A 56154-nucleotide genomic window follows, 5' to 3' on the forward strand; every position below is an offset into this window, starting at 1 on the left:
GTCGCCGTGCACGAGACCGAACCGTTCGGGGCGGGCGACCAGCCAGTCGGCGATGACCACACCGCAGGCCCGCACGGTCTCGTGGTCCTCGGCAGGGAGCCGGTCGCCGAGGCGGTCGAGGACGATGTCGGTGGTGGGGCCGTAGAGCTCGCGCAGCGTGCCGGCTTCCTCCGGACCGTTGCGGCTGAATCCCTCGATATCGAGCAGCGTGTCGTCACACCAGCGGGGGGCGTGCAGGCCCGCCAGGTTGGCCACGGCGGGGCGGGCGTGGGCGATGGGGCAGCCGCCGATCTGGTCGCCCGGGCGGGCGGGGGCCAGGTCTTCCAGCAGGAGCACGAATTCGGCGCCGTCGCCGTGTATTTCGGCGTGGTGGCAGCGCGGAGTGCGGACGGCGACCGTGGTGGCGATCTCGGTGTAGAAGCGGACTTCCTGGCGGTAGGCGCCGGCCAGCATGGCGCGGACGCCGGGGTCGGCGGCGGGGAGCTTCGCCAGGAGTCGTGTCGGCACCCCGTCGCCGGTGAGGCGCAGCCGGTGTACGGTGCCGATCTGCCCGGTACCGACGGGTTCGGCGGTCACGGCGGTGACGGGACGGCCGAGTGCGGCCGTGAGCCATTCGGGGGTGAGGCCGGCGATATCGGTGGGGCTGGTCATCGGTGGCTCCTGCCGGGATTGGCCGGCAGGTGGGCGAACCGGCCGGTGTCGCGGCGGCACCGCCACGCGTCGAGAACGGGTGCGAGTTCGGTGGGGGCGTTGCCGTGCAGGATCACACCGTCGGCGCCGGCGTTGAACTGGTCGGCGATCCGGCTCGCGCAGTGTGCCGGGGTGCCGGTGGCGGAGGCGGACGTCCATTCCGCGGGGAGCAGTTCTTCGACGGCGGCGAGGGTGGTGTCGTCGGCTACAGCGTCGAGGGCACCTCCGGCGCCGGCGACCAGGGGGTGCGCGCGGAAGTCGGCGAGGACCTGCGGGTCCCAGCCGTTGACCCGGACCAGGATGTCGCCGTAACCCTGCAGGTAGGTGCCGAGACGGCCGACGAGTTTGCGCAGCCGGGCGGATTCGCCTTGAGTGTCGTCGACCACCGCCAGCACCGACCAGATGCGGATAGCCGCCGGATCGCGGCCGGCGTCCGCCGCGGCGGCGCGGATCGTGCGGACGGCGTGTGCGGTGGTGTCGTCGGTGAAGAAGGTGTGCAGGACGACGGCGTCGGCGATCTGCCCGGCCAGACGCAGGGTGTTGGCGCCGATCGCGGTGAACATGACAGGGATGGCTTCGTCGTAGGTGGCGTCGAGGTGCAGAACCGGGTATTTCCCGGCGGGCCCGTCGTGGCCGACGACGGTATCGCCGTGCCAGAGGCGCCGGTAGAGCTCGGTGACGTCGCGGAGTTGCGCGGAGGTGATCCGGGGTAGGCCGATGACGTCGAAGAGGGCGCCGAATCCGCGCCCGAGGCCGAGGCTGTAGCGGCCGCGGGTGAGCCGGTGCAGGGTGACGGCGCCCGCCGCGGTGATCAGAGGGTGGCGGGTGTTGTGGTTGGTGGCGGCGGTGCAGATGCCGAGGTCGGTGGTGACCGCGCCCGCGGCGGCGGCGAGGGCGAAGGCTTCTTTGGTGTTGAACCGTTCGGACAGGAAAATCGCGCCGAGGCCGAGTCGTTCGGCGCCGCGGGCCTCGTCGAGCAGGATATGCGGGTCGGTGGCGTGACCGGCGAGGCCGTAGCAGCCGAGTTCGGGGAATTCGGTCACTGCCCGGCCTCGGTGTCGTGGCCGCCGATCATGCGGTGCAGTTCGTCCTGGGTCCAGGGCGGGGTGTCGTTGTGGTCGCGGAAGCCGAGGATGGTGGGGGTCGGGCGGTCGTAACGGCCGACGAATCCGCCCGCGGCGACGAAGATCTGGCCGGTGACCCGTTCGGTGGCCGTCCCCGCGAGGTAGAGGTACAGCTGGGCGACGTAGTCGGCGGGTGGGGCGTCGAGGGCGGCGTCCTTGCTGATCTCGTCGAGCATGCCGCGCCGGTACAGCTCCATGATCTTGGCTTCGTAGGCGAACCCACTGGAGAGCCGGGTCTTGGCGCCGGGGCAGACGACATTCGCGCGGACCTTGTGTTCGGCCAGTTCGGCGGCGATGGCGAGGGTGAGAGAGTTGACCGCGCCCTTCCCGGCGGCGTATCCGGTTCCGCCGTAGTCGCCGAGGTAGGCGAAGGAACTGGTGTTGATGATGCTGCCGCGGCCCTGGGCGACCATTTTCGGGGCGGCGGCGCGGCAGGTGTTGAACGTGGTGGTGAGGTGGGAGTCGAGCAGTGCCCGCCAGTCGCGGGTGCTGACGTCGAGAATGGAGGAGTCGGCGGGTTCGGCGATCCCGGCACAGTTGATGAGGACGTCGACGGCGCCGAAGGTGCGTACACAGGTGTCGACGAGTTCGGTTGCGGTCGATTCGTCGGCGGCGCTGCCGGCGACGCCGATCGCTCGGTGGCCGGCGAGGGCCAGGGAGTTGACGGTGCGTTCGACGGCGGGGGTGTTGCGTCCGTTGACCACCACTCCGGCGCCGTGTCCGGCCAGGGCGTGCGCGACGGCGTAGCCGATGCCGCTGGTGGCGCCGACGACCACGGCGCCGCGTTCCCACAGGGTCTGGTTTCCGCTCATGGATCTGTTCTCGCTCACTTGTCCCGGCCGAACACTATTCCGTACAGATGTCCGGACATGATGGCATCCCGACAGCGCGCCGGAGGTGGAGAGAGGTCGCACGCCTTGCTTGCGCACAACACCCCGTAGTACTGTCCAGACAGGTGTCTACCATAGATCCTGGACAGTAATCTGGGGAAGGATTTCCACATGACTTCGGTGAAACCGCCGCGGGTGTCCGGAGGCGAACACGAACACGGCCACCTGGAGGAGTTCCGTACCGACCCGATCGCGCTGATGCGCCGGGTCCGGGCGGAATGCGGTGACGTCGGCCGGTTCGAGCTCGCCGGACGCCACGTCGTCCTGCTCACCGGCGCCGAAGCGAACGAATTCTTCTTCCGTGCCGCCGACGAGGACCTCGACCAGGCCGCCGCCTACCCCTTCATGAAGCCGATCTTCGGCGAAGGTGTGGTATTCGACGCCAGCCCGGAACGCCGTAAGGAGATGTTGCACAACTCCGCGCTGCGCGGCGACCAGATGCGCGGACACGCGGCGACCATCGAAAAAGAGGTCGACCGGATGCTGGCAGGCTGGGGCGAGGAAGGCGAAATCGATCTGCTCGACTTCTTCGCCGAACTCACCATCTACACCTCCTCGGCCTGCCTGATCGGGACGAAATTCCGCGAGGAACTCGACAGCCGGTTCGCGCACCTCTACCACAATCTGGAACGCGGCACCGACGCGCTGGCGTATGTGGATCCCTACATGCCGATCGAGAGCTTCCGGATCCGCGACGAATCCCGGGCCGCGCTGGTCGAACTCGTCCAGGAGATCATGAACGGGCGGATCGCGAACCCGCCCGCCGACAAGGAGGACCGCGACCTGCTCGATGTGCTGGTCTCGGTGAAGAAAGAGGATGGCACCCCGCACTTCAGCGCCAGCGAGGTCACCGGCATCTTCATCTCGATGATGTTCGCCGGCCACCACACCACCTCGGGTACCGCCGCCTGGTCGGTGATCGAAATGCTGCGGCATCCGGAGGTGCTCTCCGGAGTCGTGAAGGAACTCGACGAGCTCTACGCCGACGGCCAGGAAGTGAGTTTTCACGCGCTGCGCCAGATCCCGCAACTGGAAGCGGTACTCAAGGAAACGCTGCGGCTGCACCCGCCGCTCATCATCCTGATGCGGGTCGCCCAGGGTGAGTTCGAGGTGTGCGGGAACCGGATCGAGCCCGGCGATCATGTGGCCGCGACCCCGGCGATCTCCAACCGGCTGCCCGAGGACTTCCCGAACCCGGACAGTTTCGATCCCGGCCGCTATATCGACCCCAACCAGGAAGATCTGGTCAACCGCTGGACCTGGATCCCGTTCGGGGCCGGACGCCATCGCTGCGTCGGCGCCGCGTTCGCGCTCATGCAGCTCAAGGCCATCTTCTCGGTACTGCTGCGGGACTGGGAATTCGAGAGGGTGCAACCGTCGGAGTCCTACCGCAACGACCACTCCAAGATGGTCGTTCAGCTGCAGCAGCCGTGCCGAGTCCGGTACCGCCGTCGGCAGAAGGCGTGAGGTTCCGATGACCTACATCATCACCCAGCGCTGAGCAACGACGCGCCGGTCGCGTGGCCGAATGCCCGGTGGACTGCATCCGGCCCCACCCGGGCGATCCGCAGTTCGCGTCCGCGGAGATACGGTGGCCGCGACCCTCGACGATTTCCGGGCCGGTGTGCTGCCCACCCCGGCGCGGGACCGGGCGGCGCTGTCGGATCTGGTGCGCGACCGGCAACCCGATGTGGTCGACCGCACCGCGTGGACCGGACCGAACGCGCCGCGGGCGCGGCGGCGGGACGGCCCCGGGTGAAGCCGGCGACCGTGGCCGAACTGCTCGCCACGGCACGCCGTGGCTGAACCCGGCCGGGTTCAGTCCGTCACGGCGCGGCGGGCGTGGGCACGGACATCGGCGTCCGGGTCGTCGACGGCCTGCCGAAGCAGGTCCCGGGCCGGTTCGTGGTTTGGCCAGGAGGCCAGCGCGAGGACCGCGGCCTTGCGCACATCCAGATGCGGATCGGTGAGCGCACCGGCCAGTTCGGTGACGGCCGCGCCGGGTTCGGCACCGGCCAGACCTTTGGCCGCGCCCACCCGCACCTGCCAGGCGGTGTCCCGCAGCGCCGCGGCACACGACCCGATATCGGATTCGGCGGCACCGATATCGGCGAAAGCGGCCAGCGCCGCCGCCCGGACCAGCGGGTCACGATCGGTCACCAGCCCACGGACGGTGTCCGCGCCGCCGGTGCCGATGGTGGCCAGGCCTTGCGCGGCCGCGATCCGCACCTCACGGTTGCTGTCGGCGGCCGCGGCCGCCAAGGCGTCGTACTCGTCGAGCGAGACCAGCGCCCGCACCGCGGCGATCCGCACCCGGTGGTCGGGGTCGGCCAATGCTGCCCGGTAGTCGGCGGCCGCACCGGCGCGTGCCGCGCGCAGCAGGTCGAGAACCACCGCCCGTACGACCGGATCCGGCGAAGTCAGCCGTTCGGCGAGACCCTCGACGGACGGCAACACCTCTACCAGTTCGCGCAGCGCCGCCGTGGCGGCGGCCCGCACCGGCGCCGCACCATCGTCGAGGGCACTGACCAGCAGTGCCGCGAAACCGTTCGGGGTGTTCTCGGTGAGCGCCGCGATCGCGGCGACCCGGACCCGTTCGTCGGTATCGAACAGGTAGGCCGACAGTTGCCCGGCCGTGGGCGCGTCCAGGGCCAGCAATGCGAGCAACCGGGGTGAGGCGACCGGGGCCGGCTCCGGGACCGCGGCCCGGGGTGCGGGGGCCGCGACGCTCGGGGCGCGGCGGTGACCGACGAGTTCGGGCTGTTCTACGGGTACCGGCTCCCCCTGGGACGGCAGGTCGTCCAGCCCGGGCACGGGCACCAGATACGGGGCGACCGGCCGTTTGAGGAACTCCATGCCGCCGTCGGCGGCCTTGCGCAGGTTCAGGTGGTAACGCCAGGTGTCGTCGTCGCGTTCCGGGAGGTCGGCGCGCTCGTGGTAGAGACCCCACCGGGATTCGGTGCGGGTCAGCGAACTACGAGCGGCCATTTCCGCGCAGTCACGGATGAAGGACACCTCGGCGGCACGCATGAGTTCGTGCGGGGTGCGAGCGCCCATCTCGGCGAGATCGCCGCGCATCCGTTCGAAGGCCTCCACCGCCAGCGACAGTTTCGCCGCGGTTTTCGGCGGCGCCACATAGTCGTTGACGAACCGGCGCAGCTTATATTCGACCTGCGGTTGCGGTGGGCCGTCGGGGTGCCGCAGCGGCCGGTACACCAGTTCGTGCGCGGCGGTGATCTGGTCGGCGGGCAGTTCGGCGGGTGCCGCGGTCTCGGCCAGGGTGGCGGCGGCATGCGCGCCGGCGAGTTCGCCGAATACGAACGCCCCGATCATGTAGTTGTGTGGCACGCAGGCCAGGTCACCGGCCGCGTACAGGCCGGGCACCGTGGTGCGGGCGTTCTCGTCCACCCAGACCCCGGAGGCGGAATGCCCGCCGCACAAACCGATCTCGGAGATGTGCATCTCGATATCGTGGGTGCGGTAGTCGTGGCCACGGTTGGTGTGGAAGGTGCCGCGGGTGGGGCGTTCGGTGGTGTGCAGGATGTCTTCGAGCGCGGTCAGCGTCTCGTTTGGCAGATGGGACACCTTCAGGTAGATGGGTCCGCGCGCGGAGTCGATCTCCCGTTTGACCTCGGCGATCATCTGCCCCGACCAGTAGTCGGAATCGACGAACCGCTCCCCCTGCGCATTGACCTGATACCCACCGAACGGGTTGGCGACATAGGCGCAGGCGGGACCGTTGTAGTCCTTGATCAGCGGATTGATCTGAAAGCATTCGATACCGCTGAGCTCGGCGCCCGCGTGATAGGCCATCGAATAGCCGTCGCCGGCATTGGTGGGATTCTCGTACGTGCCGTACAGGTAGCCCGACGCCGGCAGGCCCAGCCGGCCGCACGGGCCCGTCGCGAGGATCACCGCTTTCGCGCCGACCGTGACGAACTCGCCGGTGCGGGTGTTCAGTGCCGCCGCCCCGACCGCCCGGCCACTGTCGGTGAGCACCCGCACCGGCATCAGCCGGTTCTCGATCCGGATCTTCTCCCGCATCTTCCGTTGCCGCAGCACCCGGTAGAGGGCCTTCTTCACATCCTTGCCCTCGGGCATGGGTAGCACGTACGAGCCCGAGCGGTGCACCCGGCGGACCGCGTACTCCCCGTATTCGTCCTTCTCGAATTTGACGCCGTACTTCTCCAGCCGCTGCACCATGGCGAAACCGCGGGTCGCGGTCTGGTACACGGTGCGCTGGTCGACGATGCCGTCGTTGGCGCGGGTGATCTCGGCGACGTAGTCCTCCGGTTCGGCCTTCCCCGGGATAACGGCATTGTTGACGCCGTCCATACCCATGGCCAGCGCACCGGAATGCCGGACATGCGCTTTTTCCAGCAGTAGCACGTTCGCGCCCTGTTCGGCGGCGGTCAGCGCGGCCATGGTGCCGGCCGTACCGCCGCCGATCACCAGCACATCGCAGTCCAGGCGCACGGTGTCGGCGAGATCCGGAGCCGCGAACAGAGTGGGTGCGGTCACGAGAGGGCCTCCACGAGTTGGTCGCGTTGCGGCTGCCGATCGGCGGCCGCACGTGGATTCGGAACATCGATCAGGGCGCGCAGCGGTTTCCCGGCACGACCCAGCACAGCGATCCGGTCACCGAGCAGCAGCGCCTCGTCCACATCGTGGGTCACGAAGACGATCGTTGCGGGGTGGGTGCGCCAGGTCTCGATGAGCAGCCGTTGCATGGTGGCGCGGGTCTGGGTGTCCAGCGCGCCGAACGGTTCGTCCATCATCACCGCGCGCGGGGCACCGGCGAGACCGCGGGCGAGTTGCACGCGTTGCCGCATACCCCCGGACAGGCTCTTGGGCAGGAACTCGGCGAACCCGGTGAGGCCGACCTCCTCGATCCAGCGGTCGGCCGCGGCACGGCGCCCGGCCTTGGGTTCGCCCCGCAGCCGCAGTGCCAGTTCGATATTGGCGCGGACACTGCGCCATGGCAGCAAGGCATTGTCCTGGAACACCACCGCGCGGTCCCGGGAGGTGGTGGTGACGGGTTCGCCGTCGGCGAGAACGCGACCGGAATCCGGGGGCAGCAGCCCGGCCAAGGCGCGCAGGACCGTGGACTTGCCGCAACCCGAGGGGCCGGTCAGCACCAGGATTTCGCCGGGCCGCACATCCAGCGACAGCCGGTCTATCACCGGGTCGCCGGTGTAGGACAGAGAGATCTCGTCGAGCCGCAGGCTCATGCCCGGTGCGTCGGTGCCGGACGTGGGGGTTTCGGTGGTGAGGGTGATGGTCATCGGGTGTTCTCCTCTCCCCGCGGCAGCCAGCGGGTGACCCGGCGGCCGAGTAGTTCGATCGCGGCGGAGGTACCGAATCCGAGGACGCCGATGGTGACGATCCCGACGAAGACACCCGGATAGTCGACAATGGTGCAGGCCTGCCACGTGCGGTAGCCGACACCGAGGCGGCCGGAGATCATCTCCGCGGATACCAGGCAGATCCAGGCGACCCCGATCCCGACCGACAGTCCACCGAAGATCCCCGGCAGCGCACCGGGGAACACCACCCGCAGCAGCACATCCCACCGGGTGCCGCCGAGCGTGCGCACCGAGTCCTCCCACAGGGTCGGCAGCGCGCGGACCGCGTGACGGGTACTGACCATGATCGGGAAATAGGCGGCCAGGCCGGTGATGAACACGATGCCGGCTTCGTCGTCGGGGAACAGCAGGATGGCGATCGGGACCACCGCGATGGCCGGGACAGGCCGGGCCAACTCGGTGAGCGGGCCCAGGATTCCGGCGAACAGGCGGGACCGGCCCAGGGCGATACCGCTGGCCACGCCGAGCACGGTGGCAATACCGAACCCGGTGAGGATGCGGATCAGGGATTGCGCCAGGTCCAGGTAGTAGACATCGGTGCCGAGTTGGCGACCGAACGCGGTGAGCACCTCGGTCACCGAGGGCAGGGTGTCGAACCGCAGCCACAGCCGGATATCGGCGGTGGTCAGGACCTGCCAGAGCAGGATCGCGGCCAGTACGGAACCGAGCCGCAGCAGCCGGCCCGGCCACACCGCGCGCCCGGGCCGGCGCGACGGGACGGCCGGCGCGGCGGCCAGGGCGGGAGCGAGGGTCGTGGCCGCGGTCATGACCGGACCTCGGCGACGGCCTGGTCGTAGGTCACCGGGACGGCGGTGGGATGGGCGTGGCGGTGGCGAAGCGCGGCCGCCACGGTGGTGAACGGCAGGAAGGTGTTCCCGTCGCGCAGCCAGACCGCCTTGTCCGCGAACCAGCGGGTACCGAGTTCGGTGTCGACGATATAGGCGGCGCGAACCGTCGAACCCGCGGCGCGAGCGGCCGCGACGGCACGCAACAGCTCGGTGGGATCACCGGCGGGACGAGTGGTGTCCTGGCCGTCGAGCCACAGTTCGGTACCGGAACCGGCGGTGTGGTTGGCGGTATCGGCGAGCGCCTTCTCGTAGTCCTGGCCGCGGGCGGCGAAGGCCGCGCGCAGGCGCTGGTCGGCGACGAACCCGTCGATATCGAGGTCGGCGAAATCGCCGATCGACTTCAGGTACCGCACATCGTCTTTGAAGGCCGAGACCAGGCTCGGCTTCAGGGTGGTGTCGAACGAGGTGCCGCCCGGGCCGTTGTAGAGATACACGACCTCCTGCGGCAGATCCGACTCCTCGGCCACGATCCGGGCCGCCTCCAGCGGCTGCTGCCACAGGAATTCCGTGGCGTCGAGCTGGGCCTGCAGGAAGGCGTCCACCACCTCGGGATGTTCGGCGGTGTAGTGCTCACGGGCGACCACGCCGTGGAAAGTCGGCACATTCAGTTCGGCACCGTCGTAGAGCAGTCTCGCTTTGTCCTGGAACACCAGCAGTCCCGGCCACGCCACGAACTGGGATAGGGCGGCGACCTGGCCCGATTCCAGCGCCGAGGCACCCACCTGCGGCTGCTGGTTCAGCACCTCCACACCGGCGACCGGATCGACGCCGGCGCGGGTGAGGGCCTGCACCAGGGTGCCGTGCCCCGCGGACCCGACACTGGCAGACACCTTCTTCCCGGCCAGCTCGCCGACCCCGGTGAGCGGCGAGTCCGGCGGTACGACCACCATGTTCAGCGCACCCTTGGGGTTGTAGCCGGTAACGGACAGGAATTCGGTGCGGGACCGGTCCCCGGCCTGGGTGCGGGATCCGTTGATCAGCAGCGGATAGTCGCCCATGGAGCCGATATCGATCTTCTCGGCCACCATCTGGGCGGTGATCGGGGCGCCGGTGTCGTAGTCCTGCCAGTCGACCTTGTAGGCGGGGCCGCCGTTCTCGGTGATCTGCCGCAGCCGCTGTTCCAGATATCCCTGGGCGCGCAGCAGCGTGCCCGCGGTGACGGTGTTGATGGTCTTCGACTGGTAGCCGACGACGACGGTGACGGTATCGCCGGTGGCGGCTTCTTCCAGCGAGCACCCGGTGAGGGCCAGCGCCGCGGCGGCCAGGACCGCCAGGCGTTTCAGAGTGGGCATGAAGGTCTACCTCAGGAGATACGGCATGTTGACAGTGACGGCACCGGTGGGACAGCGGGCGGCGCAGGGCCCGCAGTACCAGCATTCGTCGACGTGCATGAAGGCCTTCCCGTTGTCCGGGTTGATGGCCAGGGAGTCGAGCGGGCAGATCTCGACACACAACGTGCACCCTTCGATACACAGCGATTCGTCGATGGTCACGGGGATATCGGTGCGCTGGTTCGCCAATGCCATCTAGAGGACCTTCCATTCGGGGATGCCGCGGGAGAGGCTGCCGCGCAGCGTGATCCGGTCGCCGCGCATCCGGACGTATTCCAGGTCGACGGGGGTTCCGTCGTCGAGCCGGGTGAGACGTTCGAGCATGAGCAGCGGCGCTCCGTCGGGGACGTCGAGGGTGGCGGCGGTGTGCCGGTCGGCGGGTATCGCCTCCACGGTGAGGTCCGCCGAGCCCAGGGACCGGCCGCTGAGCTGTTCGAGCAGCACGAAGACATCGGTGTGCGCGAGGTCGTGGTCGAGGACGCGCACACCGATCTCGGGCGCGAGGTAGGTGAGATCCAGGCTCAGCGGCTGCTCGCCGAGATACCGCAGCCGCTCCAGGTAGACGACCTGCTCGCCGGGGGCCACGCCGAGCCGCCGGGCCACCGCCGGCGGCGCGGTGATGAGTTGCCCGGCCCGCACCTCGTTACGGACGGTGCCGCGGCCCTCCAGGGTTTCCTGCAGGCCCAGCAGCGCGTCCAATCCGTGGTCGTATTTGCGGGCGGTCACCCGGGTGCCCACGCGGGGCGCGCGGTCGATCAGACCTTCATCGCGCAGCAGCCCCAGGGCGTCGCGAATGGTGTTGCGGGAGGTGTCGTGTTCGGCGGCCAGCCGCTGTTCGCTGGGCAGGGCATCGCCCAGAGTGCCGGCGTAGATCTGGTGGCGCAAGATATCGGCAATGCGCCGGGCCTGGTCGGCCCGGAGCCGGCGGACACCGGCCGTACCGCCTGCCCGCTCGGTGTTCGTATCGCTGACCTGCATGAACGCTGACGATAGCGCCGTTTTGGGGCCATACCGGCCCGCCGTCCGGCGGCCGCTGGACGGGCCGGCGCAATTCGCCGGGCATCGACGGGCGCGACCTGCGCGGATCCGGGCCGATCCCACCAATACGCCACCCGCGCGCGGGCCACGGGGGTTGAGATCAGGGCGATTCGAATGATCGACCGCGCGCCCGGGAACCGTAGCGGCAGAGTGCCCGGGTGACGCGACGGAACCTGTGCCGCGACGCCGCGGTATCGGGCCGCATACATCCTCCCGACCCGCCCGCCACGGGCTTGACCTGGAGCGCTCTCCAGGTCGTAGCGTGTGTGCGACGGATAATCCACCACGGCAAGGGGAGACGAATCCGATGGAACTCGGGTTGCACATTCCGATATTCGAGGTAGACGGCGGTACCGCCGCCATCGCCGGTGAACTGGCACTCGTCGGCGCGGCAGCGGAGGCGGCCGGAGCGACCTGGCTGTCGTTCATGGATCATTTCTTCCAGATCGAACCGACCGGGCTACCCGCCGAGGCGAACATGCTGGAGGGCTACACCAGCCTCGGGTACATGGCCGCGCACACCTCCACGCTCGAACTCGGCCTGCTGGTGACCGGCGTGACCTACCGGCACCCCGGTCTGCTCGCCAAGATCGTCACCACCCTCGATGTGCTCTCCGGCGGCCGCGCCGCGCTCGGCATCGGAGCCGCCTGGTTCGACCGCGAACACCACGGACTCGGGGTGCCGTATCCGCCGCTCCGGGAACGATTCGACCGGTTGGAGGAAACGCTGCGGATCTGCGCGCAGATGTGGGATCCGCAGAACAACGGGCCGTTCGAGGGCAAGCACTATCAGCTCGCGGAAACCCTGTGTTCGCCGCAGCCACTGCACCGGCCCACGGTGCTGATCGGCGGCGGCGGGGAGAAACGCACACTGCGGCTGGTGGCCCGCTACGGCGACGCCTGCAATCTGTTCGCCTCGAGCACCGAGGACGTAGCACACAAACTCGATGTGCTGCGCCGCCACTGCGACGATCTGGGCACCGATTACGACCGGATCCGCAAAACTGTCCTGGCAGGCAGCCCGGACCCCACTGCCCACGACGATTTCGTCCGTCAGATGGCGGGGTACGCCGCACTCGGCGTGCACACCGCGATTGTCATGCCGCCCGGCGGCTCCCCGGCCGGCTGGGTGGACACACTCGCCCCCGTGGTGCCCAAGCTCGCCGAACTCTGAGCGGCTGCGCCGTCCCGCGCGTCAGCCGGTGACGCGCACGGGCACCGCCCGCCCCGGGACGGCGTCGGCGGCGAGATCGCGGAAGATCCCGTTGCCGGCGCTGGTCCGGGACAGGGCGTCCGCGGCCAGGATCACCGCGGCACCTGTCCAGGTGGTGCGTTCCACCGGCCAGCGTTTCCCGTCCGCGTACACCAGCCCGGTCCAGTAGGAGCCGTCGGTTTCCCGCAGATGCTGGATGCTGGCCAGCAGGGCCAGCGCGCGGTCCCGGTCGCCCAGCGCGTCGAGGGACAGCACGAGTTCACAGGTTTCGGCGCCGGTGACCCAGGGCCGGTCGCTGACACAGCGGATCCCGATATTGCCGACCACGAAGGTGTTCCAGCGTTCGGCGATACGGTCGTGGCCGGCGCGTCCGCGCAGCGCCCCGCCCAGGACCGGGTAGTACCAGTCCATGGAATAGCGGTCCTTGCGGGTGAATGTCTCCGGGCGATCGCGCAGCGCGGTGCCGAGCCGGCCGCGGGCGGTCTCCCACTCCGGGTGGGGGTCGCCGAGCCGGCGCGCGAGGGCCAGGGCGGCACCGATGCTGTGATACATACTGGCCGAACCGGTCACCAGCGCCTCGGGCAGGACCTTGTCGCCGTCGCGTAGCCAATAGATCTCACCGTGCTCGCCCTGGCTCGCGACGACCAGATCGATCGCGGCGGCCACCACCGGCCACAGATCGGCCGCGAACCCGGTATCACCGGTGACCGCGAGATGGTGCCAGACACCGGTGGCGAGATAGGCGCAGAAATTCACATCGGTGGCCGGATCCTCGATCTCACCGGCGCGGAACTGCCGGGGCCACGACCCGTCGGGTCGCTGGGTGCGTGCCGACCAGGTGTAGGCGGCGACGGCCTCGTCGCGCAGGCCCGCGACGGTGAGCGCCATCGCCGATTCGATGTGATCCCAGGGGTCGGTGTGCCCGCCCGGGAACCAGGGGATCGCGCCGTCGGGTTCCTGCGCGGCGGCGATGGACTGCGCGGTCTGCAGGATCTGGCGACGGGTGAGAACCGAAGGGACCGAGGGGAGTTCACCCGCCGGCACGGGTCACCGCCGGCTTGCTGAAGTACAACGCCACGCTCTTGCCCACCAGCGGGTCGAGCAGGCGTTCCGCCGTCCGGGTCAGCACCGGTTGTTTCATCATGTCCCACACCAGCATCCGATGGTAGGCACGTACCAGCGGATGTTCGGTCTTGTGGACGCCCACCGCGCATTTGATCCACCAGTACGGCGAGTGCAGGGCGTGCACATGGGTGCGGTGGGTGTGCCGCAGGCCGCGCGCGGTGATCTTGTCCCGCAGTTCGTCCGCCTTGTAGATGCGGATATGCCCGCCCTCGTTCGCGTGGTACTCGTCCGAAAGCGCCCAGCAGACCCGCTCGGGCAGCCACCGTGGCACGGTCACCACCAGCTGCCCGCCCGGGCGCAGTACGCGCACGAGTTCGGCGATGGCGGCGTCGTCGGCGGGCACATGCTCCAGGATCTCCGAGGCGATCACGACGTCGAATTCCCCGGCGCCGTAGGGCAGGTCGAGCGCGTCACCGTGGACGGCTTCGGCTTTCGCTCCGGCGGGCGCTTCCCCGACCTGGGCCATGGCCTCGAACATGGTGGCGACCCCGGCGAGTTCGGGAGCGTCCTGGTCGAAGGCGACCACATCGGCGCCGCGACGGTAGGCCTCGAACGAATGTCGGCCGGCGCCGCAGCCCACATCGATGACCCGGGTGCCCGGGCCGATCCCGGCGCGGTCGAAGTCGACGGTCAGCACGAGGTGCCTCCTGTGATGAATTCTGGCGATCCGGTGTGCCGGGAGATGGCCCGCTCGTACACCTGCACGGTCTGTGCGGCCACCGACTCCCAGCTGAAGACCGAGACGGCGCGGTCCCGGGCGGCGGCCCGCATCCGCTGCCGGGTCTGCGGGGAATCCAGCAGTTGCCCGATCACCCGGGCCAGTTCGGCGGAATCGCCGGGTTCGGTGAGCTCGGCGCAGACGCCCGGCTCGCCGACGACCTCCGGCAGCGCACCGGTGCGGCTGACCACCAGCGGGGTCCCCGACGCCATGGCCTCCACCGCGGGCAGCGAGAATCCCTCGTAGAGGGACGGGATGCAGGCGATCTCCGCCGACGCCAGCACCTCGGCGAGTTCGGTATCGGTGAGCCCGGCGCGGACCGTGACGATATCGGAGAGGCCCAGTTCGGCGATCCGCTTCTCGGTCGGCCCGTTGGGCTCCAGTTTCGCCACCAGCTGCAGTTCCACCGGGTGGGTGATCCGCAACCGGGTCAGCGCCTGCAGCAGATGTGTGATGCCCTTGAGGGGTTTGTCGGCGCTGGCGACAGCGACGATGCGGCCGGGCACCCGGGGACCGCGCGGCGCGAACAGTTCGGTGTCCACACCCAGCGGCACGACATTGAGCTGCCCGGGATCGACACCGAAATCGTCGGCGATATCGGTGGCCGACGACGAGGAGACGGTGAGCAGATCGGGGATCCGCCGGGCGATGCGCTCCTGCATACCCAGGAAGCCGTACCAGCGGCGCACCAGGGGTTTGCGCCGCCAGGCGGCGGCCGCCAGGTCCACCTCCCGGTCCTTGGTGATGGGGTGGTGCACGGTGGCGACCAGCGGCAGCCGTTTCGCGATATCGAGCAGCCCGCTACCCAGGCACTGGTTGTCGTGCACGACGTCGAAATCGTGGACCCGTCCGCGCAGCAGCCGGGCGGCGCGCATGCTGAAAGTGCGTGGTTCCGGGAAACCGGCGGTCCACATGGTGGCCAGTTCCAGCAGATCGATCCGGTCCCGGATCTCGCGGGGATGCGGCGTGCGGAAGGGGTCGTCGTCGCGATAGAGGTCCAGGCTGGGCACCTCGGTGAGGGTTACGCGCGGGTCCAGGTCGGCGGGATAGGGCTGACCGGAGAAGACCTCCACGTCGTGGCCGAGTTCGGCCAGTCCGGCGCTGAGGCGGCGCACGTAGACCCCCTGCCCACCGCAATGAGGCTTGCTGCGGTAGGACAACAGGGCTATCCGCACTGGCTGTCCTCGCCCGTCTCGGTGATCGAATTCATGCTCCGCAGTGTGCCAGCCAGCCGTTCGAGATAGGCACGCACCTCCGGTTCGCCCTTGTCCGGCAAGCCGTACAGCACATCGGTGACACCGTCGGCGGCCCAGGACGCCAGCCGTTGGGCGTCGGGTTTGAAATCCAGGGCCACCACCCGCGGCGCGCCCGCGCGGCCGGCGTCTGCCCACGCCTTCTTCAGCATCGCCAGGCTGCCGGAGATATCGTTCTCCCCCGGGGTGGTGATCCAGCCGTCGGCGTGTCTCGCGATCCAGGCGCAGGTCCGTTCGGTTCCGGCCGCGCCGATCAGGACGGGAACGGTGCGGTCGACCGGCTTGGGCCAGGCCCAGCTGGGCCCGAACTTCACGAAGTCGCCGTCGTAGGCGGCCTCGTCCTCGCGCCACAGCGCCCGCATGGCCTCCAGGTACTCCCGCAGCGCCGTGCGCCGCTTGTTGCCGGGTATGCCATGATCGGCCAGCTCATCGGTGTTCCAGCCGAAGCCCGCGCCCAGGGTGACCCGGCCGCCGGAGAGGTGGTCGAGCGAGGCGATGGTCTTGGCGAGGGTGATCGGATCGTGTTCGACCGGCAGCGCGACCGCGGTGGCCAGTTCGATCCGTTCGGTGACCGCGGCGGCGGTGGCGAGCGCGACCCACGGGTCGAGGGTGCGCATATAGCGGTCGTCGGGCAGCGACGCGTCGCCGGTCTGGGGGTGCGCGGCTTCGCGTTTCACCGGGATATGGGTGTGTTCGGGGACGTAGAACGAGGAAAATCCGTGGTCCTCGGCGGCCCGGGCCGCGGCGGCAGGGGCTATCCCGCGGTCACTGGTGAACAGAACGATGCCGAAACGCATACTCGTATGCCTTGTCTGTGGTGGGGCCGGCGGGCCGTGGCGCGTCCCGGCGGGTGGAGGATCGTGGTCGTCAGCGGCCGGTCTCGGCGGCTTTTTTCGCTTTCTTGGCGTGCTGGTCGAGCTGGGCGCCGATCACATGGTCCAGTGAGGTGCCGGCCGGCCACCCCACGTAGTGGCAGAGGAACAGCGCGATCTCGCGCAGCTGGGTTTCGTCGAGTTCCTCGTTCTGCAGGGCGGCGCCGATCTGGATCCCGGCGACATCGAACAGGCCCTGGGCGGTGAGCGCCCCGAGCAGCAGCAGTCTGCGGTCGCGCAGGGTGAGGCCGGGACGCGACCAGATATCGGCGAACAGGTGGTCGGCGGTGACGGCGAAATGGTCGCCGGGGCCGTCCTTGAATTCCCATCCGTAGACCTCTGCCATCTTGGCCAGCCCGCGTTCACGCACGGTGGGCTCGGGGGTCGGGTCGCTCATGGCTGCTCCTTCTCCGCCGGATCCGTTCCGCCGGGAGTGTCTGGACAGGTGTACGGAATATAATTGGGACGCTCACCGGCACGCAAGAACACGTTCTCGTTCGAGCCGCGGGAAGCAGTCAGGAAAGCATGTCCGGCGATATCGGCGAATCACCTCGACCCCGGCGGCGATTCTGGGAAAATTGCTGAATCGTTGTCGGGCACACCTGTCGATGGTAGCGTCCAGACACATGTCCAGCTATGTGTCTTCCCTACGGGCCGCCGGCCCGTCACCCGGGAGGAACTCGTTCTCGGACCGGGCAGGTTCCGACCCGCGAGCGCCGCGCCCCGCCGCCCCCGGGAAACCGCCCCGCACACTCCACGCCGAGGGAGCACACATTATGAAAATCGTGGCCGATCTGGACCTGTGCCAGGGACACGCCGTCTGCGCTGCCGAAGCGCCGGACGTCTTCTCCGTACCCAAACGCGGCCAGGTGGAGATCCTCGACCCGAACCCCGGCCCGGAACTGAAAGCCGACGTCGACAATGCCGTCCGCTACTGCCCCACCCAGGCCCTGCTGCTCGTCGCCGACACCGACTGAGCGGATCGGGGCCGCACGCACGCGGGCGCGACATCGTCGCCCACGCCTCGGCTTCCGGGCCGGCACGTCGACCGATCACCTGCCTCACCCGTACACGACGACCACCGCTACCGACTGGATCCAGACCACGAATCCTTTTCGAAAGGGACACATCCATGACAGGTTTCGACCGCGCCGAACTCGACGAGATGGTGCGCCGCTGGGTGGCGGAGAACGAACGATGTGAGAAGCTCGGCGACTGGAAGCCGCTCGCCGATATGTACACCGCCGACGCCACCTACGGCTGGAACTACGGCCCCAAGGACGAATTCATGGCCGTCGGCCGCGAGGAGATCCGCGATCTCGCCCTCGGCCAGGAAATGGAGGGCCTCGAGGGCTGGCAGTATCCCTACCAGCAGTTCGTCATCGATGAACGTAGCGGCGACGTGATCGGCTTCTGGAAGCAGGTCTACGACACCACGCCCCGCGCCGACGGCAGCAAGTACACGGTGAACGGCATCGGCGGCAGCTGGTTCCGCTACGGCGGCGACTACCAGTGGTCGTGGCAGCGCGACTTCTTCGACTACGGCAATGTCTCGGCACTGTTCCTGGAGATGATGACCGATAAGGCGATGTCGGACGGGATGAACGCGCGGATCGCCAAGGCCACCTCCGGCCGGCTGCCGGGGTGGTACCGGATCGGCACCTCGCCGGCCTCCCTCTGGTGACCCCGATGCCCCTACCCACCAGCAGGTTTCACGAGCTGACCCGAGAGCAGCTGGCCGTCCTGGTGCCCGAACTGCTGCTGTGCGGGCAGCTGATCGACCGGTCCGGCATGGCGCACTGTATCTCCGCGTTCGGCCGGGAGGGGATGGCCGAGGTCGCGATCGAGGAATGGCAGCTGTCCAGCCCGATCTATACCCGGCGGATGCAGCGGGCCCTCGGTTACACCGGCGACGACGTGGTCACCATCTTCAAGGGATTACAGCTCGATATCGGGGCGCCACCACAGTTCATGGACTTCCGGTTCCGCGTCGACGACGCCCGTCACGGCGAGTTCTGGCTCGACCACTGCGGCGCCCTCGCCGACGTCGAACCGATGGGCCCCGACTATGTGACGGCCATGTGCCACGACATCGAGGACCCCACCTTCGACGCCACGGCCCTGGCCACCAACGAGTACGCCCGGGTGCGGCCCATCCACCGCCCGCCCCGGGTCCCCGCCGACCGGCACCCCATGTGCGCGTGGACGGTGGTCATCGATGAATCGCACACCCCACCGGAGGTGCCGCGCAATGCGCCACTGGTGGCGGAATCGGTGGCCGCGCGGTTACCGCTGGCCGATATCGACCCGGGCGACGAGGGCCGCGCCGACTACAGCGGACCGCTGCTCAGCGATCTGAGGTTCGCCGACTTCTCGCATTCGGCCCTGGTCCGGATCGCCGAGGAGGTGTGCCTGCAGCAGCATCTGCTGGTGCTCGGCTTCATGATCGCGGTGCACGAACGCACCGATGACGACGCCGCGCTGGAGATCGGGCGCAAACAGTTCACCGGGATCGCGGGAGTGACCTCGGAACGGATCCGCGCCGGTCTCGGACTGGGCACCGATCTGGACGCACTCGCCCAGGTGCTATGCGCGCACCCGGCGCTGAATCCGCGGCACTACACCGATGTCGAAGTCGAGCCCGGCATCGGTGTCCTGCGGATCCGGTTCCCCGGCAGCAGCGGCGCGCTCACCGACCGCGGCTGGCTGTCGATGATCGAGCCCGACCGGCTCGGCCCGCTGGACGCCCTGGTCCGCGGAGTCGACCCGCATCTGCGTAGCCGGGTCGTCGACGAGGGACCCGACGGCTGGACCGCCGAGATCTCGCGCGCCGACGAACCGTTCGCCGAAGCACCGGAGGTGGCCATCACCCGCTTCAGCACGGGCGTCGACTTCCGATTCACCGACCGCGGTATCGCACTGCCCCTCACCGTTGTCTGACCCGACCCGGCACCCAGTGCCCGGCCCATCGCAGGACTGATATGGCCAATAATTTCGCCGACCTGTTCGAACACTCGGTCGACGCCGTACCCGACCGGACCGCGCTGATCGAGGAGGGTCGGCGCGTGACCTACCGCGAACTGGAAGAACGCGCCAACCGGCTCGCCCACCACCTCACGGCCCAAGGGGTCACCCGCGGCACGCACGTCGGGTTCCAGATGCACAACAGCATCGATACGATGCAGACGCTGATCGCCTGCTTCAAACTGGCCGCCGTACCGGTGAACATCAATTTCCGGTACGGCCCCGAAGAACTCGCCTACCTCTACGACAACGCCGACCTCGAATATCTCGTGTACCACGCCTGTTACGGGGCGGCGGTACGTGCCGCGGCACAGCGGTCACCGCGACTGAAATACCTGCTGTGCGCGGCCGACGACCGCACTCCGGCCGATCCCGATGTGGACTGTCTGGCCGAGGTCACCGCGGCCACACCCACCACCCGGCCGGAAGTACCGCGCACAGCCGACGATCTGTTCGTCATGTACACCGGCGGCACCACTGGGATGCCCAAGGGTGTGCTGTGGCGACAGGAGGACATGTGGCGGGTCCTGGGCGGCGGAATCGACTTCTACAGCAACGAACTCGTCACCGACGAATACCAGCAGTCCCGCACCGGCGCCGCGGGTGAACCCTCCACCTGGCTGATCCTGCCGCCGCTCATGCATCTGGCGGCCATGATGCCGACCTTCATCGCGCTGTGGTCCGGTAACTGCGTGATCTTCGTTCCCCGGTTCGATCCCGCACACATCTGGCGCACGGTGGCCGCCGAACGTCCCGGCGTCATGGTCGTCACCGGTGACGCGATGGCCCGCCCGCTCATCGACGCCTACCGCGCCGACCCCGTCGACGCCACCGGACTGTTCATGATCGCCTCGGGCGCCGCCCTGCTCACCCAGCCGACCAAGAACGCGCTGCTGGACCTCATCCCGAACCTGTTCGTCTCCGATTCCATCGGCTCCTCCGAAACCGGCTTCGGTGGTATCGGTTTCGCACAACGCGACGAGGACCCGGCCCGGAAGCCGCGGGTGTCGATCGGGCGCGGCGCGGTGGTCGTCGACGACGACGGGCACCCGGTGGAACCGGGCGACGAGGGCTGGCTGGCGAAGACCGGCGCGGTCCCGCTCGGCTACTACAAGGACCCGGAGCGCACCGAGAAACTGTTCAAGGTAGTGGACGGGCAGCGGATCGTGGTCACCGACGACCGGGCCCGGCTGGAGGACGACGGCACCATCAGCCTCATCGGCCGCGGCAATATGGTGATCAACACCGGCGGCGAGAAGGTGTTCGCCGAAGAGGTCGAGGGCGTGGTGAAAGCGCACCCCGCTATCTACGACGCCACCGTGATCGGGGTGCCGCACGACCGCTGGGGCCAGCAGGTCGCCGTGGTCGTCAGCCTCACCGGGGGCGCGCTGGACGCCGAGGGGCTGCGCGCCCATGTCCGCGGCCACCTCGCCGGGTACAAGGTGCCCCGCGCGGTATGGATCACGGACACGATCGTGCGGTCCCCCAGCGGTAAACCGGACTACACCTGGGCCAGGAAGTACGCCGCGGAGCGCGAGCCCGACCATCGGGCGGACTGACACCCTGCGATACAGGCGCAGGCCGCGGGATATCCCGGCGCGTTCCGGGGGTCGATCGGGCGCGGCCGGCCCAACCCGCTGCATGCACTCCGGGGCACGGTCACGACCCTACGGCCGCCGGAGAGTGCAGTCGGCCGTCGCGTACCTCCACGACTCGATCGACCGCCGCGAGGTGGGTCGGGTCATGCGTGACCATGACGGTAGCGATCCCGCGACGGTGGGTGGAGCGAGCGATCAGATCGACGACGGCCGCGCCGCGCTCGCGGTCCAGCGCACTGGTGGGCTCGTCCACCAGGAGGACGGCGGGTTCATTCATCAGCGCTCGGGCGATATTCACCCGCTGACGCTGTCCGCCGGAGAGCTGGTGCGGACGCCGTCCGGCCGCGTCGGCCAGACCGACCGAATCGAGTATCCGCAGGGCCCGGTCGTGCGCGCCCCGGGTGTTGCCGCCGGTGACGCGCGCCGCGACCGTCAACTGTTCGGCTGCGGTGAGCGCGGGCAGCAGATTGGGTTGCTGGAAGACGATCCCGATCCGCTGCCGACGGAGAGCGGCCAACGCTCGCCGGGACATGCCGGTGGTCTCGATACCGTCCACGGTCACCGTCCCCGAATCCGGAGTGATGAGAGTAGCCGCTACGGCCAGCAGGCTGGATTTGCCGGATCCGGAGGGACCCACCACGGCGGTGAGCGTGCCGGCGGAGACGTCCAGGTCCACGTTGTCCAATGCGGTTGTACGCACCGGCCCGTCGGGATAGGACAGGGTGACAGCGGTCAGATTCAGGGTCATCGCACGGACTCCAGAGCGGTCAATGGGTCGACAGAGGTGATGCGTCGAATGGACAGGGCAGAGCCGAGCAGGCCCAGCACGATCAGCGACGCGGCCGACACCGCGGCGTCCGCGGGCGTCAGCAGGAACGACACGGACGCGCCGCGTACGGCGGCACCCAGCCCGATCGCCAAGCCGGTACCGAGCAGCGTGCCGCCCGCCAGCAGGACGGTCGCCTGGCCCAGGGCGTCCGCGAGCAACCGTGCGGTCGACGCGCCCAGCGCTTTCAGAACGGCGACGTCACGGCTGCGCTGAATAGTCCACACGGTGAAGAACGCGCCGACGACCAGCGCAGAAATGACGAACAGGAGCCCGCGCATCAGCTGTAGCGAACTGTTCTCGGAGGTGTAGGACCCGATCGCGGCCAGCGAATCGCGCGTCGAGACAGTCGTCGTCCCGGCCGCCTCGTCGACGGCCCGCACGTCCACCCCCGCGTCCGTATTCAGCGCGATAACGGTCGCGATCGGTGCACCCTGGCCCTCGGCCGAGGGGACGGTACGGCGCCAGGCGTCCAGCCCGGTCCAGACAACGGGAGTGTGCGCGAACGAGGCGGCACCGCGCACCGCGGCGACCACCAGTGTCCGGCCGGCGAATGTCACGGTTTCGCCGGGCTCGACGCCGAGGTCGTCGGCCGCGGCGCCGGACAGTACCGCTGTCCCCGCACCGATCAGTTCACCGGCGGGAGCAAGGGCCGAACCGGGCCGGACCCCGAACACGCTGACGCCTGCGGTCCTGCTTCCCGCTTTCGCGGTGACGATGCCGATCCCCAGCGGTTCGGCGGTGTCGACGCCGGGAGTATCCGACCACCTCCGCCACTGGTCCTCGGTGATGAGGGATTCGGTGTACGACAGCTCGGCGCCGGTGCCGTCCGCGCCGAATACGATCTTGCTCGCGGGCAGACCGGTGATCGCGGAGATATTCTGCTGCGCCAAGCCGGCGGTCAGGCCGGACAGCACTCCGATCAACAGGCTGATCAGCACGATAACGATGCCCATGAGGGCGAATCTCCCGCGGGCGAACTTCAGGTCTCTCCAGGCGACGAACACGGCCGGCAGCCCTTTCGTGAGGGGGTGGTGTCTCCACCTTCGCCGCCCGGCACCACGCGCACATCTGCCCCGGGACGGAGAACGACCGGCCCGAAGGCACAGCGACGGTTCCTACTTTCGACAGAGGCAGCCCCGCACGCTGCTGCTTAGGCTGGGGGGACCGTGAACACCACCCACACTTTCACCCCCAGAGCCCTGGCCTGGCCACTGCACGTGCTGGTGCCGGCCCTGCTCGCACTCGCGGTGGGGCGGGCGGTCGCCGGCCACCACCCGCACGCCGGTGCGGTCGCGGCGACGGCCACGGCATGCGGGCTGGTGTACGCGAGCGGATCGATACTGCCCGCTGTGCGCAGCTCCGGGCGGGCGGCGGCGGTATGGCTGGCTGTCCTCGTCTGCGCCTGGCTTGCCTTGCTCGTGGTATCCGCCGACGGTGTCTGGGTCGCCTTCCCGCTGTACTTCCTCCAGCTGCATCTGCTGCCACGACGCGCCGGAACCGCCGCCGTCGCGGTCACCGCCGTGGTAGCCGCACTCGGCTTCGCCGCCCACCAGGCCACGTTCAGCGCGCCGATGGCCATCGGCCCCGCACTCGGCGCGGCAGTGGCCGTCGCAGTGGTCCGTGGGTATCAGGCGCTCTACCGTGAAAGCGAACGGCGACGGTGGCTGATCGAGGAACTCACCACCACCCGCGCCGAGCTCGCGGCCGCGGAACACGCTGCCGGGGTGCTGGCCGAGCGGGAGCGGCTGGCCCGCGAGATCCACGACACCCTGGCTCAGGGCCTGACAAGTATCCAGCTGCTCTTGCGCGCCGCCGAGCGGGTACTGCCCGGGGCACCGGACAGCGCCCTGCGCTATGTCGGCCAAGCGCGCCAGACCGCGGTCGACGACCTCGCCGAAGCACGCCGGTTCGTGGCCGCCCTCACCCCTCCCGCGCTGGAGGGAGCCTCCTTGGCCGATGCACTCGAACGCCTCTGCGCCGCCACCGGCGCCCGCCACGGGATCACCGCCCGCTTCCACCGCGACGGGAACCCGGTCCCGATGCCGACGTCGTACGAGGTCGCCTTGCTCCGAATCGCCCAGTCCGCGCTGTCGAACACGGTCCGCCACGCCGCCGCGGCGAGCGCCGATATCGTCCTGCGATATCTCGGGGACCGGGTCGTCCTCTCCATCGCCGACGACGGGTGCGGGTTCGACCCCGCCGGCTCGACCGCGAACGGAGACGGTGGCGGCTTCGGGCTCGCGTCGATGAACGATCGCGTCCGCGCGCTCGGCGGGGAGCTGACGGTCGAATCCGCGCGGGGAGAAGGCACCACGCTGACTGCCCGGCTACCTCTCGGTCCGCCACACGCCGGAGTCGGGGCGTCCGCGTGACCGGGACCCGGATCCGGCTGTTGCTTGCCGATGATCACCCGGTGGTCCGGGCGGGGCTGCGCGCCGTGCTCGAGACCGAACCCGGCGTGACGGTGGTGGCCGAGGCCGCCACCGCCGAGGAGGCGGTCGGCCGCGCGGGCGCCGGCGACATCGATGTGGTGCTGATGGACCTACAGTTCGGTGCGGGCATGAACGGCGCCGAGGCCACCGCCCGGATCACCGCACGGCCCGGAAGTCCGCGGGTACTCATCGTGACAACCTTCGATTCCGAAGCCCATATCCTGCCGGCGATCGAAGCGGGAGCCACCGGATACGTCCTCAAGGACGCCCGGCCCGAAGACCTGGCGGCCGCCGTACGGACCGCCGCCGCCGGACGCACCGCACTGGCCCCCGCTGTCGCCGACCGGCTGCTGAACCGGTTGCGCACGCCGGGAGCCGCACTGACCCGTCGTGAAACCGAGGTCCTCACCCTGGTCGCCGCGGGCCTGTCCAACCGAGCGATCGGCGCGGACCTTCACCTCACCGAGGGAACCGTCAAATCCCATCTGGCACGGATCTACACCAAGCTCGGTGTAGATTCCCGCACGGCCGCCGTCGCGGCGGCCACCGAAGCGGGCCTGATCCGGCGATGAAGGCCGCGGGCGTCAGGAGGGTGTGCCCGGGTGGACCCGCTCCAGCACACGGAGCGAATCGGTCACCGATATTTCCCGGAATTCACCGCTGTCGACCGCCCGCCGGTAAATACCGTACGGCGCCTGGCCGCCGTCTGCCGGATCTGGAAAGACATCATGGATGGCCAGTCCGCCTCCGGGGACCACCCATTTGGCCCAGCCGCGGTAGTCACGGTCGGCGGCCTCTTCGGTGTGGCCGCCGTCGATGAACAGGAAGTCGATCGGGGTCCGCCAGGTGGCGGCCACCCGCGCGGAGGTGCCGACGATCGCGATGACGGTATCGGACAGGCCCGCGGCGTCGATGGTGTGCCGGAACCGGGGCAGGGTGTCGAACCGGCCGGTGACCGGGTCGACCAGGGAGGTGTCGTGATACTCCCAGCCGGGCTGGTGTTCCTCGGAGCCGTGATGGTGGTCGACAGTGAAGACGACCCCGTCCTGCGCGCGGGCGGCGGCGCCGAGCAGGATGGTCGATTTCCCGCAGTAGGTGCCGATCTCGGTGATCACCCCGCCGTGGCAGTACTTCACGGCCGCTGCGTGCAGCGCGCGGCCCTCCTCATCCGGCATGAAACCGGTGGCCCGGCGGGCGTGGTCGAACAGTTGCTCGTCGGTCAGCTGCGGAGCGGGGGCCGACAGGGCCATCAGGCCTCCTTCGATACAGGTACACAGGGTCCGCGGAGGCCGGAGCATCGGCGAATATTTCGCATCATCAGAGGTCGGGACTCTCTTCCGGTTCGCGGGATACGGCGGTGATCGACATTAGTTCACGGGCTGCAGGCTGCGCGGAAGTTGATCCGGCACTACACCGACACTACTATCTAGACACATGTCCGAAGGCGATTCCAGAATTCTCGAGGCCACTCGGCGGCGCTTGAGCGGCAAGCAGGCGGACACCGTGGACAGACTCACCAGAGCCGCGATGGAAGTGCTGTCCCGCGAAGGTTTCGCCGGACTCACCATCCGCATGGTCGCCACAGCCGCCGGTGTGGGCACCGCGACCGCCTACACGTACTTCTCCTCGAAGGAACATCTGGTCGCGGAGATCTTCTGGCGCCGGATCCGATCGTCGGATAGTCCGGTCAGCCATGACGCCGACCCCACCGTGCGGGTTCTGGCCGAACTGCGCGGTATCGCCCTGCTGGTGGCCGACGAACAAGAACTGTCGGGGGCGGTGACGAGCGCGCTGCTGGGCCGCGATCCCGACGTCCAGCATCTGCGGACCCGGATCGGTATGGAAATCCGGGAGCGCATCACCCGGGCCCTGGCGCCCGAAGCCGATCCAGAAACAGTGGAATCGCTGGAACTGCTGTACGCGGGGGCTCTGGTGCGGGCGGGCATGGGTTACGAGTCCTACGCCGATATCGCCGACCGGCTGGAGAAGGCGGCAGTGCTCGTCCTGAAGTGATCTCGGGCGAGCCGGAAACCGGTACCGGGGTGCGCTAGCCGTTCACGGCCGGCCGGCGGACGTGGGAGTAGACCAGCCGCGCGTACTCACCGAGCAGTTCCTCCAGGCACACCTGCTGACCGGCGGCCACCATCTGCTGGTACCCGATCAACAGGGCCATCCCGAGTTCGGTATCGACCGCCGCGATCCGCTCGTCGCCCACCACACCCGTGATCGTCTTGCGCACGGTGCGGCGCCTGGATTCGTCGACCCGCTTGAGCGCCACACCCACCGCTTCGTCGTTTGCCGCCCAGGCCCGGATCGCTGCCTCCGCCCGATGGTGCAGGCCCAGCGTCAGATCCGACAGGGCCCGGATCGCCTCATCGGGCGTGGACGGGTCGAAATTCAAGGTGCGCAGGATCAGCACCTGCCGGTTCTCCCAATGGTCCAGCAGCGCACCCACATACGATTGCCAGCTCCCGAAATGGTGATAGAACGATCCGCTGGTCACCCCGAGCCGCCGGCACAGCACGCCGATGTTGAGGTGCCGGAATCCGAGCTCGGACAGAACCTCCAGGCCGGTGTCGAAATAGTTGTCCTTACTGACTATACGAGACATGCGGCGCCGATCTCTTCGGTGAACGGTTGGGGATTTCGAGGATCGAACAGTACCCCATGAGCGCCCCTGTCCGGCCGGGAGTGGTGAAACGTCGCCACCTACGCGGCCGGACCACCGTCGTCCGAAAGCTCGTGTGCCCGAAGCCGAGGACGCGCCGCGCCCGGTCAGCGCAGGCGGATGCCGAGCAGCGCGTCCACCGCCGCGACGATATCCGCGCCCGCGGCCGGATCGGCGCCACCGTATTCGAGCGCGTTGTGCGCCCAGGCGTCCAGGGCCGCCAGCGCCGCCGGTGTGTCCAGATCGTCGGCGAGATGGGTGCGCAGCCGGGCGACGGTATCGGCGGCCGCCGGCGCGGCGGTCACCGCGACGGCCTGCCGCCAGCGCCGCAGCCGCGTATCGGCCTCGGTGAGCACGCTGTCGGTCCACATCCGGTCCGCGCGATAGTGACCGGCGAACAGGCCCAGCCTGATCGCCCCCGGATCCACGCCCTGAGCTCGTAGTTTCGACACCAGCACCAGATTGCCCTTGGACTTGGACATCTTCTCCCCGTCCAGCCCGATCATGCCGGTGTGCACGTAATGGCGGGCGAAGCGCCGGCCCGCGGCCAACGCCTCACCGTGGGCGGCGGAGTATTCGTGATGCGGGTAGATGAGATCGCTGCCACCGCCCTGGATATCGAACTCGGTACCCAGCCGGTTCACGGCGATCGCCGCGCATTCGATATGCCAGCCGGGCCGGCCCGGCCCGAACGGCGACGGCCACGACGGCTCCCCCGGACGTTCGGCCCGCCACAGCAGGGCGTCCAGCGGATCACGCTTACCCGGCCGGTCCGGGTCACCACCGCGCTCGGCGAACAAGCGCTCCATGGTGGCGCGGTCGTAACCGGATTCGTACCCGAACTGCTCGGTGGCATCGGTACGGAAATAGACATCGGGGTACTGCTCGTCCTCGACGGTGTAGGCGGCACCGGAGGCCAGCAGTTTGCCGACCAGTTCGACGACCTCCTCCACCGATTCGATCGCACCCACGTAATCGCGCGGCGGCAGCACCCGCAGCGCCGCCATATCCTCGCGGAACAGTTCGATCTCGCCGATGCCCAGGTCGCGCCAGTCCACCCCGTCCCGATTCGCCCGCTCGAACAGCGGATCGTCGACATCGGTGACGTTCTGTACGTAGTGCACCTCGCGGCCGGCGTCGCGCAGCACCCGGTTCACCAGATCGAAGGTCAGATAGGTGGCGGCGTGCCCGAGATGCGTGGCGTCGTACGGGGTGATCCCGCACACGTACATCGTGGCCGTACTACCCGGGGTCACCGGGCGAATACAGGAATCGGCGGTGTCGTGCAACCGCAACGGTGGCCCTGTTCCGGGGACCGCGGGGATCGGGGTGTCGGACCAGGACTGCATACCTTCGAGAGTAGAGGTCGCGACACGCCACGCCCCGCCCACCCCGCCACGCGTGCCGCGACCATGATCACCGAAGGCCCGTGGACCTGCGCGAACGCGGCCGGCGGAAGAACGCAACCATTGGCTTCGGACAGAGCGAATCCGGTGCCGGTCACCCGGTCAGAAAGCGGGCCACGGGATGGGACGCGACGTCTCCGGGAAAGGCAGCACCGGTTCGTCGAGCAGGCGCTTCGCCCGGCGCAGCAGGGCATCGATCTCCGGGTCGGTGAGATGGTCCGCCAGACGGTCGGCGAGCTCGCCGGGCAGGGTTTCGGTGAACGCGGCGATATCGGCGAGCAGGTCCGCCGGTATCGGTTCCCCGGCCCACCCCCACAACACCGTGCGGAGTTTGTTCTCCTGGTGCAGGCAGATCCCGTGGTCCACGCCGTACACCTCGCCGTCGGCCGATTCCAGGGCATGCCCACCCTTGCGGTCGGCATTGTTCAACAGCACATCCAGCACCGCCATCCGCCGCAACCGCGGATCGTCGGCATGCACCAGCGACACCTCGTCCCCGGCGCCGTCGTAGGCGCGCAGCACCTCCCGGAAACCGTCCGGCACCCGCTCCGGCGGACACAGATCGATCAGATCCAGCCGGGCACTGTTCGGTTTCCGGATGGTGATCCAGCGCTGGACCATCCCCGGACCGTAGGGCCCGTCCCGCAGCACCGTTTCCGGAATCACCGTCCAGCCCAGCGCGCGGCAGATCAGATACGAGGCCACCTCGCGCCCGGCCAGGGTCCCGTCCGGGAAATCCCACAGCGGCTGCTCACCGCGGACGGGTTTGTACACCACGCGCAGATCGCCGTCGCCGGTGGTGAGATCGCAGACCAGGGTCACATTGCTGGCGACCCCCACCCGGCCCAGCACCGTCAGTTCACCCGCGCGCAGCGCGTCCACGGTGCCGGGCACGGTCATTCCTCCAGATCGTTCGCGCCGAACAGTTCACCGCGCTTGTACCCGTTGGTGCGCACACACATGTGCCCGCGCGCCGACAGCGGTTCCCCGCACAGCGGGCACGGCGGCCGCCCGGCCGCTATCACCCGGGTGGACCGGAGTGCGAATTCCCGCGCCTGATCGGGGGTGAGGAACACCCGGACCGCGTCCGGGCCCTCGTCGGTGTCGTCGAGGACCACCGATTCGTCGACCTCGGTCTCGGTGATCGCCAGCAGTTCGACGACCACCGCACCCGCGTCGGCGTCCCAGCCCAGCCCCATGGTGCCGACCCGGAACTCCGCGTCGATCGGCGTGACCAGCGGCGCGTTGTCGTTGACCTGCTCGGCCTGCGGCGGCACCTCGGCACCGAATCGCCGCGCCACCTCGTCGAGCAGCAGACCCATCCGGTCGGCGAGTACCTTCACCTGCTGCTTCTCCAGCAGCACACTCACCACCCGGGGTTCCTCCACCGCCTGCAGGTAGAACGCGCGATCGCCCGGCTCACCGACAGTTCCGGCGACGAAACGTTCGGGGGTGCGGAAAACATGGATTGCTCGTGACACATGCACCTCCTGATACGTGACCCTGTTCGGCTGCGGTACCCCGCTGCGCCGTATCCCGGCGCGGACGCCGATTCGCCCGATGCCGCCGAGAGGTGGCGCGTTCGCCGGTATCGGGCATACCCATTATCCGTCTTTCCTTCCTGCCCCGATCTCCCCACCGGGCACGGGTCCGGATGTGCCGGACGCGGCCTTCGGCGCGGGCGCCAGACCGGACAGGTCCGCACCGGTGTCGTTCATCCGGGTGACGAACGGCGCGGTGCGGGTGTAGCGGACAACGCTGAGCGAGGCGGGCTCGACCATGATGCGCTGGAATCCGTCGAGATGGATGCCGAGCGCGTCCGCGAGCACCGCCTTGATCACATCACCATGGGTGCACGCCACCCACAACTGGTCCCCGTCGTGCAGTTCGGCCAGGGCGCGATCGTGTTCGCGGATCGCCGACACCGCCCGTGCCTGTACCTGTGCCAGCCCCTCGCCGCCGGGGAACACCGCCGCCGAGGCATGCCGCTGCACCACCTGCCACAGCGGCTCCTGCAGCAGATCCTGGATCCGGCGTCCGGTCCATTCGCCGTAATCGACCTCGGCGAGGCGGTCGTCGACCACCGGTTCCAGACCGAGTTCGGCGGCCAGCGGCGACACGGTGCGCTGACAGCGCAGCAGCGGCGAGGTCACGATCCGCGAAATCGGCAGGCCCGCGAGCCGGTCTGCGACGGTCCGGGCCTGTTCGCCACCACGGTCGGTGAGTTCCACACCGGAACTGCGGCCGGCGAGCGTGCCGCCGGTATTGGAGGTCGACACACCGTGTCGCAGCAGGATCACCGTCATGCGGCCAGCCTAATGGGCGCGGTCGGGAGGAACTCGGCGGCAGCGTCGTCTGTGCCGGTCATGTGGCCGAAACGACCCCGCCCGCGAGCAGACCGATGATCACGACGCCGAGCACGATCCGGTAGCCGACGAACCAGTAGAGCGAATGCTTCGCCACGAACCGCAGCAGCCACGCCACCGACGCGTAACCCACCGCGAACGACACCAGGGTCGCCACCAGCAACTGGGCACCCGAGGCGTTGAGCCCCTCACCCGCGGGCTCGAAAGCGTCGGGGAGACTGAACAGTCCGGACGCGGTGACCGCCGGGATCGCCAGCAGGAACGAGAACCGCACCGCCGCCTCCCGTTCCAATCCGAGGAAGAGTCCCGCACTGGAGGTCGCGCCCGACCGGGACACCCCGGGGATCAACGCCAGGCACTGCGCGAAGCCCATCACCAGTCCGTCGCGGGTGGTGAGTTGTTCCAGCGGCCGCTGTTTCGGGCCGAAGTGTTCGGCCGCGGCGATGACCAGCGCGAAAACGATCAGCATGATCGCCACGAGCCACAGATTCCGGGCGCCGGTGCGGATCTGGTCCTTGAAGACCAGACCCAGCACGCCGATCGGGATGGTGGCGATGATCACATACCAGCCCATCCGGTAATCGAGTTCGCGCTGCGCTTCGGCACCCGGGGCGTATCCGGCCGGGCCGCTCCCGGTGACCACCGGAAGTTTCGTGGTGACCATCTCGCTGACCGGTACGTTCTCCCGGGACCGCGCAGTGAGCTTCTCGAACACCCTGGTGCACCACACCCGCACGATGCGCCAGATGTCCTTGGCGAAGAACAACAACACCGCAGCCTCGGTACCGAGCTGGGTCACCGCGGTGAACGACGCGCCCGCATCCTCACCGAAGAACAACGAGGACACGATCCGTAGATGACCCGACGACGACACCGGCAGGAACTCCGTCAGGCCCTGCACCAACCCGAGCACCAACGCCTGCACCCAGGTCATCGACTCGCCAACCACACATCCTCCTGTACAACGCCGAAAACCCGCTCCGCCTCCGGTCTTACGGCACCCTGGCCGCACCGGGCACGGCGACGACCGGCAGCGACCCTACAGTGCCCGTCCCAGGGCCCGCGCGGCGGCCGCCGCTGGGGCGGACACGCCGAGCGGACCGTTCGTCCCGGACCGCCACCACGCGAACACGCTCTAGGCTGGGCACCGTGAGGATTTGTCGAACCGTGCAGTGGCTGCCGGGCATGAGCGAGGGCCCTCCGTGGTCACGCTTCGCTACCGCCTCCGGGCCCGACCCGCTCATACCGGACACGGAGACTCGGTGATGGAACAGCGCACCATCGGCCGCAGCGGGCTGCGGGTTTCCCGGATCGGACTGGCCACCCATACCTGGGGCAGCCATACCGACCCCGATACCGCCGCCGCGCAACTGATCGCGTTCGCCGAATGTGGCGGCACCCTCGTCGACACCTCCCCCGCCTACGCCGGCGGGGCCGCGCAACGGATCCTCGCCGACCTGCTCGGCGACCTGGTGTCGCGCGACGAGCTCGTCCTGTGCGCCGGCGCGGGACTGGTACCGCATTTCCCGTCGCTGCCCGCGGGCAGCGACCCGCCGCCGCCCGGGCAGGCCCGGGTCACGGTCGACTGCTCGCGCCGCAGCCTGCTGCGGCAGCTGGACCGCACGCTGCTGGAACTGGGCACCGACCATCTGGACCTCTGGCAGATCACCGCTTGGGACGCGAGCACCCCGCTCGACGAGATCGCCGCGACCCTGGAATACGCCATCACCTCGGGGCGTACCCGCTACGCCGGGGTCCGCGGCTTCACCGCCTGGCAGCTGGCCAGTCTGGCCGCGGTCAGCCCGGTCACCGCCGTACAGACCCCGTACTCGCTGCTCACCCGGGGCGCGGAGGACGATACGGCGCCGGCCGCCGCACACCACGGCGCGGGCCTGGTGGCCACCGCCCCGCTGGCGGGCGGCATTCTCACCGGGAAGTACCGGAACGGCGTTCCGGCGGACTCCCGGGCCGCCGACGAGGCCACCGCCGCCGAAATCCGTGGCCGCCTCGACGACGACCGCGCCACCGCCGTGGTCGACGCGCTGGTCACCGCCGCCGACGGGCTGGCAACCTCCCCGCTGGCGGTCGCGCTGGCCTGGGTGCGGGACCGTCCCGGGGTCGCGAGCATGCTCGTCGGGGCCCGCGATATGGGTCAGCTCACCGGGGTGCTGGCCGCCGAAACGCTGGAACTGCCGCGGGCGATCGCCGCCGCCCTCGACGATGTGAGCTCCACCCCGTAGTGCGGGGGCGGGCGCGCACCGGACACACCCGCACGGATTAGCCTTGCCTTCATGAGGTATCACCGGGTCCGCTCCGGACAGGCGCGCGCACTGCTGGCAGGACTCGCTGCGGCCCTGCTCGTCCTCACCACCGCCTGCGACAGCCCCGAACCCGCCGGCGCCACCACCCAGCAGGGCCCGGCCACCGCGGTCCTCGGCGACCTGGACCCGGTACCGATCACTCCGCCGCCCACTCCGGTCCTGCCGGCCACCGTCCGCTCCTTCGACGGCACCGATGTCACGGTCACCGATGCGAGCCGGATCGTCGCCGCCGACCGGTACGGCACCCTCGCCCAAATCATCTGGGCGCTGGGCCTGGGCGGGAACATGGTCGGTCGCAGCACCGCGGCGTCATTCCCCGCCGTCGCACAACTGCCGAATGTCACCGGCGGCAACGGCGCGCTGAACGTGGAGTCGATTCTGGCGTTGCGGCCCAGTGTTTTCCTCACCGACACCACCAGCGCGTCCCCGGCGGTCCGGGAACAGTTGCGCGCCACCGGGATCACCGTCGTCTACTTCGACCCGGAACGCACTATGGAAGGGGTGGTCCCGCAGATCGAGGCGGTCGCCGCCGCCCTCGGTGTGCCACAGCGCGGTCAGGAGCTCGGTCGCCGCACCAGCGACGAGATCGCGGCCGCCGCCGCCGCGGTACCCGCCCCGGATCCGCGGCTGCGGATCGCGTTCCTGTACCTGCGCTCCAGCGCCATCACCATGCTCGCCGGACCCGGCTCCGGCGCCGACGCGCTCATTGCCGCGCTCGGCGCCGAGGACGCCGGTCAGCAGGCCGGGCTGACCGAACCGTTCACCGCCATCACCAGCGAAGCCATGATCGCGGCCGCCCCGGATGTACTGCTGGTCATGACCGACGGGATGAAATCGCTCGGCGGAGTCGACGGAATCGTCCGGATCCCTGGGATCGCGCAGACACCGGCGGGCCGCGACAAGCGGATCGTCGATATGTCCGACGCGGTGCTGCTGTCGTTCGGGCCCAACACCGGCCGGGTCATCTCCGCGCTGTCCGACGCCGTGTACGGCCGGTCCCGGGCATGAGCGAGTCGGGCCGGAGGGCGGCCGCCAGACGTAACCACGGCGGGCCCTGGACCGTGCCGTTGGCTGCCGCATGACCGTCGACCTGGAGAAACCAGCCGCGCCCCCGGGCGCCGGTCATCCGCGCCGGCGCGCGGTCCTCGCCTTCACCGTCGCGGCCGTGGCACTGGTGGTGCTGGCCGTGGCCTCCGCCGCCATCGGGCAGGTCCCTACCACGCCCGCCGAGGTCGCCGGGAGCGTCGCGCACCGGATCGGCCTGGGCTGGGGCCCACTGCCCGCCCACCCGGCCGGGGAGATCACGCTGTGGGAGGTCCGGTTCCCGCGTGTGGTCCTGGCGATCCTGGTGGGCGCGGCACTGGCCACCGCCGGCGCGCTGCTCCAGGGTGTGTTCGCCAATCCACTGGCCGAACCGGGCGTCATCGGGGTGTCCTCGGGTGCGGCGGTGGGCGCCGGGACGGTGATCGTGTTCGGCGGGGCCTTCGTGGCCGCCTGGTCGGTCGCGGCGGCCGCGTTCACCGCCGGACTGATCACCACCGCACTGGTGTACGTGCTGTCACGGGCGAACGGCCGCACCGAAGTCGTGACGCTGGTACTCACCGGTGTCGCGATCAACGCGTTCGCCGGTGGGCTCATCGCCTTCCTACTGTTCGTCGCCTCGCCCGCGGCACGCGACCAGATCGTGTTCTGGCAGCTCGGCAGCCTCAACGGCGCCACCTGGGACGCGGTGACGGTCGTCGCGATCCTGACCGCCACGGGGATCGCCGCCGCGGTACTCGTCGCGCCACGGCTGGACCTGCTCGCGCTCGGTGAATCCGCGGCCCGCCATCTCGGTGTCGACGTGGAGCGGCTGCGGCGCACAGTGATCGTGATCGTCGCCGTGCTGACCACCGCGGGGGTGGCCTTCACCGGCATCATCCTGTTCGTCGGCCTGATCGTGCCGCATGTGGTGCGGATGGTCGTCGGCCCCGGCCACCGGGCCCTGGTCCCGGTCAGCGCGGTCACCGGCGCGGTGGTGCTCCTGGGTGCCGATGTCGCCGCCCGCTCACTCGTCGACAATGCCGACCTGCCACTGGGCATGCTCACCTCGCTCATCGGCGCCCCGTTCTTCTTCTGGCTGCTGCGCCGCACCCGCGCCCGGGCGGGAGGCTGGGCATGACCGCGGCGGAGACCACGACCCTGCGCTACGGGCTCAGCGGGCTGCTGCGGCGCGGTCATACCCTGCCCGGCGCCCCGGAAACGGGCTGCGTCACCCTGCGCGCCCGGGGAGTCACCCTGGACCGGCACGGGGGCGGCGGCGGAACACGGCGGGTACTCGACGGCGTCGATTTCGAGGTCGCCGCCGGTGAGGTCGTGGCCCTGGTGGGGCCCAACGGCGCCGGGAAATCCACCCTGCTCGCGGTACTCGCCGGAGAACTGGATCCCGGGCGGGGCAGCGTCGAACTCGACGGTCGCCCGCTCGACCGGTGGACCCCCATCGATATGGCCCGCCGCCGCGCGGTGCTGCCGCAGTCGCATACGGTCGGGTTCCCGTTCAGCGCCGCGGAAGTGGTCGCCATGGGGCGCGCGCCCTGGCAGCGCACCCCGCACGCCGGCCGCGACGACGAGGTCGTCGCGGCCGCGATGGCCGCCACCGACAGTACCCACCTCGCCGGCCGGGCATTCCCGAGCCTGTCCGGTGGGGAACGGGCCCGCGTCGCACTGGCCCGGGTCCTGGCCCAGGACACCGCGACCCTGCTGCTGGACGAACCCACCGCCGCACTGGACCTGGGGCATCAGGAAGCCGTGCTCACCCTCGCCGCGGACCGCGCCGCGGCCGGCGCCGCGGTGGTGGTCGTCCTGCACGACCTGGCATCCGCCGCCGCCTACGCCGATCGTGTCGCGGTACTGGACGACGGCCGTCTCGCGGCCGCCGGGCCGCCGCGCGAGGTCCTCACCGGCGAGTTGCTCAGCCGCATCTACCGATACCCGGTCGAAGTCCTCGACCACCCGGGTACCGGTGCGCAGCTGGTGCTGCCCGCCCGCCCGGCACGCGGCTGAGGTTCATTGCGGCCGAAGGGCGCGTGATCACGGCCGCCAGACGAGTTTCAGCACGGCCGGGGTGAGCAGCATCCGGATGACCGTGGCGTCCAACACCAGGGCCGCGATCATGCCGTAGGCGATGTACTTCATCATCACCAGCTCCGAGAAACCGAATGCGCCGGTCACCACGATGAGGATCGCCGCCGCCGAGGTGATCACCCCACCGGTGTGCGCGATCCCGTACCGGATGGCCTCCGGTGGGTCGGCTCCCGCAGCCCGCGCCTCCACCACCCGCGACAGCAGGAACACCTCGTAGTCGGTCGACAGCCCGAACACCACCGTCACGATCAGCACCAGCACCGCGAACATCAACGGCCCGGGCGTGAAGTCGAACAGCCGCGCCCCGTGCCCCTCGACGAAGATCCAGGTCAGGATGCCGAGCGTGGCGCCCAGGCTCAACGCCGACATCGCCACCGCTTTCACCGCCAGGATCAGTGACCGGAACGCCGCGTACATCAGCGCCAACGCCGCCGCCACCAGCACGGCCGCCAGCAACGGCAACCCGTCGAGCAGGCCGTGGATACTGTCGCGTTCCAGCGCCGGCACCCCCGCCACCAGCACCCGCACACCGTCGGGTTCCTCGATACCGCGCAGCACCGCGATCGCGGTATCGGCGGCCCGATCGTCGACCAGCCCCGCCTGCAGCACATTGATCCCGTCGCGGGTGGGTGCGGCGGGCTCGAACGGACCCGTCAGCCCGGGGGTGGCATTGGCCTGCAGGCGGATATCGCTCAGCTGGGACGCATCGGCGCCGGTCACGACCAGGCGCAGCGGTTCGGTGCGGAAACCCGGGAACAGCGCGTCGAACTTCTCCTGCGCCATCCGCGCCGGGTTGTCCTGCGCCAGATACTTCTCGCTCAGACCCCCGAACTCGATATGCCGGAACGGCACCATCAGCAGCAGCAGTCCCAGCACCACCGTAACGATCACCGCCCACGGCCGGGCCATCGACCACCCCGCCAGCCGGGAGAACATTCCGCGATCGATCTCGGCCTCGCTGCTGGCCCGCGCGAACCGCCGCCACTGCCACAGATCGATCCGCGGGCCCGCGATCGCCAGCAGCGCCGGCAGTGCGGTCACCGACAGCACTGCCGCCAGCAGCACCGAACTGATTCCGCCGTAGGGCACCGACCGCAGTACACCGTTCGGGAAGATCAGCAGCGCGCCCAGGCTCACCGCGATGATCGCCGCCGAGAACAGCACCGTGCGCCCCGCGGTGGCAACCGTCCGCGCCACCGCCTCCTCCACACCGCGGCCGGCGGCCAGTTCCTCCCGGAACCGGGTGACCGTGAACAGGCCGTAGTCGATCGCCAGGCCCAGACTCACCAGCGTCACCACGGCACTGGCGAAGACATTCACTTCGATATAGCCGGTGAGCAGGCGCATGATGCCCTGGGTGCCCAGGATCGTCATGCCGCCGATCAATACCGGAAGTACGGCGGCCACGACGCCGCCGAATACGAAGTACAGCAGGATCGCCACCAGTGGCAGGGCGATCATCTCGGCCCGCCGGATATCGTCCTGCATCCCGGTGTTGATGCCCTCCACCACCGGCTGCAGGCCGGCCGCCTCCACTGTCGTACCGGCAGGCCCGGTGCCGGGGCCGCCGGCCGCCAATTCGCCGATGATCGCCTGGTAGTTGTCGACGGTCGCCGAACCTTCGCCCCGCAGACCGATGCTGGCGAACGCGTGGGTGCGGGAATCGTCGGCGAACTGCCCCGACAGGGCGCTGTCCCAGTAGCTGTCGATCCGCAGCACCCGGTCCGGATGGTCATGCAGCAGCCCGGCCAGCTGGGCGGTCACCGCCGCCCGGACCTCCGGATCGTCCACGGTGCGCCCCGGCGGCGCGGTGTACAGGGCGATCACATCGCTGTCGGTGTCCCGGCCGAAGGTCGCGTCGGCCAGTTTCGAGGCGGCGACCGATTCACTCGACTCGTCGAACCACCCCTCCTGGGTCAACCGGTCCGCGAGATCCCGGCCGTACAGGCCCGATACCGCCACCAGGGCCAGGAAGACCATGAGCACCGCGATCCGGTGCCGGTACACGAACCGGCCCCACCGCTGGGGTCCCACCGCGCGCATCGCCGCCTAACCGCACGCCGCGGTTCGATAATCGGCCGAACGCAGGATCCCGCACAGATCGGTCCGCGACAGCTTCCAGGCGCCGTCGAGATAGATGAAGTGCACCACGGTGGTGCGGACGGCGGTACCGGAGCCGTCCTTGTCCAGTCGTAGCGTCGCGGTCACCGTACCGTCGTGGTTGTCGAACACCGGATCGGTCACCCCGTACACGGCCCGCGGATTGTCCTGCAGCGCCTTGTACATATCGGGGATCGCCTGCGCGAACGCTTTCCCGTCCTCGATCAGCGCGGTCCGCTCCGAATCCGGCAGAGCCGGATCCAGGGCCCGTTTTATCTGCCCGTCCAGTTCGGCGGCCGTCGGGAGCGAGCGGGACGCGAGTTCCCGTGAGGTCGCCGCCGCGGACGAGGACAACGCGGCCTTCGCCGAGGATCGCGCCGCCGCCACCGCCTCCTCGTCGACCCCGGAACCACAAGCGGTCACCGAAACGGCCGCCGTGAGCAGAATGACGAGTGACATAAATCCCGTGCGCGCGCCGTGCACCAGCCGGAAAACAGATGTGTACCGCATCACATAATGAATACCATCATTCACTGCATACCTTCGATCACCGACCCGATCCGGGCCAGCAACGCCCGCACGGTCGGAACATTACGTCCTCGCGGCGGCCGCTCGGCGGCAGGGAGCAGATCACGGACCAGTGCCACCACACTGCGGCTGTCGTCGAGATCGGTGTCGGTCACATGGGTTTCCGCGACGGCCACCACATCCTCGGGTCCGGGCACCGCCTCGGGAGGGAGGTCGGGCCGATAGACCTCCAGGCGCAGCGTCGCCCGCACTGTGCGGAACGCGAACGACCGCCCGTCACCGGTCCGACCGAATCCGTGCGCGAACGGGCCCGTGGTCACCTCGTCGGCGGAAAAACCCGGCACCTCGTGCATCGTCAACTCCTGACCTCCGCACCCTCTGATCCGTACGTTAACCCGGCCCCCACCGGAGCCCGGCTGCCGACACCCCACATACCCCGATGGCACCGTCGCCAACCCTGTCGTGATCAGATATTCGAATGCAGCATCGGTCGTTTCCGGACACAGAGCACCGGGTCCGGCGCCGGAGACCACGCGGTACCGTCGTCGCGATACTGCTCACCGCCGCCGTCGCGCTGACCGGCTGTTCGGGCGGCGGCGAGCCCGGCCCCGGCGACGTACCCACCCGTGAACCGGCGACACCGGCGGTTTCGCCGCCGGTCACCACCGCTCCCGCCGGGCAGGTCCATCCGGCCCCGACCGCGCTCACCGCTCTCGTCGGCGCCCCGGGCCGCGGCAACCTCGCCGGTCTCGATCCCACCGGGACCACACTCACTGTGTTCACCCCGGCCACCGAACCGCCCACCACCCATGAGGTGCGGCTACCCGCCCCGGCCACCGCGATCGCCGCCGGCACCGCCGGGGAGATCCTCGCGGCCGCCGACGGTGCGATCCTGCGCGTCGATACCGCGACCCGCGCCGTCACCCGCATCCCCGTCGACGGCGAGCTGCACAGTGTGCGCTCCCGTCCGGACGGCACCCTGATCGCCGGCACCGGCGACGGGCGGGTGCTGTTCCTCGACCGGGAGGGCCGCGTCCAGCGGACCGTGTCCGGTCTGGTGTCCGCCGACGCGATCGCCCTCACCGGCGACACCCTCGCCGTCCTGGACCGCCGACAGACCCTCCTCACCGAGATCGCAGCCGGTGACGAACGACTCGGGCTCGCGCTCCGGGCCGGAGCCGGGGCCGCGAACCTCGTGGAAGCGACCTACGACCGGGTCGTCGTCACCGATCCCGACAGCGGCCAGCTCCTGGTGTTCACCACCGATCCACTCGTGCTGCGTCAGCGCTACCCGGTAGGATCGTCGCCTTACGCACTCGCCTACGACCGGCATTCCGACACCGTGTGGGTGACGTGCACGCAGAGCAACGAGATCGTCGGCTACGACCTGTCGACGGGGACACCGCGGGAGGTGGGCCGGTATCCGACGATCCGGCAGCCGAACGCGGTGACCGCCGACGAGACGACCGGCGATCTCTACATCGGCTCCGCGACCGAACCGGGTCTGCAGCGCATCCCCGCGGACCAGCGCAAGAGAGGGCAGTGATGGCATCCACTCGACGTGCAGCGACCTCGCGCACCACGCTCCCGGCCACCTGGGAGACCACCAGCGACGACTACGAGTACGTGCCGCTGCGCCTGCCGCCGGATGTCACCCGGGTCACCGCCTCGATGCGGCTGGCGATCCAGGCCGAATACGGCGGCTGGGAACTCTCCCGGGTCCGCGCCTACACCGACGGCAGCCGCCGCGTCCTGCTGCGCCGCCGCAAAACCGCGACGACGAGCCCCGCGGGGCACTCTGTGGAGCTATGAGCGTGCTGTATCGGTTACTGCTGCGAGTCATGTTCCTGGTCCCGCCGGAACGCATCCACCGCCTCGTGTTCGGGGTGATCCGCGCGGCCACCGCGCTCGCCCCCACCCGGGCACTGCTGCACCGGTTGTTCGGTGTGGACGATCCCATTCTGCGGACCACCGTGTTCGGGGTGGAGTTCGCCGCCCCGCTCGGTATGGCCGCCGGATTCGACAAGGACGCGACGGGAGTCGACGCCTGGGGCGCACTCGGCTTCGGGTTCGCCGAGATCGGGACCGTCACCGCCGCCGCGCAGCCCGGTAACCCACAGCCCCGCCTCTTCCGGCTGCCCGACGACCGGGCCCTGATCAACCGGATGGGCTTCAACAACCACGGTGCCGCGGCCGCGGCCGCCCGGCTGCACGGACGGAAGACCACCGTGCCGATCGGCGCGAATATCGGCAAGACCAAGGTGGTCGACGCCGCCCAGGCCGCCGAGGACTACGCCACCAGCGCCCGGCTGCTGGGCCCGCTCGCCGATTTCGTGGTCGTCAATGTCAGTTCGCCCAACACCCCGGGGCTGCGGGATCTCCAGGCAGTGGAATCACTGCGCCCGGTCCTCGCCGCCGTGCTCGACAGCGTGCGGGTGCCGGTACTGGTGAAGATCGCCCCCGACCTGTCCGACGAAGACATCGACGCGGCCGCCGATCTGGCGGTGGAACTCGGCGTGGCCGGCATCGTCGCCACCAACACCACCATCGGCCGCACCGGCCTCGCCAGCGACCCCGCCGAGGTCGCCGCGATCGGGGCCGGTGGACTGTCCGGTCCCCCGGTCGCCGACCGCTCGCTGGAAGTGCTGCGACGGCTGTACGCCCGGGTCGGCGACCGGCTGGTGCTGGTCTCGGTGGGCGGGATCGAAACCCCTGATCAGGCATGGGAACGAATTCTCGCCGGGGCTTCGCTCCTGCAGGGCTACACCGGCTTCATCTACGGCGGTCCGCTGTGGACCCGGAACATCCACCGGGGAATCGCGGCGCGGCTGCGGGCCGGCGGCTATCGCAGCCTGGCCGACGCCGTGGGCGCCGGCCACGCCGCGCACCGCTGAGCGGAGCGGACACTCACGCGGCGGAACCGCTGCGGAGGGCGCCGGGGCCGCCCAGGTGCGGGACAGCGCCCGCCGGTAGCCGATCGTGCAGGAACCGCGCCTCCAGTATCCGGGCCTCCACCCGGTTGGCCAGCAACACGACCACCTGCTCCCATACCAGCCCGAGCTGCTCCACCGATTCGGCGGCGCGGGTCAGCGCTGTCTCGTCGGATACCAACCCGGGATCGGACAGGGTCTCGTCCACGGACATACCGGCATAGGCCTGTTCGAACGACAGGTCACGGTCGGGCAGCCAGCTCAGCCGCCACCACGAACCGTGCCGGGTCTGCACGCGTTCGGCGAATTCGGGGGAGATACCGCTGGTCATCAGCCAGTCGGTGATGTGGATGGTCACAGCTGCCTCCTCAGGGGGCTCGGCACCGAGACCGGGCCGGTGAAACGGCCGGCACGGCATCGCTGCCGTCGGGAATGTGGATCAGGACACGCTCGGCGCATCTACACAGAAGATGGCTCGGGGTCCGCGCCAGCTCGATCCATACCTCGCCGTGCCTCGTAACGACGTCCTCTGACCAGGGATTTCCTCACTGCGATCACCAGGCCCTCCCGTCCTCTGGATCGAGGGAAAACTGTCTTTCAAGTCTGTCATTTGACGGTCTACCGGTCAATGCAGATGTCAAACGCCCTTTGCACTATGGTTATTGCCATTAGCGAGGGTGCTGAAACCCCGAGCGGCGACGGACCAGCTGAAAGGCGTGCCATATGGTTCCTCACGACGACACGGCAATCGTCGCGATCCGCAATATCCTCACCCGGCTCTGCAAACGCTCCGGCCTCAGCTTGGAGCGGCTGCGGACAACCGAAATCGATATACGCCCCCTCCTCGACCTCCCTGCGGTCAGGCGATACGCGGAAGACCACGACACCACCCGGCCCCAAGCCGTCCTCCCGGTCGTACGCGAACACGCCCGCCGGTTGCCGCCCACTCACCGTGTGATCACGGACGCCGAATTGTCCCTCGGGCTCCTGGAGGGAGAAGGGCACGATATCGATCGCGCGGCGCTCTACTCCCAGGACCTCGGTGCACGCCGTGAATACCTCGCGGCGCACTGGCGTCGGTTACACGAACTCGCGGCAGCCGACCCCATACCGCCGGCTCCCACTGTGCGTTCTCTCCGCGCGACCCCCGAACGCCGTGCCTTCACCGCTCTCGCCGCGTTACTTGTCACCGGCGCAGTTCACAGCGACGACATGTACGGCCGTGTCCCTGCACGAGCGAGTACCGGGACCCTCACGGTCATCGGTGATGCGGTGATCGACCACGTCTACCAGGTAGATACCATCCCAGACGCTCGCGGTTTCGCCCGAGGGCGTTTCACAGCAAATCCGGGCGGCAAGGGACTCAATTGTGTCATCGCTGCGGCACGCCTGGGCATCAACGTCAGGTTCATTGCTTCCGTCGGCGATGATGAGGGCGGCCGACGCATTATTGATTACCTACGATCCGAAAACATCGACACTTCGCTGGTGAAGGTCGTCCCGAAGGCGGCCACGCCGATCACCGCCCTGATCGTGAGTCGTACTGGTGTCACCGGCACCATCGCATGCACCGATGACCGAATCCGGCTGACCGATACCGAACTCACTGCTCCGCTCGTCAGATCCGCCCTCGCGGATTCCGATGCTGTTCTCATCACCCTGGAGCCTCCGCTTCCGGTAATCGAACAGGCCCTGAGCACCGTCCAAGCCCTGGCCGACCGCCCACCGGTACTCGTCACCTCCGCGAAGGTCGACTCTCCACAGGTCCTCTATCGGTATTTGCCCTATGTGGACTATCTGATCGGTTCGCTCCGGGAACTCGACTACCTCGTTCCCGAAGTCCCCGCTCGATCGGGTCCTCATATCGCGGAGCAGCTGCGAATGCTCGGCGCCAGGGCTGTATGCGTAGTCGAAGATTTCGGATGCACCGTTCGCTCCGACCGCCTCACACTCGATATCCCCCGAATGCAGGCTGCGGCACTCACAGACATCCCAGGCTCACGATCCGCCTTCGTGGGCGCCCTCCTCTATCGCCTGTTGTCGGTGGCCGGGGACGAAGGACGGTTGGACACAGAGCGCCGTTTCGCGGAGGAACACGACTTTGCCTGGGCAACCGCCGCCATGGTCGCGACACAGGCGTTCGCCGGGGATATACCCGGCACGATGCCGACCGTCGACGAGGTGGATCGGATCATTCGCCTGACATCCGAGAGCCACTGAGAGTGGCGTACGGGCGTGTGGCCCTGGGAGATTGCTATCGACCTCAGGGCCGAACGCCACAGCGCATCTCACTCGGCCTCTTCTTCCGCTGCGCACGCAGGCGATTTCGCACCCCGGACACCGAATGCTCGGTAACATAGTGATCCACATCACTGCCGCGGTAACCGTCTCGGCGGTACCGGTGATACCCGGGTCCGCGGCATCCAGCACCGGGATCGGACCATGACCACAGATATCGTCTACCGGCACCGCACGGGCGCCCTCGTCGGCACCGTGCCCGCCGCCTTCCAGCAGACCATCACCCTGCGCCCCGACGCGGTCGCACTGCGCACCGTCGGCGGCACTCGGCAGATCACCTGGCGCGAGTACGGCGACCGGGTCCGGGCGCTCGCCGCCGGACTGTCCGCACTCGGCCTCGCCCGCGGCGACACCCTCGGCGTGATGCTCACCAACCGGCCCGAATTCAACCTCGTCGACACCGCCGCCCTGCACGTCGGCGCCACCCCGTTCTCCGTTTACAACACCTGCTCCCCCGAGCAGGTCGCGCATGCCTTCACCAACGCCCAGAACAAGATCGTCGTCACCGAACAGCAGTTCCTCGACACCGTTCGCGCCGCGGGGGTGCCGCTCGACCACATCGTCGTTGTCGACGGGCCCGCGGAAGGCACCACCGCCCTGACGGACCTGGAAGCCGCGCCCGACCCGGATTTCGACTTCGAGGCCGCGTGGCGGGCCGTCGAACCCGGCGATCTGGTCACCGTCATCTACACATCCGGCACCACCGGCCCGTCCAAGGGAGTCGAGCTCACCCACCGCAATGTGCTCGCTCAGATCATCGCGCTGAACAGCGGTCCCATGGATGTCGGGCTCGACGACCGCGCCCTGTCCTATCTGCCCGCCGCGCATGTCGCCGACCGCATCTCCGGACACGCCATCAACCTCGTCACCGGGATCCAGATCACCACCGTCCCCGACCCCCGAGAGATCGCCGCCGCGCTCCCGGACGCCCGGCCCACGGTGTTCTTCGGCGTGCCGCGGGTCTGGCAGAAGATCAAAGGCGGCGTGGAAGCGAAGCTGGCCGCCGAAACCGGCGCCAAGAAGGCCATCGCGCAGTGGGCGGTGTCCACCGGAATCGCCGCCGCCCGAGCCGATCTCGCCGGCACCGGCCGCGGCCCGCTGCTCGATCTGCAGCACCGCGCGGCCGAGAAACTGCTCCTCGCCAAGGTGCGCGCCGCCCTCGGTCTGGCGGACCTCCGCGTCGCGTCCTCGGGTGCCGCACCCATTCCACCGGAAACCCTCGAATTCTTCCTGGGCCTCGGGTTCTGCGTCTCCGAGGTCTGGGGAATGTCGGAGACCAGCGGTGTCGCCACCTACACCGAACTCGACAAGCCCCGCCCCGGCTCGGTGGGCCGCCCGGTCGACGGTGTCGAACTGCGCCTCGCCGAAGACGGCGAAGTCCTCGTGCGCGGCGAGATCGTCACCCACGGCTACCGCGGTATGCCCGAGAAGACCGTGGAGGCGCTCGACGCGCAGGGGTGGCTGCACACCGGCGATATCGGTGCCCTCGATCCCGACGGCTATCTCCGGATCATCGACCGCAAAAAAGAGATGATCATCAACGCGAGCGGTAAGAACATCGCCCCGAGCAATATCGAGAACGCCGTGAAAGCGGCCTCCTCGTTGGTGGGTCAGGTTGTCGCACTCGGCGAAGCCCAGCCGTATATCACCGCGCTCATCGTGCTCGACGCGGATATGGCGGCCGTGCGGGCCAAGGAGATCGACGCCGCGGCAGCCGATATCGCGCAGCTCGCACAACGACCCGAGATCATCGAGGACGTGCGGGCGGCGGTCGCGGCGGGAAATACGAAACTCTCGCGGGTGGAGCAGATCAAACGATTCACCATCGTCGATACGGTCTGGGAACCCGGCGGTGACGAACTCACCCCGAAGATGTCACTCAAACGCGCGCCGATCGCCACGAAGTACGCGGCACAGATAGAAGCGCTCCGCGCCGACGCACCACCGGAGACCGTGATCGAGGTACGGCCCCGGTGAACGGCAGCGGCCCCGGCGGGAATCGCCGGGGCCGCCACACCGCGCGAAATTACTTCTGCTCGTAGGTGCCGACCAGAATCGCCCGCGCCAGAGTGTGCGAGAAGAGGTTGAACCCGAGGAATGCCGGGGAAGCCTCCGGCGGCACGCCCAGCGAGTCCACATCCACCGCGTGCACCACGATGAAGTAGCGGTGCGGACCGTGTCCGGCCGGCGGGGCCGCCCCGACATACCCCGCGAACCCGCCGTCGTTACGGAGCGTCACCGCGCCGGACGGCAGTTCGCCGCCCTCGCTACCGGCCCCGGCGGGTAGCTCCGTCACCGATACGGGAATATCCGCCACCGCCCAGTGCCAGAAACCGGAAGCCGTCGGCGCGTCGGGGTCGTAGACCGTCACCGCGAAGCTCTTGGTCTCCGCCGGGAATCCCGACCAGCTCAGCTGCGGCGACACATCCGCACCGCCGGCACCGAAGACACCGCTGACCTGAGCGTTGCCCAACGGCGCACCGTCGGATACATCGGTAGAGGTCAGGGTGAACGACGGAACCGAAGGCAGGGCGTCGTAGGGGTTGTCGGCCATGTTCTCCTCTTTCGAATCGGATCAGCTGTGCAACAGGAAGTGTTCCAGCACCTCGGTGCCGAACTCGAGCGCGTCGACCGGTACACGTTCGTCCACACCATGGAACAGGGCCGCGAAATCCAGCTCCGGCGGCAACCGGAGTGGCGCGAACCCGAAACACCGGATACCCAGATCCGCGAAGGCTTTCGCGTCCGTGCCTCCGGATAGCATGTACGGGACGGTCCGGCCCTGCGGGTCGTGGGCCAGTATCGCGGCGTTCATCGCGTCCACCAGATGACCGCCGAAGGTCGTCTCGTAGGAGTCGAGTTTGGTGATCCACTCCCGCTCCACATCCGGACCGATGAGTTCGTCCACTTCCCGTTCGAACGCGGCCTGCCGGCCCGGGATCACCCGGCAGTCCACCACCGCCTCCGCGGTCTGCGGAATGACATTCGCCTTGTACCCGGCGTTCAGCATGGTCGGATTGGCGGTATCGCGCAGGGTCGCGCCGATGATCCGGGAAATGGACCCCAGTTTGGCCAGCGTGCCCTCGATATCGGGGCTGCCCGGATCGAACTCCAGCCCGGACTCCTCCGAAACCGCGGCCAGGAACTCGGCGACCGAATCGGAGAGTACGAGCGGGAACGTATGAGTGCCCAGACGTGCCACCGCGGCCGCCAGGATGGTGACGGCGTTGTCCTCGTGCAGGAACGAACCGTGCCCCGCGCGCGCCTTCGCGCGCAGCCGCATCCAGCCCAGCCCCTTCTCCGCCGTCTCAACCAGATAGAAGCGCCGCTCGCCGCCGTCCGGGCGCGGGACGGTCAGCGAGAAACCGCCGACCTCACCCACGGCCTCGGTGACGCCTTCGAAAAGGTCGGACCGGTGCTCCACCAGCCACTGCGATCCCCATTTCCCGCCGTTCTCCTCGTCGGCCAGGAAGGCGAAGACCAGGTCCCGAGGCGGCACCGTCCCCTCGATCTTGAACTGGCGGGCCACCGCCAGCATCATCCCCACCATGTCCTTCATATCGATCGCGCCGCGACCCCAGACGTAACCGTCCTGTACCGCGCCCGAGAACGGGTGCACACTCCAGTCCGCCGCCTGCGCCGGCACCACATCGAGGTGTCCGTGCAGCAGCAGTGCGCCGCGACTCGGGTCGGCACCCGGCAGCCGCGCGAAGACATTGCCGCGGCCCGGTGCCCCGGACTCCACATATTCGGTGGTGTATCCGGCGTCTTCCAGTTGCCGCGCCACCCATTCGGCACACTCTCGTTCGCCCTTGGTGGTCGCGAGATCGCCGGTATTGGAGGTATCGAACCGGATCAGCATGCTGACCAGCTCCACCACCTCTGCCACGGCACGAGAACGAGCAGAACCCGAATTTTCACCTGTAGCGGCCACAGCCCCTTCCTACCATCCCGGGTGTCCTTGCTTCCTTTCGGTGCAACCGATGTTGGGCGATCCATGATTAGATGCGCATATCTACGTATGTCCATTCTAAACGGTCGATGCTCGATGCCGGAGTCGATGCGACAGGACGTGCCGTATGGGAACCGCAGGACCTCGAAACCCGCGGCGGGGTCCGGTCGGTCGATACGCCGCTCCCCCGGCCGGCACCGGATGCCGGTAAACCTCCCCCGCTGGCCCGGGCCTACTCGGCGGGCAGTTCGGAGAGCACTTTACGCAGATAGTCCCGGCTCTCCCCCGGGGTGAGCGCGATAACGCTCAACTTGTTCATCACCGTCATATACACCTCGACATCCTGCTTCTTCTCCAGGTACTGCGAGGTGGTGAGCTGCTCCATATAGACCATGTCCGGCAGTTCGGGTTCCGGAAACCGGAGAATACTGAACGAACCACCGGCCGCCGGATGGCCGCCCACCGAATAGGGCAGCACCTGGATCTTCACATTCGGCCGGTCGGAGGCGGCGATGAGATGTTCGATCTGATCCCGCAACTCGGGATAGCCGTCGATCGGGCGACGCAGCGCGTTCTCGTCCACGACCGCCCACAGAGTCGGCGCTGCGGCACGGCTCAGGATGTCCTGGCGGCGCATCCGTATACCGACCCGGCGTTCGGTCTCGTCGTCGTTACCGAGCGTGATCACCGACCGGGCGTAGGATTCCGTCTGCAACAGGCCGGGCACGAACTGTGCCTCATAGGTGCGGATCGTCGTCGCGGCCTGCTCCAGACCGATATAGTTCTCGAACCAGTTCGGCAGCACATCGTTGTAGGGCTGCCACCACCCCGGATCATTCGCCTTCTTCATCAGATCGAGGTAGACGGCCAGCTTCTCCGGATCGTCGACCCCGTAGAGCTTCAACAGGTCGAGCAGATCGCGCTCCCGGAACCGGGTCCGGCCCAGCTCGAGCCGGCTGATCTTGGCATGGGAACCGCGGATGTGATCACCCGCGTCCTCGCGGCTGATCCCGCACGCCTCCCGCAAACGGCGCAACCTGCTGCCGAGCGAGATACGTAGCACGGTGGGCCCGCGATCGGCTTCCGCCTGATCCGGGGTTTCGGAATCGTCTCGCTCGTGTGTCATGGTCGCCTCTGGCCAGTTCGTGCTGTGCTGCATCGTACGGCGCCCGCCACCGCCGAACCGCACCGGTCGGCAGGCAAGCCTACTATCCGGTACACGCATATTTCGGTAACGCGCCCGCTCCGGACGAGGCCGGCAGTTGCGCGGCAACCGGCTGCCGCGGACGTGCCGGTCGAATCCTACAGTGCCGCATACCCGTATCATCTTCCTGTTTGCACGCGGTATCAGGTTTCGTTGCGTAAACTCCCCCACGACACGACGTCCGGCTTCATCTGTACCGCGACGACCCGGGAGACGACACCGATGAGGGCATCGGCAGCAGGAGCGAGTACCCCAGGAGTTGTTCCCAGCATAGCGCGGGTCCCGCCGGCTCGCGAAGACGAACCGGCCGTGCCGTCCGGCGCCGGCCAACTCCCACGATCGGCTCGCGGCCGCGCGTATTCACCTGGTCCGCAACGCTTCTCGCACTCAACGGCGGGAGCGCTCATCCGGACGGATCGGGCACGGCCCGATAGGGTGGTCCGTGGTCGACCGGAACCGGCCGTCCCCGTCGAGGCAGTCCGCATCCACCGTACGTCCCGACGGACAGGACCCGGCCGCGCGCATCCGCCACCGACCGCCGCGCATATCGCCGCACCACCGGGTCACCTCTCGGCCCGGCCGATGCGGTCGTGTCCGGCCGCTTTCCCGTCACCGCACCATGCAGTTGGAGGTCCCGAATGTCCGACACAGTCCCCACCACCGAGATCCGCGCGAAACTCACCGAAGTCCTCGGCCACTCCAGTATCGACCTGGCCACGTCCAAGAAGGGAGTCAACTGGGCGACGAGCGCCTTCTTCGCCAACCTCGACGACGACCTCTTCCGCCTCACTCTCATCCTCGAGAACGGCGGCCGGACCCTGGACCAGCTCAAGGCCAACCCCAATGTGGGGGTGAAGGTCGTGCCGGGCGGGATCGCGGATCCCTTCGCCCAGGGCCTGGGCACGGCCACCCTGCGCGAGGGAGCCGGCCAGGACGAGACCTTCCGGGCACTGCTGCGCAAGGAACCCCAGATCGAACCGTTCTTCGCCACGCCTGTCACCGCGCTGGTGATAGATATCGACTGGTGGCGGGTCACGCATCTGGGTGGCGGCTGGCTGCCGGGCAAGGTCCTCGAGCGCAGTACGGACGCCTGAGGAGACGCCGCCGGGTGGACGGCTTAACATCGCCCTGTTCGATTCGCAACGTAGAGAGAGGTATTCATGGCCGAACCGGCTCCTCGGACCGGGGTTCGTGTCCCGGTCGGGGTGGACACCACCCGGCCCAGCATCGCCCGGGTCTACGACTACAGTCTCGGCGGCAAAGACAATTACGATGTCGACCGCGCCGCCTTCGAGCAGATCCAGCGGATCGCGCCACGGCAGGGCGACGTCTCCCGGATGAACCGGCGCTGGCTCCACCGCGTGGTGCGCTATCTGGCCGGACCGGCCGCCATCGATCAATTCCTCGATATCGGCGCCGGTTTGCCGACGGTGGGTAATACCCATCAGATCGCGCAGCAGGAGAACCCCGAGGCCACGGTCGTCTATGTCGACAACGATCCGGTGTGCAACGCGCACGGCCGGGTGTTGCTGGAACAGAACGAGAACACCCATTTCGTCTCCGGCGATCTCCTCGAGGAAAACACTCTGCTGGAGAACAAGAACGTGCTGCAGTACCTGGATATGGACCGGCCGATCGCGGTGATCCTGTGCGGGCTGCTGCACCACGTCGACGACGAACTCGAACCGGCGCGGGTCATGCGCGAATACATCGCCCGGCTACCGGCCGGCTCGTATGTCGCGATCACCAATTTCTGGGACCCGGACGACGAGAACCCGGAACTGCACGATCTGGCCGTGCGCCTGGAGCGGGCGTTCACCGAAATGGGGCTGGGTTCGGGATGGTACCGCACCCGCGCCGAGCAGCTCGAGTACTTCGACGGCCTGGAGATCATCGCGCCCGGGCTAGTGGAACTCGAGGACTGGTGGCCGGCCGGACCGGCGACCCGGCCGCGACTTCCGGAGGAGAAGGTGATCATCGGTGGGGTCGGATACAAACGCCCCGTGGAGAAAGTCCGATTGCGCAGTGTGAACGGAAACGGCTGACGAATCGCCCTGTTGTCCGGTGCTATCCGGCGCCGGGCTTCCACCCGGCGACCGCCACGACCCGGTAGCATCGAACCCGTTTGAGGCGCAATTGTTTTCACAAACAGGACAGCCCGGCCCGATATCGTGCCGAGCGCGCCCATCCGGGTTAGGCTCGACCCACTCCGACGACGTGAACCATTTTCTCGCGCAGTTCGATCGGCGCCGATTGCTCGCTCCGGCACCGCGTTCTACGCTTTGGTGACCCGAATCATATATCCAGCCAGTTTTTCTTTCGTCCAGAGAGAAGGTCGAGATGGCCGAACCGGCGCATCGGACCGGCGTTCGCAAACCGGTCGGCGTAGACACCAGCCGGGCCAGTATCGCCCGCGTCTACGACTACAGCCTCGGCGGCAAGGACAACTACGACGTCGACCGTGCCGCCTACGCGGCGATCCTCGAGGTCGCGCCCCGGCAGGGCGATGTATCCATCATGAACCGGCGCTGGTTGCACCGGGTCACCCGGCATCTGGCAGGCACCGCCGGTATCGACCAATTCCTCGATATCGGCGCCGGATTACCCACTGTCGCCAATACGCACGAGATCGCCCAGCAGCAGAACCCGGACGCCCTGGTCGTCTATGTCGACAACGATCCGGTGTGCAACGCGCACGGCCGGGTGCTGTTGGAACAGAACGACAACACTCATTTCGTGCCCGCCGACCTCCTCGAGGACAAAACCCTGCTGCGCAACACCGACGTGACGCGCTACCTGGATATGGAGCGGCCGATCGGGCTCATCCTGTGCGGGCTGCTCCACCATGTCGACGACGAACTCGACCCGGTCGGGATCATGCACAGATACGTGGACCTGCTACCCCCGGGGTCCTATCTCGCGATCAGCCATTTCCACGATCCGGGCCCGGCGGATCCGCAGCAGCACGCGCTCGCCAAAGAGCTCGAACGTCGTTTCACCGAAAAAGGTCTGGGCTCGGGCTGGTATCGCACCACCGAGCAGATCCTCGAATACTTCTGCGGCCTCGAACTCATCGAGCCGGGCCTGGTCCAGCTCGACGACTGGTGGCCCGCCGGTCCGCCGCTGCGGCCCCGGTACCCCGAGGAGCATGTCATGGTCGGTGGTGTCGCCTACAAGCCGGCCGGCGGCAGCACCGACCACCGGAATCGACCCGGGTAACCGCTACCCGTTGACGCGGCGGAAGGCGGCCAGGATTCCGGCCGGTATCCGGCCACGCGTCGACACCTCGTGTCCGTTGCGCAGCGCCCACTCCCGGATCACCTTCGCCGAGGCCGACCGGACCGGTCGCTCCCGTTTGGTCCGCGCGGCCCGACCCACCTTGCGGGCGAACGGGGTCCACTTACCGAAGCTTGCGCGCATTTCCCCCGCGTTGGCTTCGGTCAGATCGATTTCGTACGTCACGCCCTCGAACGCGAACACCACAGTTTCGGCCGCGGGTGATTCGCCGTCGAGGTCATCGATCAAACTGATGACGACCTTGCGCGCCATGGGCTTGCTCCTCCGATCACCGATTACCTTGCCAGATATGACATCAGCTACCCCGCGGCTGTGCGAATGACCGCGCTTGCCCGCAGCGCCGGCACAGCGACCTCGTCCGGGGGTTGTGAGCATACCGCTCCGGTCGCGGCTGGCGATGCCGGGGCGCGATCGATCCACCCGGGTTACCGTGACGGGGCCGAACGAGAGGACGAACCATGGGCGCGCGTCAGGCCGATCTGCCCGAGACAGTCGAGTTCCGGTTACCGCACCTGTCGATGACCGCACTCGCCTGGGGCGATCCGGGGGGCCGACTCGCCCTGTGTCTGCACGGTTTTCCCGACAGCGCCTGGACCTGGCGTCATCTCGGCCCCACTTTCGCCGACCGCGGATTCCGGGTGGTGGCACCGTTCACCCGGGGTTACGCGCCGACCGCGGTACCGGAGGACGGCGACTATCATCTGGGAGCGCTCGCCTACGACGCGCTCGCGCTGTATCGCGCACTCGGCGCCCCCGCGGACGCCGTGCTGATCGGTCACGACTGGGGCGCACTCACCACGAACACCATTGCGGCACAATCGGACTGCCCGTTCCACCGGGTCGCGTCGCTCGCAGTCCCGCCGGTTCCGGCCCTGCGCCCACGCCGGGACGCCGGCGTGGGCGCGTACCTGCGGCAGCTACGGTTCAGCTGGTACATCCTGTTCAACCAGCTACCGGGCCTCTCCGAGCGCTCGCTCGATCGGCTGATACCCCGGTTGTGGCACGACTGGTCACCGGGGTACGAGGCCGAAACGGATATCGCCCATACCCTGGCCGCGCTCCCGACCGCCGCCCACCGGACCGCGGCCCTGTCCTACTATCGCGCGTTCGTCCGGATCGCCGGGAAGCCGGCCGACCGTTACGCCGGCCTCCACCGGCACTGGGACGGCGCGCCGCGCGTTCCCATGAAGTATCTGCACGGTGACGCCGACACCACTGTGCACCCGGCATTCACCGCCGGGGTGGCCGAGGTTCTGGCACCGACGGGCGGAAGCGCCGTGACCGTACCCGGAGCCGGACATTTCCTGCATCTGGAACAGCCCGCACGAGTGGCGGAGCTGCTGCTGGACTTCTTCGCGGACGGCACGGCGCGCGGGGTCTGATTCGATCTCCGGGGCCCGAATGTGATTATTCGCTGCGGACCTATCGGACCGCCCCACTCCGGTGCGATTCCGCCGCTCGCTCCGCTATGGTTCCGGTCACATACGAGATATTCCCGCTTCCGCAACTATTACGGAGGCCCATATGATCGCGCGGTGGCAAATGAGTCGGAGACGAGCACTCTCATCGAGCACTTCGTGCTCGCCGTCTGCGACCCCGGACGGTGGCAGGGCGTCGATCGGCTCGCCGAACTCGACCTGACCCTCTCGCAGGCCCGGGTGCTGTTCACTGTTGTCCGTCGCCACGAGCCACAACCGATCCACACCATCGCGGGCGAACTCGGCCTGTCGATGACCGCGGCCGGCCGCAATGTCGACCGGCTGGTACGCCTCGGGCTGCTCACCAGGCAGGAAAGCCCGACCGACCGCCGGGTCAAGCTCGTCGGTCCCACCGAACACGGGCAACGGCTCGCCTGGGATCAGATCGCCGTCCACCGCGCGACGATCGATACGGTCGTCCACCGCTTGCCCGAGGCTTTACGGGAGGACCTGGGACGGGTCCTCAACGCCGTGCTCGAGTCCGGGGCCATACACAACGTGGTGGCGTGCCCCCCCGCATCGTCAGGAGACAATTCGTGAACGCAAGCCCAGCCCCCGCGACCGACGCGGGGGCTTCGGACAGAATCGACGCATCGGTCCTGAAACTGGCCGGTGTCGTGGTTCTCGGCGCCATCATGTCCATCCTGGACATCACGGTGGTGAACGTCGCGATGCCGACGTTCCAAACCGAATTCGACGTCGCCAACTACTCGACGGTGGCCTGGACGGTCACGGCCTACACGCTCGCACTCGCCACCGTGATCCCGCTGACCGGCTGGGCCGCCGACCGTTTCGGTACCAAACGGCTCTATATGACCGCCCTGGTGCTGTTCACCCTGGGTTCGGTGCTGTGCGCGCTGTCCTGGAACATCGGCGCGCTCATCGGGTTCCGGGTGATCCAGGGCCTGGGCGGCGGCATGCTCATGCCGCTGGGTATGACCATCATGACCAAAGCCGCGGGGCCGGAGCGGATGGGCCGGTTGATGGCCATCCTGGGTGTACCCATGCTGCTCGGCCCGATCCTGGGCCCGATCCTCGGCGGCTGGCTCATCGAGGACGCCTCCTGGCATTGGATCTTCCTGATCAACCTGCCGCTCGGCGTGATCGCGCTCGTCTACGCCTGGTTCATCCTCCCCAAGGACGAGCCGCGCGCCGGGGAGTCCTTCGATTTCGTGGGCATGCTGATGCTGTCGCCGGGTCTCGCGCTGTTCCTGTACGGCATCTCCTCCATCCCGGAAGAGGGGACCGTCGCCACGCCGAAGGTGTGGGCGACCATGCTGGTCGGCGGGGCGCTGGTGGTCGCGTTCGTGTTCTACTCGTTCAAGCCCAAGAATCCGCTGCTGGATCTGCGGCTGTTCCAGAATCGCGACCTGACCGTCGCCACGGTCACGATGTTCTTGTTCGCCGCCTCCTTCTTCGGCGGGCTGCTGCTGATCCCCACCTACTTCCAGCAGGTGCGGGGCGAAAGCGCGCTGCTGGCCGGACTGCTGGTCGCGCCGCAGGGCATCGGGTCGCTGCTCACCATGCCGATCGCCGGCATGCTGGTGGACAAGATGCCCGTCGGCCGGGTGGTCCCGGTGGGTCTGGCGATTCTCACCGCGACCATGTTCGGGCTCACCCAGATCGAGGCCGACAGCTCCTACTTCTATGTGCTCGGCGTGCTGTTCGTCATGGGTCTCGGCATGGGTCTGACCATGATGCCGCTGATGACGGCCGCGTTGCGCACGCTGAACGAGGCGCAGGTAGCACGCGGCTCCACGCTGCTGAACATCATTCAGCAGATCGCCAGTTCGGTGGGTGTCGCGGTGATCTCGGTAGTACTGACCAACCGGATGCAGAACTCCGAGGCGGTATCGGCCGGGCAGGCGATGATGGAGGCCCAGCGCACCGGTGAACAGCCCGATCCGTCGGTGCTGCAGTACATCGCGAGCCTCGGCGACAAGTTCGAAACGGTCATGCTCGGGGAGATGTCGGACGCCTACGCCGGCAGCTTCTGGGTGGCGTTCGCGCTGTGCCTGGTCACCCTCGGCTTCTCCGTCCTCCTTCCGCGCAAGGCGAGCGCGGTGGCGAAGTCCGATTCCGATACACCGGCCCCGGTGCTCATGCACTGATCTCCCGGCGTTCCGGAACCG

General features: G+C 68.7%; 56 protein-coding genes (1 of these 56 only partly in view). 25 read left to right on the forward strand and 31 right to left on the reverse strand.

Annotated features, from left to right (window positions below; all coding sequences use genetic code 11):
* The 3 genes in view from ACQPYS_RS14900 to ACQPYS_RS14910 are tightly spaced (each overlapping or abutting the next) and all read right to left on the reverse strand, a layout consistent with a single transcriptional unit that may run on beyond the window.
* Positions 1-651, reverse strand: the 5' portion of a protein-coding gene (locus ACQPYS_RS14900; protein WP_433489887.1) for a phosphotransferase. It extends 411 nt beyond the left edge of the window; the window shows 651 of its 1062 coding nt (coding positions 1-651); it begins with the start codon at positions 649-651; its stop codon lies beyond the left edge, outside the window.
* A complete protein-coding gene (locus tag ACQPYS_RS14905; protein WP_063034566.1) occupies positions 648-1733 on the reverse strand; it encodes a TIGR03857 family LLM class F420-dependent oxidoreductase in 1086 nt (361 codons plus the stop codon). Before ACQPYS_RS14905 ends, ACQPYS_RS14900 begins: the two co-directional genes overlap by 4 nt.
* Positions 1730-2626 carry an SDR family NAD(P)-dependent oxidoreductase gene (locus ACQPYS_RS14910; RefSeq protein ID WP_433489888.1) on the reverse strand — a complete coding sequence of 299 codons (897 nt, stop codon included), beginning with the start codon at positions 2624-2626 and terminating at the stop codon, positions 1730-1732. The genes ACQPYS_RS14905 and ACQPYS_RS14910 overlap by 4 nt, the downstream gene beginning before the upstream one ends.
* Before the next feature lie 189 nt (positions 2627-2815).
* Here ACQPYS_RS14910 and ACQPYS_RS14915 point away from each other — a divergent pair, with 189 nt between their 5' ends.
* Both ACQPYS_RS14915 and ACQPYS_RS14920 read left to right on the forward strand, forming a co-directional pair.
* Positions 2816-4171 carry a cytochrome P450 gene (locus ACQPYS_RS14915; protein ID WP_433489889.1) on the forward strand — a complete coding sequence of 452 codons (1356 nt, stop codon included), beginning with the start codon at positions 2816-2818 and terminating at the stop codon, positions 4169-4171.
* Positions 4172-4295: 124 nt separating this feature from the next.
* A complete protein-coding gene (locus tag ACQPYS_RS14920) occupies positions 4296-4463 on the forward strand; it encodes a hypothetical protein (RefSeq protein WP_433489890.1) in 168 nt (55 codons plus the stop codon).
* Between the two features lie 59 nt (positions 4464-4522).
* On the opposite strand, the gene ACQPYS_RS14925 is transcribed toward ACQPYS_RS14920, so the two are convergent.
* Genes ACQPYS_RS14925 through ACQPYS_RS14950 form a run of 6 tightly spaced genes read right to left on the reverse strand, consistent with a single transcriptional unit; the run spans position 4523 to position 11227 of the window.
* Positions 4523-7225 (reverse strand): fumarate reductase/succinate dehydrogenase flavoprotein subunit, encoded by a 2703-nt coding sequence (locus ACQPYS_RS14925; RefSeq protein WP_433489891.1) that lies wholly within the window; start codon positions 7223-7225, stop codon positions 4523-4525.
* Positions 7222-7989: an ABC transporter ATP-binding protein gene (locus ACQPYS_RS14930; protein WP_431938127.1), complete on the reverse strand. Its 768-nt coding sequence runs from the start codon at positions 7987-7989 to the stop codon at positions 7222-7224. Before ACQPYS_RS14930 ends, ACQPYS_RS14925 begins: the two co-directional genes overlap by 4 nt.
* A complete protein-coding gene (locus ACQPYS_RS14935) occupies positions 7986-8837 on the reverse strand; it encodes an ABC transporter permease (RefSeq protein ID WP_433489892.1) in 852 nt (283 codons plus the stop codon). The genes ACQPYS_RS14930 and ACQPYS_RS14935 overlap by 4 nt, the downstream gene beginning before the upstream one ends.
* On the reverse strand, positions 8834-10210 hold the full coding sequence (locus tag ACQPYS_RS14940) for an ABC transporter substrate-binding protein (protein ID WP_433489893.1): 1377 nt from the start codon (positions 10208-10210) through the stop codon (positions 8834-8836). Before ACQPYS_RS14940 ends, ACQPYS_RS14935 begins: the two co-directional genes overlap by 4 nt.
* 6 nt (positions 10211-10216) lie before the next feature.
* Positions 10217-10444, reverse strand: a complete 228-nt coding sequence (locus ACQPYS_RS14945; protein ID WP_033246130.1) for a 4Fe-4S dicluster domain-containing protein — start codon at positions 10442-10444, stop codon at positions 10217-10219.
* A complete protein-coding gene (locus ACQPYS_RS14950) occupies positions 10445-11227 on the reverse strand; it encodes a GntR family transcriptional regulator (RefSeq protein WP_063034573.1) in 783 nt (260 codons plus the stop codon).
* Positions 11228-11594: 367 nt separating this feature from the next.
* Here ACQPYS_RS14950 and ACQPYS_RS14955 point away from each other — a divergent pair, with 367 nt between their 5' ends.
* Entirely contained in the window at positions 11595-12461 is an 867-nt protein-coding gene (locus ACQPYS_RS14955; protein ID WP_063034574.1) for an LLM class F420-dependent oxidoreductase, read from the forward strand.
* Positions 12462-12482: 21 nt separating this feature from the next.
* Here the strand turns inward: ACQPYS_RS14955 and ACQPYS_RS14960 are convergent, their stop codons facing one another.
* The 5 genes from ACQPYS_RS14960 to ACQPYS_RS14980 form a co-directional block, all read right to left on the reverse strand.
* A complete protein-coding gene (locus tag ACQPYS_RS14960) occupies positions 12483-13544 on the reverse strand; it encodes a prenyltransferase (protein ID WP_431938123.1) in 1062 nt (353 codons plus the stop codon).
* Positions 13531-14262 carry a class I SAM-dependent methyltransferase gene (locus tag ACQPYS_RS14965; RefSeq protein WP_063034576.1) on the reverse strand — a complete coding sequence of 244 codons (732 nt, stop codon included), beginning with the start codon at positions 14260-14262 and terminating at the stop codon, positions 13531-13533. The genes ACQPYS_RS14960 and ACQPYS_RS14965 overlap by 14 nt, the downstream gene beginning before the upstream one ends.
* The gene (locus ACQPYS_RS14970) at positions 14256-15518 is read right to left on the reverse strand and encodes a glycosyltransferase family 4 protein (protein ID WP_431938122.1); all 1263 of its coding nucleotides are present in this window, start codon (positions 15516-15518) and stop codon (positions 14256-14258) included. The genes ACQPYS_RS14965 and ACQPYS_RS14970 overlap by 7 nt, the downstream gene beginning before the upstream one ends.
* Entirely contained in the window at positions 15509-16393 is an 885-nt protein-coding gene (locus ACQPYS_RS14975) for an LLM class F420-dependent oxidoreductase (protein ID WP_431938121.1), read from the reverse strand. Before ACQPYS_RS14975 ends, ACQPYS_RS14970 begins: the two co-directional genes overlap by 10 nt.
* A gap of 70 nt (positions 16394-16463) precedes the next feature.
* On the reverse strand, positions 16464-16865 hold the full coding sequence (locus ACQPYS_RS14980) for a carboxymuconolactone decarboxylase family protein (RefSeq protein ID WP_063034579.1): 402 nt from the start codon (positions 16863-16865) through the stop codon (positions 16464-16466).
* Between the two features lie 379 nt (positions 16866-17244).
* Between ACQPYS_RS14980 and ACQPYS_RS14985 the strand changes: the two genes are divergently transcribed.
* The 4 genes from ACQPYS_RS14985 to ACQPYS_RS15000 all read left to right on the forward strand — a co-directional run bounded on the left by ACQPYS_RS14985 (position 17245) and on the right by ACQPYS_RS15000 (position 21051).
* Positions 17245-17445, forward strand: a complete 201-nt coding sequence (locus tag ACQPYS_RS14985; RefSeq protein ID WP_030519976.1) for a ferredoxin — start codon at positions 17245-17247, stop codon at positions 17443-17445.
* A gap of 155 nt (positions 17446-17600) precedes the next feature.
* Positions 17601-18152, forward strand: a complete 552-nt coding sequence (locus ACQPYS_RS14990; RefSeq protein WP_063034580.1) for a hypothetical protein — start codon at positions 17601-17603, stop codon at positions 18150-18152.
* 5 nt (positions 18153-18157) lie between these two features.
* A complete protein-coding gene (locus ACQPYS_RS14995; RefSeq protein WP_433489894.1) occupies positions 18158-19408 on the forward strand; it encodes a hypothetical protein in 1251 nt (416 codons plus the stop codon).
* Positions 19409-19449: 41 nt separating this feature from the next.
* Entirely contained in the window at positions 19450-21051 is a 1602-nt protein-coding gene (locus tag ACQPYS_RS15000; RefSeq protein WP_433489895.1) for an acyl-CoA synthetase, read from the forward strand.
* Positions 21052-21151: 100 nt separating this feature from the next.
* Here the strand turns inward: ACQPYS_RS15000 and ACQPYS_RS15005 are convergent, their stop codons facing one another.
* Both ACQPYS_RS15005 and ACQPYS_RS15010 read right to left on the reverse strand, forming a co-directional pair.
* Entirely contained in the window at positions 21152-21838 is a 687-nt protein-coding gene (locus ACQPYS_RS15005; protein WP_063034582.1) for an ABC transporter ATP-binding protein, read from the reverse strand.
* Positions 21835-22872, reverse strand: coding sequence for an ABC transporter permease (locus ACQPYS_RS15010; RefSeq protein ID WP_431938118.1), 1038 nt, complete (start codon positions 22870-22872; stop codon positions 21835-21837). The genes ACQPYS_RS15005 and ACQPYS_RS15010 overlap by 4 nt, the downstream gene beginning before the upstream one ends.
* A 213-nt stretch (positions 22873-23085) precedes the next feature.
* Between ACQPYS_RS15010 and ACQPYS_RS15015 the strand changes: the two genes are divergently transcribed.
* Together ACQPYS_RS15015 and ACQPYS_RS15020 are read left to right on the forward strand one after the other, a co-directional pair.
* Positions 23086-24291, forward strand: coding sequence for a sensor histidine kinase (locus ACQPYS_RS15015; RefSeq protein WP_433489896.1), 1206 nt, complete (start codon positions 23086-23088; stop codon positions 24289-24291).
* Entirely contained in the window at positions 24288-24923 is a 636-nt protein-coding gene (locus ACQPYS_RS15020) for a response regulator (RefSeq protein WP_030519983.1), read from the forward strand. The genes ACQPYS_RS15015 and ACQPYS_RS15020 overlap by 4 nt, the downstream gene beginning before the upstream one ends.
* Before the next feature lie 12 nt (positions 24924-24935).
* Here ACQPYS_RS15020 and ACQPYS_RS15025 read toward each other — a convergent pair whose 3' ends face one another.
* Positions 24936-25601 carry a class I SAM-dependent methyltransferase gene (locus ACQPYS_RS15025; protein WP_433489897.1) on the reverse strand — a complete coding sequence of 222 codons (666 nt, stop codon included), beginning with the start codon at positions 25599-25601 and terminating at the stop codon, positions 24936-24938.
* Positions 25602-25785: 184 nt separating this feature from the next.
* Between ACQPYS_RS15025 and ACQPYS_RS15030 the strand changes: the two genes are divergently transcribed.
* Positions 25786-26364, forward strand: coding sequence for a TetR/AcrR family transcriptional regulator (locus ACQPYS_RS15030; RefSeq protein ID WP_431938115.1), 579 nt, complete (start codon positions 25786-25788; stop codon positions 26362-26364).
* A gap of 34 nt (positions 26365-26398) precedes the next feature.
* Here the strand turns inward: ACQPYS_RS15030 and ACQPYS_RS15035 are convergent, their stop codons facing one another.
* The 6 genes from ACQPYS_RS15035 to ACQPYS_RS15060 form a co-directional block, all read right to left on the reverse strand.
* A complete protein-coding gene (locus tag ACQPYS_RS15035) occupies positions 26399-26962 on the reverse strand; it encodes a TetR/AcrR family transcriptional regulator (protein WP_063034587.1) in 564 nt (187 codons plus the stop codon).
* 164 nt (positions 26963-27126) lie between these two features.
* On the reverse strand, positions 27127-28368 hold the full coding sequence (mshC, locus tag ACQPYS_RS15040) for a cysteine--1-D-myo-inosityl 2-amino-2-deoxy-alpha-D-glucopyranoside ligase (protein ID WP_433489898.1): 1242 nt from the start codon (positions 28366-28368) through the stop codon (positions 27127-27129).
* A gap of 159 nt (positions 28369-28527) precedes the next feature.
* Positions 28528-29325: an SCO1664 family protein gene (locus tag ACQPYS_RS15045; RefSeq protein WP_433489899.1), complete on the reverse strand. Its 798-nt coding sequence runs from the start codon at positions 29323-29325 to the stop codon at positions 28528-28530.
* Complete coding sequence (locus tag ACQPYS_RS15050; protein WP_063034928.1) at positions 29322-29906, reverse strand: DUF3090 domain-containing protein; 585 nt, start codon at positions 29904-29906, stop codon at positions 29322-29324. The genes ACQPYS_RS15045 and ACQPYS_RS15050 overlap by 4 nt, the downstream gene beginning before the upstream one ends.
* Before the next feature lie 123 nt (positions 29907-30029).
* Positions 30030-30731 carry a histidine phosphatase family protein gene (locus tag ACQPYS_RS15055; RefSeq protein ID WP_063034590.1) on the reverse strand — a complete coding sequence of 234 codons (702 nt, stop codon included), beginning with the start codon at positions 30729-30731 and terminating at the stop codon, positions 30030-30032.
* 58 nt (positions 30732-30789) lie between these two features.
* Positions 30790-31725, reverse strand: coding sequence for an undecaprenyl-diphosphate phosphatase (locus tag ACQPYS_RS15060; protein ID WP_433493048.1), 936 nt, complete (start codon positions 31723-31725; stop codon positions 30790-30792).
* Between the two features lie 331 nt (positions 31726-32056).
* On the opposite strand from ACQPYS_RS15060, the gene ACQPYS_RS15065 reads away from it, so the two are divergent.
* The 4 genes from ACQPYS_RS15065 (at position 32057) to ACQPYS_RS15080 (ending at position 36154) form a co-directional block, all read left to right on the forward strand.
* Complete coding sequence (locus tag ACQPYS_RS15065; protein WP_433489900.1) at positions 32057-33031, forward strand: aldo/keto reductase; 975 nt, start codon at positions 32057-32059, stop codon at positions 33029-33031.
* A 51-nt stretch (positions 33032-33082) separates the two neighbouring features.
* Positions 33083-34120 carry a heme/hemin ABC transporter substrate-binding protein gene (locus ACQPYS_RS15070; protein WP_433489901.1) on the forward strand — a complete coding sequence of 346 codons (1038 nt, stop codon included), beginning with the start codon at positions 33083-33085 and terminating at the stop codon, positions 34118-34120.
* Between the two features lie 70 nt (positions 34121-34190).
* A complete protein-coding gene (locus tag ACQPYS_RS15075; RefSeq protein WP_431938109.1) occupies positions 34191-35273 on the forward strand; it encodes a FecCD family ABC transporter permease in 1083 nt (360 codons plus the stop codon).
* Complete coding sequence (locus ACQPYS_RS15080) at positions 35270-36154, forward strand: heme ABC transporter ATP-binding protein (protein ID WP_433489902.1); 885 nt, start codon at positions 35270-35272, stop codon at positions 36152-36154. The genes ACQPYS_RS15075 and ACQPYS_RS15080 overlap by 4 nt, the downstream gene beginning before the upstream one ends.
* Before the next feature lie 27 nt (positions 36155-36181).
* Here the strand turns inward: ACQPYS_RS15080 and ACQPYS_RS15085 are convergent, their stop codons facing one another.
* Genes ACQPYS_RS15085 through ACQPYS_RS15095 form a run of 3 tightly spaced genes read right to left on the reverse strand, consistent with a single transcriptional unit; the run spans position 36182 to position 39216 of the window.
* On the reverse strand, positions 36182-38278 hold the full coding sequence (locus tag ACQPYS_RS15085) for an MMPL family transporter (protein ID WP_433489903.1): 2097 nt from the start codon (positions 38276-38278) through the stop codon (positions 36182-36184).
* Between the two features lie 6 nt (positions 38279-38284).
* The gene (locus ACQPYS_RS15090) at positions 38285-38845 is read right to left on the reverse strand and encodes a hypothetical protein (protein WP_433489904.1); all 561 of its coding nucleotides are present in this window, start codon (positions 38843-38845) and stop codon (positions 38285-38287) included.
* Between the two features lie 20 nt (positions 38846-38865).
* Positions 38866-39216, reverse strand: a complete 351-nt coding sequence (locus ACQPYS_RS15095) for a hypothetical protein (protein ID WP_433489905.1) — start codon at positions 39214-39216, stop codon at positions 38866-38868.
* Positions 39217-39341: 125 nt separating this feature from the next.
* Here ACQPYS_RS15095 and ACQPYS_RS15100 point away from each other — a divergent pair, with 125 nt between their 5' ends.
* The 3 genes from ACQPYS_RS15100 to ACQPYS_RS15110 are packed head-to-tail and all read left to right on the forward strand — an operon-like array spanning position 39342 to position 41757.
* Positions 39342-40409: a hypothetical protein gene (locus ACQPYS_RS15100; RefSeq protein WP_433489906.1), complete on the forward strand. Its 1068-nt coding sequence runs from the start codon at positions 39342-39344 to the stop codon at positions 40407-40409.
* Positions 40409-40675, forward strand: a complete 267-nt coding sequence (locus ACQPYS_RS15105) for a DUF5703 family protein (protein ID WP_063034597.1) — start codon at positions 40409-40411, stop codon at positions 40673-40675. The genes ACQPYS_RS15100 and ACQPYS_RS15105 overlap by 1 nt, the downstream gene beginning before the upstream one ends.
* 5 nt (positions 40676-40680) lie before the next feature.
* Positions 40681-41757, forward strand: a complete 1077-nt coding sequence (locus tag ACQPYS_RS15110) for a quinone-dependent dihydroorotate dehydrogenase (protein WP_063034932.1) — start codon at positions 40681-40683, stop codon at positions 41755-41757.
* A gap of 13 nt (positions 41758-41770) precedes the next feature.
* Here the strand turns inward: ACQPYS_RS15110 and ACQPYS_RS15115 are convergent, their stop codons facing one another.
* Positions 41771-42151, reverse strand: coding sequence for a hypothetical protein (locus ACQPYS_RS15115; RefSeq protein ID WP_431938104.1), 381 nt, complete (start codon positions 42149-42151; stop codon positions 41771-41773).
* Positions 42152-42918: 767 nt separating this feature from the next.
* Here ACQPYS_RS15115 and ACQPYS_RS15120 point away from each other — a divergent pair.
* Together ACQPYS_RS15120 and ACQPYS_RS15125 are read left to right on the forward strand one after the other, a co-directional pair.
* A complete protein-coding gene (locus ACQPYS_RS15120) occupies positions 42919-44013 on the forward strand; it encodes a carbohydrate kinase family protein (RefSeq protein WP_433489907.1) in 1095 nt (364 codons plus the stop codon).
* Between the two features lie 222 nt (positions 44014-44235).
* Positions 44236-46068: an AMP-dependent synthetase/ligase gene (locus ACQPYS_RS15125; protein WP_433489908.1), complete on the forward strand. Its 1833-nt coding sequence runs from the start codon at positions 44236-44238 to the stop codon at positions 46066-46068.
* A 49-nt stretch (positions 46069-46117) separates the two neighbouring features.
* Here the strand turns inward: ACQPYS_RS15125 and ACQPYS_RS15130 are convergent, their stop codons facing one another.
* The 3 genes from ACQPYS_RS15130 to ACQPYS_RS15140 all read right to left on the reverse strand — a co-directional run bounded on the left by ACQPYS_RS15130 (position 46118) and on the right by ACQPYS_RS15140 (position 49169).
* Positions 46118-46645, reverse strand: a complete 528-nt coding sequence (locus ACQPYS_RS15130) for a YbhB/YbcL family Raf kinase inhibitor-like protein (protein ID WP_030520006.1) — start codon at positions 46643-46645, stop codon at positions 46118-46120.
* A gap of 21 nt (positions 46646-46666) precedes the next feature.
* Positions 46667-48025, reverse strand: coding sequence for a M20/M25/M40 family metallo-hydrolase (locus ACQPYS_RS15135; RefSeq protein ID WP_433489909.1), 1359 nt, complete (start codon positions 48023-48025; stop codon positions 46667-46669).
* 250 nt (positions 48026-48275) lie between these two features.
* The gene (locus ACQPYS_RS15140) at positions 48276-49169 is read right to left on the reverse strand and encodes a helix-turn-helix domain-containing protein (protein WP_063034601.1); all 894 of its coding nucleotides are present in this window, start codon (positions 49167-49169) and stop codon (positions 48276-48278) included.
* 716 nt (positions 49170-49885) lie between these two features.
* On the opposite strand from ACQPYS_RS15140, the gene ACQPYS_RS15145 reads away from it, so the two are divergent.
* The 3 genes from ACQPYS_RS15145 to ACQPYS_RS15155 all read left to right on the forward strand — a co-directional run bounded on the left by ACQPYS_RS15145 (position 49886) and on the right by ACQPYS_RS15155 (position 52466).
* A complete protein-coding gene (locus ACQPYS_RS15145) occupies positions 49886-50341 on the forward strand; it encodes a hypothetical protein (protein ID WP_433489910.1) in 456 nt (151 codons plus the stop codon).
* A gap of 66 nt (positions 50342-50407) precedes the next feature.
* Positions 50408-51292 carry an SAM-dependent methyltransferase gene (locus ACQPYS_RS15150; protein WP_431938100.1) on the forward strand — a complete coding sequence of 295 codons (885 nt, stop codon included), beginning with the start codon at positions 50408-50410 and terminating at the stop codon, positions 51290-51292.
* Positions 51293-51587: 295 nt separating this feature from the next.
* A complete protein-coding gene (locus tag ACQPYS_RS15155; protein ID WP_433489911.1) occupies positions 51588-52466 on the forward strand; it encodes an SAM-dependent methyltransferase in 879 nt (292 codons plus the stop codon).
* Between the two features lie 3 nt (positions 52467-52469).
* Here the strand turns inward: ACQPYS_RS15155 and ACQPYS_RS15160 are convergent, their stop codons facing one another.
* Entirely contained in the window at positions 52470-52796 is a 327-nt protein-coding gene (locus ACQPYS_RS15160) for a histone-like nucleoid-structuring protein Lsr2 (RefSeq protein WP_431938098.1), read from the reverse strand.
* Between the two features lie 206 nt (positions 52797-53002).
* On the opposite strand from ACQPYS_RS15160, the gene ACQPYS_RS15165 reads away from it, so the two are divergent.
* The 3 genes from ACQPYS_RS15165 to ACQPYS_RS15175 all read left to right on the forward strand — a co-directional run bounded on the left by ACQPYS_RS15165 (position 53003) and on the right by ACQPYS_RS15175 (position 56133).
* Positions 53003-53926, forward strand: a complete 924-nt coding sequence (locus ACQPYS_RS15165) for an alpha/beta fold hydrolase (protein WP_433489912.1) — start codon at positions 53003-53005, stop codon at positions 53924-53926.
* 153 nt (positions 53927-54079) lie between these two features.
* Positions 54080-54562 (forward strand): MarR family winged helix-turn-helix transcriptional regulator, encoded by a 483-nt coding sequence (locus ACQPYS_RS15170; RefSeq protein WP_431938096.1) that lies wholly within the window; start codon positions 54080-54082, stop codon positions 54560-54562.
* Complete coding sequence (locus tag ACQPYS_RS15175; protein ID WP_431938095.1) at positions 54559-56133, forward strand: DHA2 family efflux MFS transporter permease subunit; 1575 nt, start codon at positions 54559-54561, stop codon at positions 56131-56133. Before ACQPYS_RS15170 ends, ACQPYS_RS15175 begins: the two co-directional genes overlap by 4 nt.
* Positions 56134-56154 lie beyond the last annotated feature (21 nt).

It is taken from the genome of Nocardia grenadensis (assembly GCF_050942415.1).
Classification (GTDB): Bacteria; Actinomycetota; Actinomycetes; order Mycobacteriales; family Mycobacteriaceae; genus Nocardia; species Nocardia grenadensis.

What these genes read in the sequence shown, in the direction of transcription:
- ACQPYS_RS14910 (WP_433489888.1), bottom strand. Translation starts at nt 2,626, where the DNA reads ATGAGCGGAAACCAGACCCTGTGGGAACGCGGCGCCGTGGTCGTCGGC.
- ACQPYS_RS14915 (WP_433489889.1), top strand. Translation starts at nt 2,816, where the DNA reads ATGACTTCGGTGAAACCGCCGCGGGTGTCCGGAGGCGAACACGAACAC.
- ACQPYS_RS14930 (WP_431938127.1), bottom strand. Translation starts at nt 7,989, where the DNA reads ATGACCATCACCCTCACCACCGAAACCCCCACGTCCGGCACCGACGCA.
- ACQPYS_RS14935 (WP_433489892.1), bottom strand. Translation starts at nt 8,837, where the DNA reads ATGACCGCGGCCACGACCCTCGCTCCCGCCCTGGCCGCCGCGCCGGCC.
- ACQPYS_RS14940 (WP_433489893.1), bottom strand. Translation starts at nt 10,210, where the DNA reads ATGCCCACTCTGAAACGCCTGGCGGTCCTGGCCGCCGCGGCGCTGGCC.
- ACQPYS_RS14945 (WP_033246130.1), bottom strand. Translation starts at nt 10,444, where the DNA reads ATGGCATTGGCGAACCAGCGCACCGATATCCCCGTGACCATCGACGAA.
- ACQPYS_RS14950 (WP_063034573.1), bottom strand. Translation starts at nt 11,227, where the DNA reads ATGCAGGTCAGCGATACGAACACCGAGCGGGCAGGCGGTACGGCCGGT.
- ACQPYS_RS14955 (WP_063034574.1), top strand. Translation starts at nt 11,595, where the DNA reads ATGGAACTCGGGTTGCACATTCCGATATTCGAGGTAGACGGCGGTACC.
- ACQPYS_RS14975 (WP_431938121.1), bottom strand. Translation starts at nt 16,393, where the DNA reads ATGCGTTTCGGCATCGTTCTGTTCACCAGTGACCGCGGGATAGCCCCT.
- ACQPYS_RS14980 (WP_063034579.1), bottom strand. Translation starts at nt 16,865, where the DNA reads ATGAGCGACCCGACCCCCGAGCCCACCGTGCGTGAACGCGGGCTGGCC.
- ACQPYS_RS14985 (WP_030519976.1), top strand. Translation starts at nt 17,245, where the DNA reads ATGAAAATCGTGGCCGATCTGGACCTGTGCCAGGGACACGCCGTCTGC.
- ACQPYS_RS14990 (WP_063034580.1), top strand. Translation starts at nt 17,601, where the DNA reads ATGACAGGTTTCGACCGCGCCGAACTCGACGAGATGGTGCGCCGCTGG.
- ACQPYS_RS14995 (WP_433489894.1), top strand. Translation starts at nt 18,158, where the DNA reads ATGCCCCTACCCACCAGCAGGTTTCACGAGCTGACCCGAGAGCAGCTG.
- ACQPYS_RS15000 (WP_433489895.1), top strand. Translation starts at nt 19,450, where the DNA reads ATGGCCAATAATTTCGCCGACCTGTTCGAACACTCGGTCGACGCCGTA.
- ACQPYS_RS15005 (WP_063034582.1), bottom strand. Translation starts at nt 21,838, where the DNA reads ATGACCCTGAATCTGACCGCTGTCACCCTGTCCTATCCCGACGGGCCG.
- ACQPYS_RS15010 (WP_431938118.1), bottom strand. Translation starts at nt 22,872, where the DNA reads ATGGGCATCGTTATCGTGCTGATCAGCCTGTTGATCGGAGTGCTGTCC.
- ACQPYS_RS15025 (WP_433489897.1), bottom strand. Translation starts at nt 25,601, where the DNA reads ATGGCCCTGTCGGCCCCCGCTCCGCAGCTGACCGACGAGCAACTGTTC.
- ACQPYS_RS15030 (WP_431938115.1), top strand. Translation starts at nt 25,786, where the DNA reads ATGTCCGAAGGCGATTCCAGAATTCTCGAGGCCACTCGGCGGCGCTTG.
- ACQPYS_RS15035 (WP_063034587.1), bottom strand. Translation starts at nt 26,962, where the DNA reads ATGTCTCGTATAGTCAGTAAGGACAACTATTTCGACACCGGCCTGGAG.
- mshC (WP_433489898.1), bottom strand. Translation starts at nt 28,368, where the DNA reads ATGCAGTCCTGGTCCGACACCCCGATCCCCGCGGTCCCCGGAACAGGG.
- ACQPYS_RS15045 (WP_433489899.1), bottom strand. Translation starts at nt 29,325, where the DNA reads ATGACCGTGCCCGGCACCGTGGACGCGCTGCGCGCGGGTGAACTGACG.
- ACQPYS_RS15055 (WP_063034590.1), bottom strand. Translation starts at nt 30,731, where the DNA reads ATGACGGTGATCCTGCTGCGACACGGTGTGTCGACCTCCAATACCGGC.
- ACQPYS_RS15060 (WP_433493048.1), bottom strand. Translation starts at nt 31,725, where the DNA reads ATGACCTGGGTGCAGGCGTTGGTGCTCGGGTTGGTGCAGGGCCTGACG.
- ACQPYS_RS15065 (WP_433489900.1), top strand. Translation starts at nt 32,057, where the DNA reads ATGGAACAGCGCACCATCGGCCGCAGCGGGCTGCGGGTTTCCCGGATC.
- ACQPYS_RS15070 (WP_433489901.1), top strand. Translation starts at nt 33,083, where the DNA reads ATGAGGTATCACCGGGTCCGCTCCGGACAGGCGCGCGCACTGCTGGCA.
- ACQPYS_RS15075 (WP_431938109.1), top strand. Translation starts at nt 34,191, where the DNA reads ATGACCGTCGACCTGGAGAAACCAGCCGCGCCCCCGGGCGCCGGTCAT.
- ACQPYS_RS15080 (WP_433489902.1), top strand. Translation starts at nt 35,270, where the DNA reads ATGACCGCGGCGGAGACCACGACCCTGCGCTACGGGCTCAGCGGGCTG.
- ACQPYS_RS15085 (WP_433489903.1), bottom strand. Translation starts at nt 38,278, where the DNA reads ATGCGCGCGGTGGGACCCCAGCGGTGGGGCCGGTTCGTGTACCGGCAC.
- ACQPYS_RS15090 (WP_433489904.1), bottom strand. Translation starts at nt 38,845, where the DNA reads ATGCGGTACACATCTGTTTTCCGGCTGGTGCACGGCGCGCGCACGGGA.
- ACQPYS_RS15095 (WP_433489905.1), bottom strand. Translation starts at nt 39,216, where the DNA reads ATGCACGAGGTGCCGGGTTTTTCCGCCGACGAGGTGACCACGGGCCCG.
- ACQPYS_RS15100 (WP_433489906.1), top strand. Translation starts at nt 39,342, where the DNA reads ATGCAGCATCGGTCGTTTCCGGACACAGAGCACCGGGTCCGGCGCCGG.
- ACQPYS_RS15105 (WP_063034597.1), top strand. Translation starts at nt 40,409, where the DNA reads ATGGCATCCACTCGACGTGCAGCGACCTCGCGCACCACGCTCCCGGCC.
- ACQPYS_RS15125 (WP_433489908.1), top strand. Translation starts at nt 44,236, where the DNA reads ATGACCACAGATATCGTCTACCGGCACCGCACGGGCGCCCTCGTCGGC.
- ACQPYS_RS15130 (WP_030520006.1), bottom strand. Translation starts at nt 46,645, where the DNA reads ATGGCCGACAACCCCTACGACGCCCTGCCTTCGGTTCCGTCGTTCACC.
- ACQPYS_RS15140 (WP_063034601.1), bottom strand. Translation starts at nt 49,169, where the DNA reads ATGACACACGAGCGAGACGATTCCGAAACCCCGGATCAGGCGGAAGCC.
- ACQPYS_RS15145 (WP_433489910.1), top strand. Translation starts at nt 49,886, where the DNA reads ATGTCCGACACAGTCCCCACCACCGAGATCCGCGCGAAACTCACCGAA.
- ACQPYS_RS15150 (WP_431938100.1), top strand. Translation starts at nt 50,408, where the DNA reads ATGGCCGAACCGGCTCCTCGGACCGGGGTTCGTGTCCCGGTCGGGGTG.
- ACQPYS_RS15155 (WP_433489911.1), top strand. Translation starts at nt 51,588, where the DNA reads ATGGCCGAACCGGCGCATCGGACCGGCGTTCGCAAACCGGTCGGCGTA.
- ACQPYS_RS15160 (WP_431938098.1), bottom strand. Translation starts at nt 52,796, where the DNA reads ATGGCGCGCAAGGTCGTCATCAGTTTGATCGATGACCTCGACGGCGAA.
- ACQPYS_RS15165 (WP_433489912.1), top strand. Translation starts at nt 53,003, where the DNA reads ATGGGCGCGCGTCAGGCCGATCTGCCCGAGACAGTCGAGTTCCGGTTA.